General features: G+C 64.6%; 49 protein-coding genes and 1 pseudogene (2 of these 50 cut by a window edge). 23 read left to right on the plus strand and 27 right to left on the minus strand.

All coding sequences use genetic code 11. The features are described 5' to 3' along the window. From otnK to U5A58_RS32810, 6 genes are all read right to left on the minus strand, one after another. On the minus strand, positions 1–1,179 hold the 5' portion of the coding sequence (otnK, locus tag U5A58_RS32785) for a 3-oxo-tetronate kinase (RefSeq protein ID WP_321964587.1). Its footprint begins 138 nt before the window's first position; only the first 1,179 of its 1,317 coding nucleotides appear in the window; the start codon lies at positions 1,177–1,179; its stop codon lies beyond the left edge, outside the window. Positions 1,180–1,207: 28 nt separating this feature from the next. Continuing rightward, positions 1,208–2,098, minus strand: a complete 891-nt coding sequence (gene ltnD, locus U5A58_RS32790) for an L-threonate dehydrogenase (RefSeq protein ID WP_321964538.1) — start codon at positions 2,096–2,098, stop codon at positions 1,208–1,210. Positions 2,099–2,166: 68 nt separating this feature from the next. Then, complete coding sequence (locus U5A58_RS32795; RefSeq protein WP_321964539.1) at positions 2,167–2,871, minus strand: FadR/GntR family transcriptional regulator; 705 nt, start codon at positions 2,869–2,871, stop codon at positions 2,167–2,169. A 140-nt stretch (positions 2,872–3,011) separates the two neighbouring features. After that, positions 3,012–3,326 carry a hypothetical protein gene (locus U5A58_RS32800; RefSeq protein WP_321916297.1) on the minus strand — a complete coding sequence of 105 codons (315 nt, stop codon included), beginning with the start codon at positions 3,324–3,326 and terminating at the stop codon, positions 3,012–3,014. Then, positions 3,313–4,686, minus strand: coding sequence for an acyclic terpene utilization AtuA family protein (locus U5A58_RS32805; RefSeq protein ID WP_321964540.1), 1,374 nt, complete (start codon positions 4,684–4,686; stop codon positions 3,313–3,315). Before U5A58_RS32805 ends, U5A58_RS32800 begins: the two co-directional genes overlap by 14 nt. An 18-nt stretch (positions 4,687–4,704) precedes the next feature. Beyond that, positions 4,705–6,009 (minus strand): citrate:proton symporter, encoded by a 1,305-nt coding sequence (locus U5A58_RS32810; RefSeq protein WP_321916299.1) that lies wholly within the window; start codon positions 6,007–6,009, stop codon positions 4,705–4,707. 98 nt (positions 6,010–6,107) lie between these two features. Between U5A58_RS32810 and U5A58_RS32815 the strand changes: the two genes are divergently transcribed. Beyond that, on the plus strand, positions 6,108–7,004 hold the full coding sequence (locus U5A58_RS32815) for a LysR family transcriptional regulator (protein WP_321964541.1): 897 nt from the start codon (positions 6,108–6,110) through the stop codon (positions 7,002–7,004). Between the two features lie 42 nt (positions 7,005–7,046). Here U5A58_RS32815 and U5A58_RS32820 read toward each other — a convergent pair whose 3' ends face one another. Next, complete coding sequence (locus U5A58_RS32820; protein WP_321964542.1) at positions 7,047–8,351, minus strand: MFS transporter; 1,305 nt, start codon at positions 8,349–8,351, stop codon at positions 7,047–7,049. Between the two features lie 375 nt (positions 8,352–8,726). Between U5A58_RS32820 and U5A58_RS32825 the strand changes: the two genes are divergently transcribed. The 4 genes from U5A58_RS32825 to pruA all read left to right on the plus strand — a co-directional run bounded on the left by U5A58_RS32825 (position 8,727) and on the right by pruA (position 13,803). Next, positions 8,727–9,881: a porin gene (locus tag U5A58_RS32825; RefSeq protein ID WP_321964543.1), complete on the plus strand. Its 1,155-nt coding sequence runs from the start codon at positions 8,727–8,729 to the stop codon at positions 9,879–9,881. Between the two features lie 175 nt (positions 9,882–10,056). Next, positions 10,057–10,902 carry an N-formylglutamate amidohydrolase gene (locus U5A58_RS32830; protein ID WP_321964544.1) on the plus strand — a complete coding sequence of 282 codons (846 nt, stop codon included), beginning with the start codon at positions 10,057–10,059 and terminating at the stop codon, positions 10,900–10,902. 75 nt (positions 10,903–10,977) lie between these two features. Further along, positions 10,978–11,979 (plus strand): LysR family transcriptional regulator, encoded by a 1,002-nt coding sequence (locus U5A58_RS32835; RefSeq protein WP_321916307.1) that lies wholly within the window; start codon positions 10,978–10,980, stop codon positions 11,977–11,979. Between the two features lie 213 nt (positions 11,980–12,192). Then, positions 12,193–13,803, plus strand: coding sequence for an L-glutamate gamma-semialdehyde dehydrogenase (gene pruA, locus U5A58_RS32840; RefSeq protein ID WP_321949444.1), 1,611 nt, complete (start codon positions 12,193–12,195; stop codon positions 13,801–13,803). 80 nt (positions 13,804–13,883) lie between these two features. Here the strand turns inward: pruA and U5A58_RS32845 are convergent, their stop codons facing one another. Beyond that, entirely contained in the window at positions 13,884–15,560 is a 1,677-nt protein-coding gene (locus U5A58_RS32845; protein WP_321964545.1) for an electron transfer flavoprotein-ubiquinone oxidoreductase, read from the minus strand. Positions 15,561–16,023: 463 nt separating this feature from the next. Here U5A58_RS32845 and U5A58_RS32850 point away from each other — a divergent pair, with 463 nt between their 5' ends. The 8 genes from U5A58_RS32850 (at position 16,024) to U5A58_RS32885 (ending at position 24,822) form a co-directional block, all read left to right on the plus strand. Then, positions 16,024–17,211: an FAD-binding oxidoreductase gene (locus U5A58_RS32850; RefSeq protein WP_321916312.1), complete on the plus strand. Its 1,188-nt coding sequence runs from the start codon at positions 16,024–16,026 to the stop codon at positions 17,209–17,211. Continuing rightward, positions 17,208–17,810 carry a HutD family protein gene (locus U5A58_RS32855; protein ID WP_321964546.1) on the plus strand — a complete coding sequence of 201 codons (603 nt, stop codon included), beginning with the start codon at positions 17,208–17,210 and terminating at the stop codon, positions 17,808–17,810. The genes U5A58_RS32850 and U5A58_RS32855 overlap by 4 nt, the downstream gene beginning before the upstream one ends. 33 nt (positions 17,811–17,843) lie before the next feature. After that, complete coding sequence (locus tag U5A58_RS32860; RefSeq protein ID WP_321916316.1) at positions 17,844–18,593, plus strand: electron transfer flavoprotein subunit beta/FixA family protein; 750 nt, start codon at positions 17,844–17,846, stop codon at positions 18,591–18,593. Continuing rightward, positions 18,594–19,523, plus strand: a complete 930-nt coding sequence (locus U5A58_RS32865) for an electron transfer flavoprotein subunit alpha/FixB family protein (protein ID WP_321964547.1) — start codon at positions 18,594–18,596, stop codon at positions 19,521–19,523. A gap of 272 nt (positions 19,524–19,795) precedes the next feature. Further along, positions 19,796–20,758 (plus strand): LysR substrate-binding domain-containing protein, encoded by a 963-nt coding sequence (locus tag U5A58_RS32870; protein WP_321964548.1) that lies wholly within the window; start codon positions 19,796–19,798, stop codon positions 20,756–20,758. A 112-nt stretch (positions 20,759–20,870) separates the two neighbouring features. Then, complete coding sequence (locus U5A58_RS32875; protein ID WP_321964549.1) at positions 20,871–22,631, plus strand: L-lactate permease; 1,761 nt, start codon at positions 20,871–20,873, stop codon at positions 22,629–22,631. An 86-nt stretch (positions 22,632–22,717) separates the two neighbouring features. Then, positions 22,718–23,896, plus strand: coding sequence for a CaiB/BaiF CoA-transferase family protein (locus tag U5A58_RS32880; RefSeq protein ID WP_321964550.1), 1,179 nt, complete (start codon positions 22,718–22,720; stop codon positions 23,894–23,896). Further along, the gene (locus U5A58_RS32885) at positions 23,893–24,822 is read left to right on the plus strand and encodes a CoA ester lyase (RefSeq protein WP_321964551.1); all 930 of its coding nucleotides are present in this window, start codon (positions 23,893–23,895) and stop codon (positions 24,820–24,822) included. The genes U5A58_RS32880 and U5A58_RS32885 overlap by 4 nt, the downstream gene beginning before the upstream one ends. A gap of 490 nt (positions 24,823–25,312) precedes the next feature. Here U5A58_RS32885 and hutG read toward each other — a convergent pair whose 3' ends face one another. The 7 genes from hutG to dapA form a co-directional block, all read right to left on the minus strand. Continuing rightward, the gene (gene hutG / locus U5A58_RS32890; protein WP_321964552.1) at positions 25,313–26,116 is read right to left on the minus strand and encodes an N-formylglutamate deformylase; all 804 of its coding nucleotides are present in this window, start codon (positions 26,114–26,116) and stop codon (positions 25,313–25,315) included. A gap of 43 nt (positions 26,117–26,159) precedes the next feature. Continuing rightward, a complete protein-coding gene (locus U5A58_RS32895) occupies positions 26,160–27,608 on the minus strand; it encodes an FAD-binding oxidoreductase (RefSeq protein WP_321964553.1) in 1,449 nt (482 codons plus the stop codon). A 7-nt stretch (positions 27,609–27,615) separates the two neighbouring features. Continuing rightward, a complete protein-coding gene (locus tag U5A58_RS32900) occupies positions 27,616–28,782 on the minus strand; it encodes an ABC transporter ATP-binding protein (protein WP_321939093.1) in 1,167 nt (388 codons plus the stop codon). 14 nt (positions 28,783–28,796) lie between these two features. Next, positions 28,797–29,648 (minus strand): ABC transporter permease, encoded by an 852-nt coding sequence (locus tag U5A58_RS32905; RefSeq protein WP_321916323.1) that lies wholly within the window; start codon positions 29,646–29,648, stop codon positions 28,797–28,799. After that, positions 29,645–30,478 (minus strand): ABC transporter permease, encoded by an 834-nt coding sequence (locus U5A58_RS32910; RefSeq protein WP_321964554.1) that lies wholly within the window; start codon positions 30,476–30,478, stop codon positions 29,645–29,647. The genes U5A58_RS32905 and U5A58_RS32910 overlap by 4 nt, the downstream gene beginning before the upstream one ends. Before the next feature lie 77 nt (positions 30,479–30,555). Continuing rightward, positions 30,556–31,626, minus strand: a complete 1,071-nt coding sequence (locus U5A58_RS32915; protein WP_321964555.1) for an ABC transporter substrate-binding protein — start codon at positions 31,624–31,626, stop codon at positions 30,556–30,558. 38 nt (positions 31,627–31,664) lie between these two features. Continuing rightward, positions 31,665–32,588 carry a 4-hydroxy-tetrahydrodipicolinate synthase gene (gene dapA / locus U5A58_RS32920; protein WP_321916327.1) on the minus strand — a complete coding sequence of 308 codons (924 nt, stop codon included), beginning with the start codon at positions 32,586–32,588 and terminating at the stop codon, positions 31,665–31,667. Between the two features lie 1,019 nt (positions 32,589–33,607). On the opposite strand from dapA, the gene U5A58_RS32925 reads away from it, so the two are divergent. Next, complete coding sequence (locus U5A58_RS32925) at positions 33,608–34,219, plus strand: 3'-5' exonuclease (RefSeq protein ID WP_321964556.1); 612 nt, start codon at positions 33,608–33,610, stop codon at positions 34,217–34,219. A gap of 254 nt (positions 34,220–34,473) precedes the next feature. On the opposite strand, the gene U5A58_RS32930 is transcribed toward U5A58_RS32925, so the two are convergent. The 3 genes from U5A58_RS32930 to U5A58_RS32940 form a co-directional block, all read right to left on the minus strand. Then, entirely contained in the window at positions 34,474–34,788 is a 315-nt protein-coding gene (locus tag U5A58_RS32930) for a hypothetical protein (protein WP_321964557.1), read from the minus strand. Between the two features lie 58 nt (positions 34,789–34,846). Beyond that, positions 34,847–35,110 carry a hypothetical protein gene (locus U5A58_RS32935; protein ID WP_321964558.1) on the minus strand — a complete coding sequence of 88 codons (264 nt, stop codon included), beginning with the start codon at positions 35,108–35,110 and terminating at the stop codon, positions 34,847–34,849. Between the two features lie 167 nt (positions 35,111–35,277). After that, entirely contained in the window at positions 35,278–35,865 is a 588-nt protein-coding gene (locus U5A58_RS32940; protein ID WP_321964559.1) for a hypothetical protein, read from the minus strand. 643 nt (positions 35,866–36,508) lie between these two features. On the opposite strand from U5A58_RS32940, the pseudogene U5A58_RS32945 reads away from it, so the two are divergent. Then, positions 36,509–36,809 (plus strand): annotated as a pseudogene (locus U5A58_RS32945) (IS3 family transposase); the annotation flags it as partial. Between the two features lie 71 nt (positions 36,810–36,880). Here U5A58_RS32945 and U5A58_RS32950 read toward each other — a convergent pair. After that, the gene (locus U5A58_RS32950; protein WP_321917353.1) at positions 36,881–37,786 is read right to left on the minus strand and encodes a LysR substrate-binding domain-containing protein; all 906 of its coding nucleotides are present in this window, start codon (positions 37,784–37,786) and stop codon (positions 36,881–36,883) included. Between the two features lie 185 nt (positions 37,787–37,971). Between U5A58_RS32950 and U5A58_RS32955 the strand changes: the two genes are divergently transcribed. From U5A58_RS32955 to U5A58_RS32965, 3 genes are read left to right on the plus strand one after another with little or no spacing between them, the layout of a single operon-like run. Next, entirely contained in the window at positions 37,972–39,372 is a 1,401-nt protein-coding gene (locus U5A58_RS32955; RefSeq protein ID WP_321964560.1) for an MFS transporter, read from the plus strand. 16 nt (positions 39,373–39,388) lie between these two features. Beyond that, on the plus strand, positions 39,389–40,864 hold the full coding sequence (locus tag U5A58_RS32960) for a CapA family protein (protein ID WP_321964561.1): 1,476 nt from the start codon (positions 39,389–39,391) through the stop codon (positions 40,862–40,864). Beyond that, positions 40,864–41,982: a M14 family metallopeptidase gene (locus U5A58_RS32965; RefSeq protein WP_321964562.1), complete on the plus strand. Its 1,119-nt coding sequence runs from the start codon at positions 40,864–40,866 to the stop codon at positions 41,980–41,982. Before U5A58_RS32960 ends, U5A58_RS32965 begins: the two co-directional genes overlap by 1 nt. A gap of 193 nt (positions 41,983–42,175) precedes the next feature. Here the strand turns inward: U5A58_RS32965 and U5A58_RS32970 are convergent, their stop codons facing one another. Beyond that, positions 42,176–43,117, minus strand: a complete 942-nt coding sequence (locus tag U5A58_RS32970; protein WP_321964563.1) for a LysR family transcriptional regulator — start codon at positions 43,115–43,117, stop codon at positions 42,176–42,178. Positions 43,118–43,240: 123 nt separating this feature from the next. Here U5A58_RS32970 and U5A58_RS32975 point away from each other — a divergent pair, with 123 nt between their 5' ends. The 5 genes from U5A58_RS32975 to U5A58_RS32995 all read left to right on the plus strand — a co-directional run bounded on the left by U5A58_RS32975 (position 43,241) and on the right by U5A58_RS32995 (position 48,282). Further along, on the plus strand, positions 43,241–44,428 hold the full coding sequence (locus U5A58_RS32975; RefSeq protein WP_321964564.1) for a M20 aminoacylase family protein: 1,188 nt from the start codon (positions 43,241–43,243) through the stop codon (positions 44,426–44,428). A gap of 100 nt (positions 44,429–44,528) precedes the next feature. Continuing rightward, positions 44,529–45,776 (plus strand): porin, encoded by a 1,248-nt coding sequence (locus tag U5A58_RS32980; protein ID WP_321964565.1) that lies wholly within the window; start codon positions 44,529–44,531, stop codon positions 45,774–45,776. Between the two features lie 63 nt (positions 45,777–45,839). Beyond that, positions 45,840–46,220 (plus strand): BON domain-containing protein, encoded by a 381-nt coding sequence (locus U5A58_RS32985; protein ID WP_321964566.1) that lies wholly within the window; start codon positions 45,840–45,842, stop codon positions 46,218–46,220. A 217-nt stretch (positions 46,221–46,437) separates the two neighbouring features. Then, the gene (locus U5A58_RS32990) at positions 46,438–47,205 is read left to right on the plus strand and encodes a class II aldolase/adducin family protein (protein ID WP_321917342.1); all 768 of its coding nucleotides are present in this window, start codon (positions 46,438–46,440) and stop codon (positions 47,203–47,205) included. Between the two features lie 183 nt (positions 47,206–47,388). Continuing rightward, entirely contained in the window at positions 47,389–48,282 is an 894-nt protein-coding gene (locus U5A58_RS32995; protein WP_415774331.1) for a class I SAM-dependent methyltransferase, read from the plus strand. Positions 48,283–48,344: 62 nt separating this feature from the next. Here U5A58_RS32995 and U5A58_RS33000 read toward each other — a convergent pair whose 3' ends face one another. The 7 genes from U5A58_RS33000 to U5A58_RS33030 form a co-directional block, all read right to left on the minus strand. Further along, the gene (locus U5A58_RS33000; RefSeq protein WP_321964568.1) at positions 48,345–49,259 is read right to left on the minus strand and encodes an ABC transporter ATP-binding protein; all 915 of its coding nucleotides are present in this window, start codon (positions 49,257–49,259) and stop codon (positions 48,345–48,347) included. 77 nt (positions 49,260–49,336) lie between these two features. After that, the gene (locus U5A58_RS33005) at positions 49,337–50,308 is read right to left on the minus strand and encodes an ABC transporter permease (protein ID WP_321964569.1); all 972 of its coding nucleotides are present in this window, start codon (positions 50,306–50,308) and stop codon (positions 49,337–49,339) included. A gap of 81 nt (positions 50,309–50,389) precedes the next feature. Then, positions 50,390–51,448, minus strand: a complete 1,059-nt coding sequence (locus tag U5A58_RS33010; RefSeq protein ID WP_321964570.1) for an ABC transporter substrate-binding protein — start codon at positions 51,446–51,448, stop codon at positions 50,390–50,392. A 56-nt stretch (positions 51,449–51,504) separates the two neighbouring features. After that, complete coding sequence (gene atzF, locus U5A58_RS33015) at positions 51,505–52,932, minus strand: allophanate hydrolase (protein WP_321964571.1); 1,428 nt, start codon at positions 52,930–52,932, stop codon at positions 51,505–51,507. Next, positions 52,923–56,558: a 5-oxoprolinase/urea amidolyase family protein gene (locus U5A58_RS33020; RefSeq protein ID WP_321964588.1), complete on the minus strand. Its 3,636-nt coding sequence runs from the start codon at positions 56,556–56,558 to the stop codon at positions 52,923–52,925. Before U5A58_RS33020 ends, atzF begins: the two co-directional genes overlap by 10 nt. Positions 56,559–56,560: 2 nt before the next feature. Beyond that, positions 56,561–57,214 carry an urea amidolyase associated protein UAAP2 gene (locus tag U5A58_RS33025; RefSeq protein WP_233888895.1) on the minus strand — a complete coding sequence of 218 codons (654 nt, stop codon included), beginning with the start codon at positions 57,212–57,214 and terminating at the stop codon, positions 56,561–56,563. A gap of 16 nt (positions 57,215–57,230) precedes the next feature. Beyond that, positions 57,231–57,671, minus strand: the 3' portion of a protein-coding gene (locus U5A58_RS33030) for an urea amidolyase associated protein UAAP1 (protein ID WP_321964572.1). Its footprint extends 339 nt past the window's final position; 441 of the gene's 780 nt are visible here — the last part of the coding sequence; its start codon lies beyond the right edge, outside the window; it ends in the stop codon at positions 57,231–57,233.

Below are 57,671 nucleotides of genomic sequence, written 5' to 3' on the forward strand. Positions count from 1 at the left end.
GCCGATGCGCAGCATGTCGACGCCCAGCGCCTGCACCACTGCGCCCGAGGTCTCGCCACCGGCGACGACAAACTTGCGCACGCCGAGATCGCGCAGACCGCGCGCAATCGATGCGAGCGTGCGCTCGACCAGCTCGCCCGCTTGCGCGACGCCGAGTTCGCGCTGAGTCGCCTTCACTTCGTCGGGCGACGCCGTTGCGTAGATCAGCACGGGTTGCGGCTGCGCGGCGTTCATGTGCTCGCGTGCAAAGGCCAGCGCGTGTTCGACGACAGGCTCGCCGCGCGCCGCCGCGAGCGGATCGACGCGGAACGCGGGGCGCGTTTCGCGCCAGGCGGCCACCTGGGCATTCGTCGCCTTCGACGCACTGCCCGCCAGCACTACCGACGCGCCGTCGATACGCGGCAGCTCGCCTGCGTTGGCGGCATCGGCGAGCAAACCGGCGCGGCGGAAATTCGCGGGCAGACCGAGCGCGACGCCCGAGCCGCCCGTAATCAGCGGCAGGTCCGCGCAGGCTTCGCCGAGCGTGTAGAGATCGGCGTCGGAGACCGCGTCGGCAATCGCCATGCGCACGCCATCGGCGCGCAACGTGTCGATCGAAGCGCGCACGGCTTGTGCGCCCTGCGCCACCGCGTCATAGCGTACGAGGCCGACTTTCGAGCGCGTCTGCCGTTGCAGCACGCGCACGAGGTTCGCGTCCGTCATCGGCGTAAGCGGGTGATGCTCCATGCCCGACTCGTTCAGCAGCACGTCGCCGACGAACAGATGCCCGCGATAAATCGTGCGGCCGTTTTCCGGAAACGCGGGGCAAGCGATCGTGAATGGCGCGGTTCCGTCGATGCGCGACAGCGCGTCGAGCAGCGCGTCGGCCACGGGCCCAATGTTGCCTTTATCCGTCGAATCGAAGGTCGAGCAGTACTTGAAGAAGAACTGGCGGCAGCCTTGCGCGCGCAGCCATTCGAGCGCGGCCAGCGACTGCGCCACGGCGTCGGCGGCATCGATCGTGCGCGACTTCAGCGCGACCACGAGCGCATCGGCTTCGATGCGCGTGTCGGCGGCGGGCACGCCGATCGTCTGCACGGTGCGCATGCCGCCGCGCACCAGCATGTTCGCGAGATCGGTCGCGCCCGTGAAGTCGTCGGCGATACAGCCGAGCAGCGGCTTGCTGGTGGAGGCGTTCAGGTTCGTCATGTCGTTGCGCCCTTCTCGCTTACCGCTTCGCCGGGACATCGATGCCCGGGAAAATCTTGATGACGGCGGAATCGTCATCGCCGCCGTGGCCCGCCGTCGAGGCCATCATGAACATCTGATGCGCCGCCGCCGAGAGCGGCAGCGGAAACTTCGAGCGTCGCGCGGTATCGAGCACGAGGCCAAGATCCTTCACGAAGATGTCGACAGCCGAAAGCGGCGTGTAGTCGCCGTTGAGAATGTGCGGCACGCGATTCTCGAACATCCACGAGTTGCCGGCGCTATGCGTGATCACGTCGTAGAGCGCGTCGGGATCCACGCCTTCGCGAAGACCCAGCGCCATCGCCTCGGCGGCGGCGGCGATGTGCACGCCCGCGAGCAACTGGTTGATGATTTTCACCTTCGAGCCCGCGCCGTGCTGCTCGCCCAGCCGATACACCTTGCCCGCCATCGCGGCGAGCACGTCTTCGCATGCGGCGTATGCGGCAGCGGGCCCGGACGTCATCATGGTCATTTCGCCCGACGCGGCGCGCGCCGCGCCACCCGACACGGGGGCATCGAGCATGTGCAGGCCGGCCGCTTCCACGCGACGGCCGAGGTCAATGGCGAAGTCCGGCGCAACCGTTGCGCACGCAATCACCACGCCGCCTGGCTTCATCGACTTGACCGCGCCGTGCTCGCCGAACAGCACCGTTTCCGTTTGCGCGGCATTCACGACGAGCGTGACGACCACGTCGCACTGCGCGCCAAGCTCGGCGGGATTCGCGCAAGCCGTGCCGCCGTCGGCGACGAACTGGTCGAGCACTTCGCGGCGCACATCGCACGCATGGACATTGAAGCCGCCGCGCAGCAGCGAACGTGCGACACCCATGCCCATCGCACCCAGACCGATCACTCCGACATTTCTCGACATACCCTTTCCTCTACGAACAATGCAGCAGACAGCGCGCCGCGCATGGCGCTGGCGAACGCGTCTGCAAATCAGCAGATACCGGCTTCGGCCAAACGGCGCGCCGCGTTGTACATGTGGGTTTGCGCGGCATTGCGCGCCGCCATGGGGTCGCCAGCGCGGATTGCCGCGGCGATCGCTGCGTGTTCGTCGCGCACCTGACGCGAGAAGTCTTCGCGCAGCGCCTCGTTGCGGCGCGTGACGACCGTGCCCGCTTCGAGGTATTGATTGAGAAACGTCAGCGTCTTCAGGAAGTACGGATTGCCCGTCACGATGGCAATCGCGCGGTGAAACGCGACGTCTTCGGCAACGCCGTCGCGGCCTTCGGCGACGGCTTCATCGATCCTCTTGAGCGCGGCGTCGATGGCCATCATGTCGGCATCGGTGCGGCGCATCGCGGCTTCCGCGGCGACTTCGGCTTCGATCGCGCGGCGCACCGCGAGAATCTGCAGCACCGAGCCGCCTTCCATCGCTTCCGCATAGTCGATGCGCAGCGGCCGGATCGCGCCATGCGCCGATACGTAGACGCCACTGCCCTGGCGCGGCTCGACCACGCCTTCGTTCTTCAAGCGCGAAATGGCCTCGCGGATCACCGTGCGGCTCACGCCGAATTCCTGAGCGAGCACGGCTTCGGTCGGCAGCTTGCCGCCGCGCGCGAAGGTGCCCTTGTCGATCTGGGCGAGCAGCTGTTGCGCGACGGTGTCGCTCAGCGCCCGCGAGGGAATTTTCTCGAACATATCATCAGATTCGCCATGTCATCGGGTCATCATACAAATTTTGCCGCGCGGATCGACATTGGGGTGAACCCTTAAGAGGCTCGTTTGAGCCTGTTTCAAAGGGAGGCGGCCCGTCTCTCGACGGGCGCGCCTCCTTTCGCTCACTCGGGAAGGTCGTCCACTTCGATATCGAGGAGCGCCATGCTCATCGACTTGCCATGCGCGTCGAGCGCCAGCGAGCGCGTGACGCCTCCGCCGAGCGCGTTGCCGAGCACGAAATTGAATGCACCGAGAAGCGGCAGTTCATAGCGCACGACGTCGCCCTTGACCACGTCGGCGAGGTGAGCCTTGACGCGCTCCGGCGTGAGGACGTTGCGCAGATGAGCGTAGTGCTTCGCGTCAAAACAGATCACCGAAATATTCAGCGTATTGCCTTTGTCGCCGGTGCGGCCGTGGGCCAGTTCACGCAGTTTCATCGCTTGCCTCGACAAATTGGAAAGCCGCACTCACCTGTTCGCGCGGCAGCAGCACGGACTGCACGGCGAGCACCTCGCGCGTCGATTTGGTGACGCCGCCGCCGCCCGCAGGCCCGTTGGTGTAGAGCGTTTCGACCTCGTTGCCGATGCGCGCCGCTTCCTTTGCGTTCGCCGCGCGTCCGGCCACGCGAACGCGCACTTCGTACGGTTCTTCGTGACGGGCAGCAAGGGCATCGCCATAAAGCGCATTCACGCCGATCAGGTCGAAGCGCAGTTCACTCGTCTCGACGCCCGTGATCGCCAGACGCTCCCGCACGATGTCGAGCGCAAGCCGCGCACGCGCGAGCGCACCCGGCCCGCCATAGGAAATCTGCCCCTCTCCGATGTAGCCGTCGACATACGCGACCGACACCTTCAGCGTGCCGGTTCGAGCGCTGCCGCGTCCGCCCGTCACGCGCACGCGGTCATGTGCCTCCTCTGCGACGCGAACCTCGGAGAAGTCTGCGACGACATCGGGTTGAAAGTAGCGTTGTGGATCGTGAATCTCATAGAGCAATTGCTCCTTGCATGTCGCCTCGGTCACGCGCCCGCCCGCATGCGGCACCTTCGTCACGACGACGCTTCCATCGGCACTCACTTCGCCAATCGGAAAACCTAGCCGCGCGAGATTCGCTACGTCCTTGACGCCGGGATCGGCGAAATAGCCGCCCGTCACCTGCCCCGCACATTCGAGCAAATGGCCGACGACTGTCGCCTGCCCGAGCGTGTTCCAGTCGTCCATGCGCCAGCCGAACTCGTGAATGAGCGGCGCCGCGAACAGCGACGGGTCCGCGACGCGCCCCGTCAGCACGATATCCGCGCCCGCCGCGAGCGCTTCGACAATCGGCGCCGCGCCGAGATACGCATTCGCCGAGACGATGCGGTCCGTGTAGCGGCTCACATCGTCGCCGGACTCCTCGAAGCGCAGTTGGGATTGCAGGACGACATCGAGCACATCGTCGCCGGTGACGGCCGCAATCTTCAGTCCGCTCAGGCCAAGTTCCTGCGCAATGTGCGCGGTCTTGATCGCCGCCGCGCGCGGATTGGCGGCACCCATGTTCGAAATGATGCGCACGCGCTGGCTCACGGCGACCGGCAGTACGGCGCGCATGCGCGCTTCGAGCAGCGGATCGTAGCCAAGCTCGGGATGGTGACGGCGCGTCTGCTGCGCGATCGCGACCGTGCGTTCCGCGAGGCATTCGAATACGAGGTAGTCCAGCGCGCCGTGCTCCGCGAGTTCGACAGCGGGCTCGATGCGGTCGCCCGAGTAGCCAGCGCCCGCGCCTATGCGTACGCGTTTGGGTGATTCGGTCCGGTTCATGACGTCAACGACTCCTGTTTACAACGCAAACACGCCCAGCACGACGCACGCGATCGTCATGACGATCGATGCGCCAAACAGCAGCGGGAACGTGAACTTCTGATGGTCGGCGAGATCGATGCCGCACAGGCCGACGACCAGAAACGTCGCGGGCGTGAGCGGACTCACGGGAAAACCGGTAGTCATCTGGCCGAGCAGCGCGGCCTGGCCGATGTGCACGGCCGGCACGCCGAGCTGCGACGCGACTTCGGCGATAACCGGTAGCACGCCGAAATAAAACGAGTCGGGGTCGAACAGCATCGAGAGCGGCATCGACAGCACGCCGAGCGCAACCGGAATCTGCCCTGCAAACGAAGGCGGCACGAAGCCGACCGCCGCTTGTGCCATCGCCTTGAGCATGCCGCTGCCCTGCATGATGCCGGTAAACACGCCCGCTGCGAGCAGAATGCCTGCCATCATCAGCGCGGCGCGCGCATGGGCGTCGATGCGCTTTCGCTGCATGTCGACGTTCGGGTAATTCACCATCAGCGCGATGCACAGGCCCACCATGAACATGATCGCGGGCGGAATCTTCTCGCCCATCACGACCATCGTGCCGAGCACGATGATCGTCAGCACGATGTTGAACCAGAAGTTCTGCGGGCGGCGCAGCGCTTGCTCTTCGGGCGTGAGTTCGCGTTTGGGCACCGGCACAGCGCCGTTCGCAGACGAATAACCGAGGCGCTTTTCCTCGCGCCAGCCGAGCCACCAGGCCATGCTGAACACGAATACGAGGCCAATTGCCTGCACCGGAATCAGCGGGTTGAACAGCGCGGAAATCGGCAGATGCAGCGACGCCGATGCGCGAATCATCGGCCCCGTCCATGGCAGGAAGTTGATGCCCGCCGCCATCGAAACGGCTGCCGCGAGCACGCGCTTGTCCATGTTCAGGCGCTCGTACAGCGGCAGCATCGCGGGGATCGTGACAAGAAAGCACACGGCGCCCGAGCCGTCGAGGTGTATGAGCAGCGCGAGCAGCGTCGTGCCCACCACGATACGCGTCGGCTTGGTACCGACCGTGCGCAGGATGCGGTCGATGATCGGATCGAGCGTGCCCGCGTCCGTAATCGTGCCGAAATAGAGAATCGCGAACACGAACATGCCGACGACGGGCGCGAGGCTCTTCAATCCGTCGACAACGAACTTGCTCGTCTGCAAGCCGAATCCGCCAATCAGCGACGCGGCGATCGGCACGATGATGAGCGCGACGAGCGGCGACATGCGTTTTGAAAGAATCGCGGCCAGCAACACCACGATCGTCACGAGCCCCAGCAAAGGCAGCATGTTGTGTCTCCAGTCTTGTCTTTTAGTGCGGACCAGCGTAAGTTCGGCGGTGCAATAACGCAATTGAAATGAATTGATCGCAGCAATCGCAGTTCGTTATGGATCTTAATCTCCGCGACATTCGAGCTTTCGTGACCGTGGCGCACGCGGGCAACTTCACGCGCGCGGCGGCCCGGCTGCATTTGTCGCAGCCCGCGCTGACCGTGCAGATTCGGCGTCTGGAAGAAACCGTGGGCGCGCGACTGTTCGATCGCAACAGCCGCAGCGTCGCACTGACGCAAACGGGCCGCGAATTGCTGCCTATCCTGACGCGGTCGCTCAGTGACATGGAGCAGGCCCTGCGGGACGCGCGCGCCCTCGGCGACGGTTCGAGCGGCACGGTGCGGCTCGCGTGTCTGCCGACCTTCGCGGCCAGCGCGTTGCCCGAACTCATTCAGGCGTTTCGCCAACGCGTGCCGCAGGCGCGCTTCCAGGTTCGCGATGTCGTCGCGAGCGCCGTCAACGCACTCGTGCGCAATGAAGAGGTCGATATTGGCCTGACGGGCGGCCACAGCGTCGATGCGACGCTCGATGTTCTGCAGACGGGCGAGGACCGTCTCGTGATCGTGTGCCCGAAGACCCACCCGCTTGCCCGCAAGCGCACGGTGACGGTGGACGACTTCGCTTCGATGCCGCTCGTGCTGACCGCGCCGGGAACCAGCGTGCGCGCGGTGGTGGATGCGGCGCTGTCGAACTCGCGTTGCACGCCCGATATCGCGTGCGAGCCGATGTACATGATGACCGCCGTTGCGATGGTGCGCGGCGGCCTCGGGATTTCGGTTCTACCGGAATCGGCGCGTGAAGTGCATGCCGAGCGCGGTCTCGTCACGCGGCCGATTGACGATCCGGCGTTCGTGCGCCCGATCGCGCTCGTCAAGAAGCGCGGACGCACGCTGCCTCGCGTGACGGAGGACTTTGTCAGCACAGTCGATCTTGGCGGCGAGAGGCTGGGCTGAGCGCAAATTGTCGCTTTGCGGTGGGCACTGCCTTGAGTTCACTTAGCGCATTGCTTTGCGACTGCCTTTCGCCGCCCACGCCAGTACCAGGCACGAAAATGCATTGAAAGCGAAAAGGCCCTTCGCGCCCAGCACGGTCATGAACATGGATGCGATGGCAGGCCCTGTCATGCCTCCCAATGAGAACAGCACCAGCAACAGCGAAGAGATCGCCACACGCAATTGCGGATCGATACGGTCATTGGTGTCGCCCGCGACAAGTCCATACTGCGTGAACGTCACCGCGACATACGCAATGGCGCCAATCCAGAGAAACGCACCTTCGTGAAATACGACGAGCGCCACGCTCAGCGCCGCCGATAGCAACGCTATCCGGAACACGAGCAAACGCCGCGCATAACGGTCGGAAAGCCGCCCTATCGGCCGCTGCGTGAACAACGCGCCGAGTAAACAGACGCCCATGAATAGCGAAAGATTGGTCGTGGCGAAGCCGGAACGCACAAGAAAGACGGGCATCAACGAAAAAAAGCTGCTGTAGAGAAACCCCGCGAGAATGCAGCCCGGCACCGCAAGCGATGTTGCACGAGTCAACGCTCGCAGGACCTCGATCCAGCTATGCCCGCGCAACGGTTCAATCGCGCCGCTATTCGCCGTCTTGGGCCAGCCCGACAGCAACGCCACAGGAATGATCGCCGCTGAGAAAAGTCCGGAGGCAAGCGCAAATCCGGTTGTAGCGCCCGGGCTGCCGATATTCAGCAATAATTGCCCCGCGCACAGCGAGAAATAGTTGACGGTGGAGTAGGTGCCGAATATGCGCCCTCTATTGGCATTCGACGCCGTGCCCTGAATCCAGCTTTCGATAGACGAAAACAGGCCCATGAAAGCGAAGCCGGTCGCGAGACGAATCAACGCGAGCGTCGGTGCCGAGTCGAACGCTCCGAACGCTTGCGTGAGAATCGCGGCCAACGCGGCGAAGGCGATAAAGACCCGATGCTGGCCAAACCGGTCGATTAAACGTCGCGCGGTAAATGCGCCGAGCAAAAAGCCAAGGTAGTAGCACGACTGGATGAGTCCCACCATGAGCGTGGATTCGCCGTGGCGCACGAGACGCAGTGGAATCAGCGTCTGGAACAGCCCATTGCCGAGAATCAGAAAGCCCGCGCCGAGCAGCAGTCCCGCAAGGGTTCGGTATTCGCTGGGGGTTTGCGAGGCAGCGGCCGGAGCGGCCGGTAGTGGCGCGGCGTGACCGGGCGTGTCGAGAGGAAGGTTCGATTCCGCGCTGCCCATGCGATCGTATGGCGGTTCTTGCAGCAATAGTGTGCTGGCGTCACCTTGTGCTTCTCTCATTCTTACCGTCCGTAAAGCAGATGCGCAGGGCGCACGTCCCTCGATCAATGACGCCACGATTCGTTCAAGCGAAGCACGGCAGCGGCGTGTATCGCCAGAGTCGGTCAGCGTCATCCAGAATTCGGCCGCATGCGAAATCAATCACGAAACGTGATAAAGAAAGTAACGGCCCGTGATGCTCACGCGCGCGGGCACGAGAGCCGAAGATCGCCCGTCATTGCATGCTGTCACGCGAATATCACCCCCTCTTATTATCTGAATAAGATCCGCCGATCGTTTCGCGGCCGATTTTTTTGACCTACCTACTCTGCGAGCGCATGGCGTCGCCAACGGCTTCGCCGGCTTCGTTCTTCTTTCAACCGCAGAGACCTTCACATGCAAAAACACTTTCTTGCAGCGGCTATTGCGCTCGCATTCGCTACTGCTGCGCACGCCCAAAGCTCCGTCACGCTATATGGATTGATCGATGTCGGCGTCCTCTATGCCAACAATGCCGGCGGCCATAGCCAGTATCAGATGAGCAGCGGCAATATCCAGGGCAGCCGCTGGGGCTTGCGCGGCAACGAAGATCTCGGTGGCGGGCTCAAGGCGCTGTTCGTGCTCGAAAACGGTTTCAACGTGGCGACCGGCAAGCTTGGCCAGGGCGGCGACGAATTCGGACGCCAGGCCTACGTGGGACTGTCGTCGGCGAATCTCGGCACGATCACATTCGGCCGCCAGTACGATTCGATCACTGACTTCACGTACATGTTCGAAGCGGCGAACGTGTGGTCGCCGTACTTTGGCGCGCATCCCGGCGACCTCGACAACCTGAACGGCACCAACCGCGTGAACAACGCGATCAAGTACAAGAGCCTCTCCTACGGCGGCTTCACGTTCGGCGGGCTTTACAGCCTCGGCGGCGTGGCGGGCGACTTCACCCGCAACCAGATCTGGTCGCTCGGCGCGAACTACACGCGCGGGCCTCTGGTGCTCGGCGTGTCGTACCTCAACGCCAGGGACCCGAACTACTCGTACTTCGGCAACAACTCGACTTCGAGCACCACGGCGTCGAACATGACGTCGAGCCGCGTCTACTCCGGTTATGCATCGGCGAAAACGCAGCAGGTTATCGTCGCGGGCGCGCAATATACCTACGAAGCCGCGACCTTCGGCGTCACGTACAGCAACACGCAGTTCAAGGACATCGGCGCGCTCGCCGGGCTGCCTGCCACCGGAGCCGGCGGCGACGCGAAATTCCACAATGTCGAGGCGAACTTCCGCTATCAGCTCACGCCTGCGCTGCTGCTGGGCGCGGCTTACGACTACACCAAGGGCTATGGCGTGAACGGCGCGACATATCACCAGGGTGTGATGGGCGCCGATTACTTCCTCTCGAAGCGCACCGATTTGTACGTCGACGCGGTCTACCAGCACGCATCCGGCACCGATTCCACGGGGGAAAAGGCGGTCGCGAACATCAACTTCCTCACCGCTTCGACCACGCAAAACCAGGTCATGGCGATTGTCGGGATGCGGCACCGGTTCTAAAACGCGCGAACGCCGGCGTATTTGCGTAAGCGGTGCTTATGGTTAGGAAAAGAGCCGCTTAGGCACCGGCGTTTCGCAACGGGTTCGGCTACCTTAGGACAACGCGCGCCGCGCTCAAGGCCGGCGCGCCGCTGCCAGCGAAACACGCGCGCAAGCGAACCCGAGGGTATTGAACATGCAGAGCCTGGCTTTCGGGCACGTTTTTCGTGCCGATTCACCGCTTGTCATCGTCACGCCGCATAGCGGCAGCCGGATTCCGGGCGAGTTGCTGAGCAGCGCGTCATGGACCGCCATCGAGGGACGTATGGCCGATCCGGCGGGCCTCGCCCTCGAAGCCCTCGCCGCGAAGCGCGGCATCACGACGATCAGTGCGCGCTACCATCCTTGCGTCATCGACTTCAACGTGGCAACGGAAAGCCGTCCGCTATCGTTGCGCCTGAGCCGAAGCGGCCTGTGCCGCACGCACACGTCGCGCGGCGAGCCGCTCTACGACGATTCGCACCCGCCTTCCGAGCGCGAAGTCGAAGCCCGCGTCGAACAGTACTGGCGTCCCTTTCATGCGGCCGTGGCGGCGGAAATCGAACGCTTGCGCAGCCTTCACGCCAACGTGCTGCTGCTCGTTTCGCACGCGAGCTACTGGCTCTCGCCTTACCGCAACCAGAGCGGCGCGCTCGACTGCAACATCGGCAGCAATCGCGGCCGTTCATGCGAGCGTCAACTCGTCTCCGCGCTCACCGATACGGTTGGCGAGCACGGCCGCTCATGGGTCGTGAACGGCAAGGTCGCGGACGTGTTCGCGGCGCAGCACTACGGCGCGCCCGACGAGGGCATCCACGCTGTCGAAATGGAGATCGCGGGCCGCTGGCGGGCAGCGCTCGAATACGAGCGCGAGCAGGCAGAAGGTGCCGAAGCGGTTGCCACGCTCAGTGCGCTGCTCGATGCGCTGGAGGGCGCGCTCGCACGCTTTCCGCGCGCGCCGTCGCACGCAACGTCAACCCACGCCGACCGGCTGCCAAAGTAACGGCAACGCGCGATTCCCTAATATTTACGCTCAGGCAACCGTGTTAGCATTCATGCTGTCACGTTGCAGGCGACCATGAAAGAAAGCGCACCTGAACAGTATCCAGACTGGGATTTACTCGCAAGCTGGGTGGCCGTCGTCGAATCGGGTTCGATTTCAGACGCGGCAAGCCGCCTCGCGATCTCGCAAGCAGGCGTCTCACAACGCATCAAGGCGCTCGAAACCATCCTCGACACCACGTTGCTCGATCGCGCCACGCGCCCCGCGCGTCCCACCGCCGCCGGTCAACGCCTGTTCGAACACGCCACGGTGCTGCTGCAAGGCGCGGACCAGATGGTCGAAGCCGTGCGCAACGTCACGCGCGCCAAGCGCGTTGTCGTGCGTCTCGGATGCGTCGATTCGTTTGCGGCCACCATCGGCCCGATCATCATCAAGGCGCTCGCGGGCACGTCGCATCAAATCCGTTTGTGGTCGGGCATCACGCCTACGCTCGACGCGCAGCTCGAGGCGCGCCAGCTCGACATGGCCGTGACGACCACCGAGCTTTCGCAGGTGCCCGGCATTCGCCGCCAGAAGCTGTTTTCGGAGCCCTACGTGGTCGTGCTGCCGCGCAGCTTCGAAGTGGACCGCTTCACGACGCTCACGGAACTGAGCCGCCAGCTTCAACTCATCCGCTACAGCGCGCGTTCGGTCATCGGCCAACACGTCGATGCCTATCTCGCCGCCAACGCCGAAAACATCGAGCGCACCTGCGAATTCGACGCCACCGACCCGATGCTCAGTCTCGTGGCCGCCGGCCTCGGCTTCGCGGTGACCACGCCGCTGTGTCTGTGGCAGTCGCGCCATTACGTGCCCGATCTACGCGTGGTCGCGCTTTCGTCGTTCTCGCGGCACGGCCGGGCCTACCAGGGCCTGAGCCGCTCGTTCTTTCTCGCCTCGCGCGAGAACGAACTCGGCCATCTGCCCGCCGATCTCTACGATCTGCTCAAGCGCGCGTTCGAGCGCCAGGTGTCGCGCGACATCGCCAAAGCGCTCGCGCTCGCGCCCGAGGATGTCTGTATCGCCGACGAGCAATGATGTGCGCCGCGCGTTGGCCGCATGTTCCGCCGCTTCCATAACCCTCGCCGATCCAAAGCATAAGTCGAGGTTTAGCAACGCGCGGTTTGCCGCCTTGCCACTAGTCTGGACACTGAGCTTCGCCTTCGGCGCAAAGCGGCGCGCGCGGCGTGCCGCTGCATGCGAACCGCTACGCCGGCGGCGTTTTCGAATCCCCTTCCCTTAGGAGCCAGTGTGATTTCAGGTCCTCAATTCCCGCAGCCCGCGAACGAACCCGAAGTGCATTTCGGCGCGGGCACGCAAGCGCAAGCGGAGTTGCGCCAGGCGCTCGAACAGCGCGACGTGGTCGAGATTCCCACCGTGATCGACGGCAAGCGCTACTTCTCGAACGACGTCGTCGAAGTGCGCGCACCGCACGACACGCAGCGCCTGCTCGCCCGCATCCACCGGCCCACTGAAGCCCAGGTCCAGGAAGCGATTGCGAGCAACAAACGCGTGGCGAAAGATTGGGCCCGACTCACGCACGCGAGCCGCGCAACGATCCTGCATCGCGCCGCCGAGATCATCGCCACGCGTTCGCGCATGAAGATCAACGCGGCGACCATGCTCGGCCAGAGCAAGACCGTGGAAGAGGCCGAGCCGGACAGCGCCTGCGAGTTGATCGATTTCCTGCGCTTCAACGCCTACAACGCACAACGCGTGTATGCGGAGCAGCCGATGTCGGTCGCAACCGCCGCGAACCGCGCCGACTGGCGTCCGCTCGAAGGTTTCGTCTACGCCGTCTCGCCGTTCAACTTCACGGCCATCGGCGGCAACCTGACCACGGCGCCCGCCATCATGGGCAATACCGTGCTGTGGAAACCCTCGGAAAAGTCGGCGCTCGCCAATTACATCTTCTTCGAAGCGCTCGAAGAGGCGGGCCTGCCGCCGGGCGTGATCAACTTCGTGCCGGGCGAAGCCGAACTCACCACGCGCGTGGCAATGGCCTCGCCCGATCTCGCGGGTATTCATTTCACGGGCTCGTCGGCGGTGTTCCAGTCGCTCTGGAAGGGCGTGGCGTCCAAGGTCGACTCGTTCCGTACGATTCCGCGCCTCGTGGGCGAAACGGGCGGCAAGGACTTCGTGCTCGCGCATGCGTCGGCGCATCCGTCCGAAGTCGCGATCGCGCTGATTCGCGGCGCGTTCGGCTATCAAGGGCAAAAGTGCAGCGCCGCCTCGCGCGCCTATATTCCGCGCAGCCTGTGGTCCACAGTGCGCGAGGAATTGCGCGCGCGCCTTGCCGAGCTGAAAGTGGGCGACGTAGCCGACTTCAGCACGTTCATGGGCGCCGTGATTTCCGAAGCCTCGCATAACAAGCTGAGCCGCGTGCTGGCCGCGGCAAAGGACGACTCGGCTGTCACCTTCGTGAGCGGCGGCAAGACGTGGTCGGAACCCGGCTACTTTGTCGAGCCGACCGTGCTCGAAGTGAGCAATCCGAAGCACGCGCTGATGACCGAGGAACTGTTCGGGCCGATCCTCTCGGTGTATGTGTACGACGACAACGCATGGGACGACACGCTCACGCTGATCGACGCGACGAGCCCGTACGCCCTCACCGGCTCGATCTTCTGCACCGACCGCTTCGCGCTGCATCAGGCCGAGGACGTGCTCGTGAACGCCGCGGGCAACCTCTACCTCAACGACAAGCCGACCGGCGCGATGATCGGCCAGCAGCCGTTCGGCGGCGGCCGTGCGAGCGGCACGAACGACAAGGCCGGTTCGTATCTGAACCTGCTGCGCTGGGCCTCGCCGCGCGTCGTGAAGGAAACCTACCTGCCCACGCGCGAGTGGCGTTTCGGCGTGTAAGGGTCACGCGCGGTTCCTGCTCCCGGTGACAGCCGGGACGCATGAAAAAAGGGCTCATCGCGACGATGAGCCCTTTTGCTTTACATGTTCGGATAATTCGGTCCGCCGCCGCCTTCGGGCGTGACCCACACGATGTTTTGCGTCGGGTCCTTGATATCGCAGGTCTTGCAGTGAACGCAGTTCTGCGCATTGATGACTAGCGTGCGATCGCTCGCGCCTTCATCGCCCGTGAACTCGTAGACGCCCGCCGGGCAAAACCGCGCTTCAGGCCCCGCGTAGCGGTCGAGATTCACACGCACGGGCACGCTCGCATCCTTGAGCGTGAGATGAGCGGGCTGGTTCTCTTCGTGATTCGTATTCGAGAGAAACACCGAAGAAAGCCGGTCGAACGTGAGCTTGCCGTCGGGCTTCGGATAGGCGATCGGCTTGCACTGCGCTGCCGGCCGAAATGTTTCGTGATCCGAATGATGATGGTGAAGCGTCCATGGCACGCGTCCGCCCAGCACCTTTTGCTCGAGGCCGACCATCATGCTGCCGAGATAGAGGCCCTTGCTCATCCATTGCTTGAAATTGCGCGCGCGATGCAGTTCTTCCTTGAGCCACGATTGCTCGAAGGCCTCGGGGTACGCCTCGAGCGTGTCGTTGCCACGCCCCGCTTGCAACGCGTCGAACGCCGCTTGCGCCGCCATCATGCCCGAGGCGATCGCCGCGTGGCTGCCCTTGATGCGTGAGGCGTTGAGCATGCCCGCCTCGCAACCCATGAGCGCGCCGCCCGCGAACACGAGTTTGGGCATCGACACGAGGCCACCCGCCGCAATGGCGCGCGCGCCATACGAAAGGCGCCGGCCGCCTTCGAGAAAGCGCCGGATCGCCGGATGCGTCTTGTAGCGCTGAAACTCCTCGAACGGTGACAAATACGGATTCGTGTACCCGAGCCCCACGACGAACCCCACCACCACCTGGTTGTCGTTCAGGTGATAGAGAAACGAGCCGCCGTAGGTGTCGCTTTCGAGCGGCCAGCCCGCGGTGTGTATCACGAGGCCCGGCTGATGCAAGGCCGGATCGATCTCCCAGAGTTCCTTGATGCCGAGTCCGTATACCTGCGGATCGGCGCCCTCGTCGAGTTTGAAACGGCCGATCAGCTCGCGGCCAAGATGGCCGCGCGCGCCTTCCGCGAATAGCGTATAGCGCGCGTGCAGTTCCATGCCCAGCTGGAAGTTCGCAGTCGGCTCCCCGTCCTTGCCGACGCCCATATTGCCCGTCGCCACGCCCCGCACTTCGCCGTGCTCGCCGTAGAGCACTTCCGCCGCTGCGAAGCCCGCGAAGATCTCCACGCCCAGCGCTTCAGCCTGTTCCGCGAGCCAGCGTGTCACATTGCCGAGGCTCACGACATAGTTGCCGTGGTTCTTGAAGTTATCGGGCAGCAGCCAGTTGGGCACCGGCCTCGCGCCGCCTTCGGAAAGGAAGAGAAAACGGTCTTCGGTCACCGGTACGTCGAGCGGTGCACCGCGCTCCTTCCAGTCGGGAATCAGCTCGGAAAGCGCGCGCGGGTCCATGACCGCGCCCGAGAGCGTATGCGCGCCGATGGCCGAACCTTTCTCGAGCACGCACACGCTCACATCAGCGTTGCGTTCTTGCGCCATCTGCTTGAGGCGGATGGCGGCGGAAAGACCGGCCGGCCCTCCACCGACAATGACGACGTCATACTCCATCGATTCGCGCGGGCCAAACCGCGCTGCGAAGTTCTTCGTGTCCATTTCAACCGATATCTGACTGTGCGGGACGGCTGCGGCTCGCACACACATGCAAGGGCCGCAGCCTTGTGGAGTTCCCGGCACGCGCCGCGCGAAGCGGCACGACCGGCCTGAAACCCATCCTACGTTGCCGGATAGCGGATGCCTGCGACATCACCGGCGCTTATGCAGCAATCAAGCCCGCGTTGGTCTTGCGATGGCGTGAATTCAATGCGGCGACGCGAGCGCGTCCAGTCGTGGTGATTCTGTGCGCGTGGCTGCGAATGCGACCGGGCCAGTCCCGCGTAAGGCAAGCGCCACCCAGAACCGCGCGGATAGCGCCCGAATACCGCGCGCACGGCCTGTGCGCGGCGGCAGCGCGACGCCCGCTTCTACTAAGCATCGATCCTGCTTATATTGGCGCGCCGCGGTTTATGGCGTCTCACACTTCGCCCCATACCCTTTGCTCAGGAAAGGACGCGAAACCGTGGACAAATATGATGTGGTCGTGATTGGCGCTGGCGTGATCGGCAGCTCCGTCGCATTTCAACTGGCGAAGCTCGGCGCGAAGAACGTGCTCGTGCTCGATCGCGGCACGATTGGCGCCGGGACGACCTCGCAGTCGTCCGGCATCTTGCGGACCCATTATTCCGTCAAGGAAAACGTGGAACTCGCGCTCAAGAGCTGGGAAGTCTTCAACAACTTCCCGGCCTATCTCGGCGACGAAGAAGCGTCCTGCGGACTCGTGAAGTGCGGCTACATGATCGTGGCGAGCGAGGGCGACAAGCTCGAGCCGCTGCGCGCGTCGCTCGATCAGCAAAAGGCCCAGGGCGTGCCGCTCGAATTGCTCGACGCGAAAACCGCGCATGAACTGCTGCCGATCGCCCGCTTCGACGACGCCGCGTTGATCGGCTACGAGCCCGAAGCCGGTTTCGCCGATGCGTATCTCGTCGCCACCAGCTTCGCGCGCGCCGCACGCCGCGGCGGCGTGACGATCCGCGAGAACGTCGCGGTCAACAAGATCCTGTTCGAAGGCAACCGCGTGGTCGGTGTATCGACGAGCGCGGGCGACTTCGCAGCGGGCGTCGTCATCAGCACACAGAACATCTGGACGCCTGAACTTGCGGGCTGGACCGGCCGCAACCTGCCCGTGATGCCCGAACGCCACGCGGTGCTCGCGCTCGAATGCGACGCGGCGAAGTACACCTTCTCGATGCCGGTATTCAAGGACCTGGCCTCGCCCGGCATGCTCTATTACCGCAGCTACGGCGGCAGTCAGATGCTGGTGAGCGAAGGCATCGTGGGCGAAAAGCTCGCCGCCGCCGAAACCGAGCAAGGCGACATTCCGATGGACTATGTCGTCGAAGTCGGCGCGCAGGTGGCCGAGCGCTTCCCGGCCTACGAAACGGCGGGCATCGCGTCGTCGTGGACCGGCGTCTACGACGTCACGCCCGACTGGAATCCGGTGCTCGGCCGCCTGCCCGGCATCGAAGGCCTCGTGGTCGGCTACGGCTTCTCGGGCCACGGCTTCAAGCTTTCGCCGACGGTGGGCCGCGTGCTCGCCCAGGAAGCGCTTGGTCTGCCGACCGATGTCTCGCTCGACCCGTATTCGATCGAGCGCTTCGAAACGGGCGCGCTGCTGACGGGCAAATACGGCCTTGGCGCCGTGTCGTGAGCGCGCGTGACCCTGTGCCGATGAACACCGCCAACGTACGCGCGCTCGCCGCGCTGCCGCGCGAAGCGTGGCGCAATGGCGGCGGCGTGACACGCACGCTTGCCGCGAACGCGAATGCAGACGCAGACGCATGGCGCGTGAGCATCGCCGAAGTCGAGCGCGATGGCCCGTACTCGCGTTTTGCCGGCATGACGCGCGTGTCGTTCGTACTGCGCGGCGCAGGCGTCGTGCTGCGCGAAGGCGCGCTGGAAGTGTCGCTCACGCCGAACGAAGCCGTGGAATACACGGGCAACGCAGCGTGGGACGCGCGCCTCGTGGGCGGCGCGGTCACGGTGCTGAACGTGATGAGCGCGGCGCAAAAGTATCGCGTCGCGGTGCGCCCACTCGGCGCGAGCGTGACTGTCGACGCCGGCGGCGTGGCGCTCGTGCTGGCGCTCGATGGTGCGTGCGATATCGGCGGCGGCTTAGCCGGACACACACGCCTCGCATCGGGCGAATACGCCACGTTCGCCGACGTGCGCGCGCCGCTGGCCATCGCGCCCGCCACGCCAGGCGCGCGCATCGTGCTCGTCACGTTGTCGCCTGTCGCATCACCATGAACGAATATCGTTGAGTATTCCGAGGAAACCAGCATGAAAGTGATTACCGCAGTCAAGCGCGTCGTCGATTACAACGTGAAGGTCCGCGCGAAAGCGGACGGCAGCGGCGTCGATATCGGCAACGTCAAGATGTCGATGAATCCCTTCGACGAGATCGCCACCGAAGCGGCCACGCGCCTGAAGGAAGCGGGCCATGCCACGGAAGTCGTGGCCGTCTCGTGCGGCGTCGCGCAAAGCCAGGAAACGCTGCGCACCGCGCTCGCCATCGGCGCGGACCGCGGCATCCTCGTGGAAACCGCCGTGGAATTGCAGCCGCTTGCCGTCGCGAAGCTGCTGAAGGCCGTGATCGACAAAGAGCAGCCGCAACTGGTCATTCTCGGCAAGCAGGCCATCGACGACGACGCCGGTCAAACCGGCCAGCTGCTCGCCGCCCTGCTCGACTGGCCGCAGGCGACGTTCGCAAGCGCGATCGAAATCGGCGATGGCACGGCCACCGTCACGCGTGAAGTGGACGGCGGTCTAGAAGTCGTCTCGCTGCGCCTGCCCGCCATCGTGACGACCGACCTGCGCCTAAACGAGCCGCGCTACGTCACGCTGCCCAACATCATGAAGGCGAAGAAAAAGCCGATTGACACGCTCACGCCCGAGCAACTCAACGTCGATCCCGCACCGCGCCTGAAAACGCTCAAGGTCGTCGAGCCGCCCGTGCGCAAAGCCGGCGTGATCGTGCCAGATGTCGCCACGCTCGTCGAAAAACTGAAATCCGAAGCGAAGGTGATCTGAATGACAACTCTCGTAATTGCCGAACATGGCGAAGGTCAACTGAAGCCCGCGACGCTGCACACGATCGCCGCCGCGCAACAGATCGGCAACGGCGTGCACGTGCTCGTGACGGGTCATGCCGCGAGCGCCGTGGCGCAAGCCGCGAGCCATGTGGCCGGCGTCGACAAGGTCGTGCTGATCGATGCGCCGCATCTCGCGGACGCCCTTGCGGAGAATGTGGCGGCGCAGGTCCTGGCGCTCGCTTCCGACTACACGCATCTGCTCTTCCCCGCCACCGCGTTCGGCAAGAACGTCGCCCCGCGCGTGGCCGCGAAGCTCGACGCCTCGCAAATCTCCGACGTGATCGCCATTGACGCGCCGGACACATTCCAGCGCCCGATCTACGCCGGTAACGCCATTGCCACCGTGCAATCCAGCGACGCCGTGAAGGTCGCGACGATCCGCACGACCGCATTCGAAGCGGCGCAGCCGGAAGGCGGCAGCGCGTCGATCGCCGAAGCGCCGGCCGTGCCCGATCGCGGCCTCTCGTCGTTCATTCGCCGCGAGATCGCGGCAAGCGACCGGCCTGATCTCACCTCGGCGCGTGTGGTGGTGTCCGGCGGCCGCGGACTTGGCAGCGCCGAAGATTTCGCGCGCCTCGATCCGCTCGCCGAAAAGCTGGGCGCCGCGGTCGGCGCGTCGCGCGCCGCCGTCGATTCGGGCTATGCGCCGAATGATCTGCAAGTCGGGCAAACCGGCAAGATCGTCGCGCCGGAACTCTATGTCGCAGTCGGCATTTCGGGTGCGATCCAGCATCTCGCGGGCATGAAAGACTCGAAGGTGATCGTGGCAATCAATAAGGACGCCGATGCACCGATCTTCGGTGTGGCCGATTACGGTCTCGTTGCCGACCTGTTCGAGGCGGTGCCCGCCCTCGCTCAAGCGCTGTAATGCTGCGCGGCGTTCGCGCCGCGCTTTACGCCGATTCCTCACGCAGTAACCGGTTCGCCGTCTTCTCGATGCCTTCGCGAAGACGGCTTTTTTTGCGCCTGCGATCCGATGGACCTCAAACCTAAGTGGCACAGGGACACCTGGATACCCGTATAGCCATCACGCGGTGGCGCTCGCACATATTCGGTCGCACCTGAGTGACGTTCCGAATACATCGGGTCCGAATGTCCTCGCGAACGATAGCATGGCCCGGCGTGCGATAAGCTACGCCTATGGATATCCGCCAACTCAGGTACTTCGTTGCCATCGTCGATAGCGGCAGCCTCTCGAAAGCCGCCGAGCGGCTGTGCGTCGCGCAGCCCTCGTTGAGCCAGCAAGTTGCCAGCCTCGAAAGCGAACTCAAGAGCCAGTTGCTGCTGCGCAGCCACCAGGGCGTCCAGCCCACCGAAGCTGGCCGGGCGCTCTATCTACGAGCGCGCGACGTCTTGCGCCAGATCGAGCAGATTCCGCTTGCCGTGCAAGTGAAAGGCACCGAATCGGGCCAGGTCGCGATTGGCCTGCCAACCAGCGTTGCCGTCGTGTTCGCACTGCCGCTATACGAGTACGTGCGCCGCCACTATCCGGGCATTCGCCTGCATATCGTCGAGGGCATGAGCGGCTATCTGGCCGAACTGCTGGCCAACGGCCGCCTCGACATGGCGATACTCTTTCGCGAGGCCGAAACCCGCGGCATTGCCGTGCATCCGCTTTTCGAGGAAAGCCTGTACGTTTTCGGCGAAATCGAGGGCATCAGTGCGGGCGAGGACGTGCCGCTGCGCCGCCTCGCGGGCGTGCCGCTCGTGCTGCCCGGCGCGGCCAACGGCTTGAGGCTGCTGATCGAGCGGGCGTTCGCGCGCGCGGGTATCGAGCCCGAAGTCGTCGCCGACATCGATTCGCTGCCCACCATGCTGGCCATCGCGCGCCAGGGCGGCGGCGTCACCATCGTCTCTTCCGACGCATTCGGGCGCAGCGCCGACCAGCATCTGATCCACCGCCTCGTCGAACCTGAAATCGTGCGGGCGGTCGCGCTATGCGTACCCAACGCGCTGCCTACGAGCTCCGCCTCGCTCGCGATCCAGAAGGTCGTTGAGCAGCTCGTCGCCGAACTGGTGGAAAGCGGCGTATGGGCCGGCGTGCTGCGGCCGCCGGGTGAGCCCACCCAGCCGCGCCGCAAGCACCGGGGACCGTCGATATAGGCGTGGCCTATACCCGCTAGCCGCAATCGGTATTTCACAACGCGCGCCCGCACGGCTAGTCTGTCTCCTTCGAATCGATAGAAAACGTCCGCGAGACGTTCGAAGGAGACGCATGTACACGCAAATATTCGACCCAGTCGCTCATTCCATCGCGGCTTCCGCCGCGTTCGCGGCCCTCCCCCTGCTCACCCTGTTCGTGCTGCTCGGCGTGCTGCGCTTGCCCGCGCGCTGGGCCGCACTCGCCTCGCTCGTGGTCTCGATGATCGTCGCTGTGTTCGCCTACGGCATGCCGGCCGGCCAGGTGGTGAGCGGCGCGCTCGAAGGCGCGGCCATCGGCTTCTTCCCCATCATCTGGATCGGCATCAACGCGATCTGGCTGTTCAAGCTCACGCAGGAGAGCGGGCACGCCGACGTCCTGCGCCGCACGCTCGCCCATGTGAGTCCCGATCAACGCGTGCAGGCGGTGCTCATCGCCTTCTGCTTCGGCGCGCTGCTCGAAGCGCTCGCGGGTGGCGGCGCGCCTGTCGCGATTTGCGCCGTGCTGCTGATCTCGCTCGGCGTCGAGCCGATCAAGGCCGCCACCGTCTGCCTGATCGCCGACACGAGCCCGGTCGCGTTCGGCGCGCTCGGCCTGCCCATCACCGTGCTCGCCAAGATCACGCGCCTGCCGGTGCACGACATCAGCGTGATGGTCGGGCGTCAGGCGCCGCTGCTCTCGCTGTTCATTCCGCTCATGCTCGTGTTCATCCTCGACGGGCGCCGCGGCCTCAAGGAAGTCTGGCCGCTCGCCGCCGTCGCAGGGTTCGCATTTGCGTTCGCGCAGTTCGCCGGATCGATGCTGCTGCCCGTCGAGCTCGTCGACATCGTCGCCGCGCTGATCTGCGCGGGCGCATCGATCGTATTCCTGCGCGCATGGTCGCCCGCCGTGCTGCGCTCCGACCTGAACGCGCCGCAAGGCACGCTCGCCCAAGGTGGCGCGCGCAGCGCACTGGCTACCGGCAACGGTGGCCACGGCACGGGTCTCCAGGCTGCTGCCCTTGCCATGCCGATGACGGGCGGCGGCGCAGCGTTCGAGCGCAATGCGCAGCAAGGCGGCCCGGCGCGTGCGGCGTTCGCCGATACACCGCGCGATTCCCGTGCCGAAATCCTGCGTGCGCTCGCCCCCTATGCAGCCGTGATTCTCGTCGTCGCCGCAACGCAGATCGGCTTCATCGCGCACGCGATGGGCGCCTTGACGTCGACGTTCGCGTGGCCCGGCCTGCATGTCGTCGATCCGAAGGGGGCGCCGATCTCGGCCGTCACCGCCAAGTTCGAATGGTTGCTTTCGGCGGGCTCGATCGTGCTGATCGCAGGTGTGCTCTCCGTGCCGCTCCTCAAACTCGACGCCCGCACGGCCGCGCGCACGTATGTGAAAAACCTGCACGAGCTGCGCTGGGCCGTGTTCACCGTCTGCTGCGTGGTGGGCGTCGCGTACATCATGAATCTCTCCGGTCAGATCGTGACGCTCGGCATCTGGGCCGCGCGCGCGGGCACCGCGTTCGCACCCGTCTCGCCGGTGCTTGGCTGGTTCGCCACCGCGCTCACCGGCTCCGATACCTCGGCCAACGCGCTTTTCGGCATGTTGCAGCTCACCACCGCGCACCATACCGGCCTCTCGGACATCCTGCTTACTGCCGCCAACACCTCGGGCGGCGTGGTGGGCAAGGCAATCTCCCCGCAGAACCTCGCCGTCGGTGCGGTCGCCGTGGGCATGATCGGCCGCGAAGGCCTGCTGTTCCGGCGCGTCGCGGGCTGGACCGTGCTCATGATCGCCGCGCTCAGCCTGCTCGTGTGGGCGCAGTCCACGCCGCTGCTCGGCTGGATGGTGCCGTAACCCTGCGGTAACTCGAATCGCGCGGCACTCGCGCGCGCCTTCGCGCAGCGGTGCCGCAAACAAGCCAGTAAGGAACTCCCGACGTCATGCAAAACTCAGCACTTCCGCTTGCCGACATCACCGTCGTCTCGATCGAACAGGCCATCGCCGCGCCGCTCGCCAGCCGCCATCTGGCCGACTGGGGCGCACGCGTCATCAAGATCGAGCGCCCCGGCACGGGCGATTTCGCGCGCGGCTACGACACGGCCATGGACGGCCTCTCGAGCCAGTTCGTCTGGACCAACCGCTCGAAGGAGAGCCTCGCGCTCGACATCAAGGACGAGCAAGGCCAGGACACGCTGGAATCACTGCTTGCGCGCGCCGACGTGTTCATCCAGAACCTCGCGCCAGGCGCCGCGAAGCGCCAGGGACTCGACGCGAAGTCGCTGGTCGCCCGCTTTCCGCGCCTCGTGGCATGCGACATCTCGGGCTACGGCAGCGGCGGACCGTACAGCGACAAAAAAGCCTACGACCTGCTCGTGCAATGCGAAACCGGCTTTCTGTCGATCAACGGCACGCCCGAAACGCCGTCCAAATGCGGCCTCGCGATCGCCGACATCGCCACCGGGATGTACACGCTCAACGGCATCCTGATGGGCCTGCATCAGCGCGCGCGCACGGGACGCGGCATGGCCTTCGAGGTGTCGCTCTTCGACGCCATGACCGAGTGGATGAGCTACCCCGCCTACTACACGCGCGGCCGCGGCGAGCCGGTGCCGCGCAGCGGCGCGCGCCACGCGACGATCGCGCCGTACGGACCGTTCGCGACGGGAGACGGCAAGACGGTTTTCTTCGGTATCCAGAATGAACGCGAGTGGCAGAGCTTCTGCGCGGTGGTGCTTGGCGATGCGGCAATCGCCACCGATGCGCGCTACGTGACAAATTCGCTGCGCCTTGCCAACCGCGACGCACTGGAGCGCGCCATCACCGAACGCTTCGCTGCGTGGACGAGCGACGAAGTCCTCGCACGCCTTGACCGCGCGGCGATCGCCAACGGCAAGATGAACGATGTCGAAGCGCTGCTCGATCATCCGCAACTCGTGGAGCGCCAGCGCTACCGCAGCGTAGAGACGGAGCGCGGCGCGATGGACATGTTCGTGCCGCCCGTGACAATCGCGGGCGTGGAGCCCGTCATGGGACCGGTGCCCGCCGTGGGCCAGCATACCGAGGCGATTCTCGCGGAACTCGCCGCCCGGCGTGAAACCGCGCAGCGGAGCGAAGCATGAGCGCCCCCCGTATTACCCGCACCGTGCTCGCGGTGCCCGGCCATCGGCTCAAGATGCTGCAATCGGCCGCTGCAAGCGCGGCAGACGCGGTTTTCATCGATCTCGAAGACGCGGTTCCGCTCGACAAGAAGCACGAAGCCCTGTCCTGCGCCGTGCAGGCGCTCAACGAATTCGACTGGGGTTCGAAATGGGTGTCCGTACGCATCAACACGCGCGCGGACAGCGTGGCCGAACACGAGGTGGCGACGCTCGCGCGCGAGGCGGCCCGACTCGATGCGCTGCTCGTGCCGAAGGTCGAAAGCATCGCAACGGTGCACGAAATCGAGCGCCTGCTGCGGGCGCGGCCGTCGGCGTTTAGACCCGTCGCGATTGAAGCGCTGATCGAGACGGCGCGCGGGATCGTCCATGTCGATGACATCGCCGCGTCGAGCACCCAACTCGTTGCGCTGCACTTCGGCGTCGGCGACTTCTCCGCTTCGATTGGTGCGCGCAACGTCGATATCGGCGGGACGCATCCGGGCTATGCCCTCACGCTCAGGAACGACGCGGGCAACTATGCGACTACCGCGCTCGATCTCTGGACTTATCCGATGATGCGTCTGCTCGTGGCTGCACGCGCGTTCGGGCTGCGCGCCATCGACGGACCATGCGGCGCGTTTCGCGATCCCGTGCTCACACGTGCCTGGGCACTCAAGGCGGCGGCAATGGGCTACGACGGCAAGCAGGTCATTCACCCCGACCAGATCGCGCCGACGTGCGAGGCTTTCAGCCCTACGGCCGCCGAAGTGCACGACGCGCGCCGCACGATCGAGGCGCTCGAAACCGCTCAGGCCGCGGGACTCGCCGCGGTTTCACTCGATGGCAAGCTCGTGGACTTCGCCAACGTGCGCATGGCCCAACGTGTCCTCGCGATGGCGTCGGCGTAGCTGTATCTAATCGAGTGATGCTCGGTGGGTTGCAGGCAGATCTGCTCGGTGGGCGTGAACTGAAAGACCCGTCCGGGTTCCGACTTCTGACCGATGCAGTCGGAGCGACGATAAGCTAGCCCGCGCCGTTCACAGGCGTCTACTTCACGTGCTGGAACAGTCGTCTGCTTAGGGGTGTCGCGACCGACCGTTCAGTGTCGGGGAATGTGAGTTCACTGATGCAGGAAGCTGACGTTCGGCTGTTCGATGCCGCCACCGTCAGCAATCGGTGAGATTGCTGACGTAGAACCCGGCCTGCCCCGATGGCGGCTAAGGCCGAACTGTTGTCCCCGACAAGGCGACCTGGATGACCGGAACACTCCGCTACCTGTCCTTGAACCGCTAACAGGCGACCCGCTGGAGTGGGTCGAACAAAGCCCTTCCCCGAGACTCCGCAAAGAACCCAGAAAAGCGGGCCATGCCCGCTTTTCCATTACCCCATCTCGCGCATTCAGCGTCCCATCGCTCGCACCGCCTCAAACGCCGCCGTCACCATGCGCTCGACCACCGGCTCGACCTCGCCCGCGACTTCAGGCAGGTACTCAAACGGCGACGTCTCGCTCATATACGTCGACTGACACATTTCGAGCTGCACCGCGTGCACGCCCTTCTGCGGCTCGCCATACGCGCGTGTGTTGTAACCGCCCTTGAAGCGTCCGTTGGCGATCCACGTGAACGGCTGAGCGCCGAGCGTGCGCGTGATCGCGTCGAGCACGCCGGCGTCGCAACTCAGTCCGTTGTTCGTGCCGATGTTCAGGTCGGGCAGCTTGCCCTCGAAAAGGCGCGGCAGCACGCTCGCGATCGAATGCGCTTCCCACAGCAGCACGGCGCCGAATTCAGCCGTCAAGCGGTCGAGTTCGGCGCGCAGTTGCGCGTGATACGGGCGCCAGTACCGGTCGAGACGCCGCGCGACTTCGGCGGCGTTGGGGCCGGCGCCATTGCGATACAGCGGTTCGCCGCGAAACGTTTCGGTCGGGCACAGGCCGGTGGTCGTCTGGCCCGGATAGAGGCTTTCGCCCGAGGCCGGCCGGTTCAGGTCGATCACATAGCGCGACACGCGCGCGCCCAGCACCGAGGCGCCCATCTTTTTCGCGAACGCGTAGAGGCGATCGAGATGCCAGTCGGTGTCGGCGACTTCGCCGGCAACGTCGGTCAACTGCTCACGGATATCGGCGGGAATGGCCGTGCCCAGATGCGGAATGGAAACGAGCAGCGGCACGGTGCCGCGATGAAAATCGAAGATCGGGGAAATCATGCGGGAGGCATTGCGGTGACGTTGAGGGGAACGGCCTGCGTAACTACGCGGAAAGCGAGGGTGACGCTGCCGGCACGACACGGCCCGGATTCATCGTATCGTTCGGATCGAGCAGGTGCTTCATTTGCCGCATCAAGGCGATTTCGTTCGCGTCCTTGTAGAGCGACATCTCGGGCACGTGCAGCGAGCCGATGCCGTGCTCCGCGCTGAACGTGCCGCCCATCGCCGCCGCGATGTCGTAAAGGCGATGACTCAGCGCGAGCTGCAGAGCGGCCTTGTCCGCAACGCTCGCCCAGTATTCGTGCGAAAACATGGCGATGTAGTGGAGATTGCCGTCGCCCATATGGCCGACCACGACTTGCGTGGCCTGCGGATAGTGCTCCTCGAGCGTCTTCTCGGCGGCCTCCATGAAGTCGGGAATGCGGTACGTAGGCACGGCGATATCGTGCGTGAGCCCCATGCCTTCGCGGCCATTTGCCTCGGTCACGTGATGGCGGATGTGCCAAAGGTCCGCGCGCTGCTGCGCGCTCGCGGCCACCACCGCGTCGACGATCACGCCGGCTTCGAACGACGGCGCGAGCGCATCCGTCAAGCGAGCGGCGATTGCTTCATCGTCGCCCGACGAAGCCGCCAGTTCGACGAGCACCATCCACGCCGGCGTTTTGTCGAACGGATTGCGCGCCTTCGCGGCATGACGCAGCGAGATTTCGAATTCGCTGCGCGAGATGAGTTCGAGCCCGACCAGTTCCCCCGGGAATGCGGCTTGAAGCTTGAGCCCTTCCTGCACGGCGGCGTGCACCGTATCGACGCCCAACATGGCCGTGGCCGTCGCGCGCGGACGCGGATACAGCTTCAACGCAGCCTGCGTGACCACGCCGAGCGTGCCCTCCGCGCCCACGAACAGGTTCTTCAGGTCGTAGCCGCTGTTGTTCTTGCGCAGCGTGCGAATGCCGTTCCAGATGCGCCCGTCGGCGAGCACGACTTCGAGCCCGAGCACGAGATCGCGCGTGTTGCCGAAGCGCAGCACGTTGGTGCCGCCCGCATTCGTCGCGATGTTGCCGCCGATCTGGCACGAGCCTTCCGCGCCGAGCGTGAGCGGAAAAATGCGGTCGGCGTCGAGGGCGGCTTGCTGGAGATCGGCCAGAATGCAGCCGGCCTCGACGGTCATCGAATTGTTGTCGGCGTTGACCTCGATGATGTGGTTCATCTTCGCGAGATTCAGCAGGATGCTGTTACCCGAAGCGTCCGGTACCGAGCCACCGCACACGCTCGTGTTGCCGCCTTGCGGAAACACCTTCACGCCACGCGCGTTGCACCATGCGAGGACACGCGACACCTGCGCTGTATCGCGCGGAAACACGACGCACGCGGCGCGTCCCGAATGGCGCTTGCGCCAGTCGATCAAATGCGGCGCCATGTCGGCGTCGCTCTCCAGCACATTGGCGACGCCCGCGAGTTCGCGCATCGCCTCGATAATCATGGCTTGATTCATGGTTCGTTCACTTCCTCAACACGACGGCGTCGCGCGCGGCCCAGCGCACGGCCAGTTGCTGCCCCACGTTCGCGCGCTCCGCGGCGCGCGCCGAAATGCCCTTCACGAGCAGCGTCGCGCCGTCTGCGAGCGTCAGCTCGAAGCGCGTCATGCCGCCCACGAACGATACCTGCGCAATCGTGCCCGTGCACGTGTTGTCGTCCTCGGGTTGCATTTGCTCCACCACGTCGATCTTTTCCGGGCGCACGAGCACCTTGACTTTCGAGCCGATCGCATGTCCTTGCGTGCTGCGCACCTTGAGCACGCGATTCGCGGAAACACGCACCACCCCTTCGGCCTGCACGACGCCTTCGATCAGGTTCGACTCGCCAACGAAGTCCGCGACGAACTCGTTGACGGGCTCGAAATACAATTCGTCGGGCGTGCCGAGTTGCGCGATGCGGCCGCCGTTCATGAGGCACACGCGGTCAGAGAGGTTGAGCGCCTCTTCCTGATCGTGCGTGACGTAGACGAGCGTGGTGCCGAGGTCGCGGTGCAGGCGCTTGATCTCGCCTTGCAACTGGTCGCGCAGCTTTTTGTCGAGCGCGCCGAGCGGCTCGTCCATCAGGATCACCGAAGGCGAATAGACGATGCAGCGCGCAATGCCCACGCGTTGCTGCTGGCCGCCCGACATCTCGCGAGGCTTGCGATTCTCGTAGCCCGTGAGCCCGACCCGCTCGAGCGCGTTGCGCACGCGCTGCTGGATCTCCGACTTCGCGACGCCGCGAATGCGCAGCGGAAACGCCACGTTGTCGAACACATTCAAATGCGGCAGCAGCGCGTAGTTCTGGAACACCATGCCAAGGCCGCGCTCGCGCGGCGGCACGGTCGACACGTCCTTGCCGTCGAGCACGATGGTGCCTTCGGTCGGTGCGACCGCGCCCGCGATAATGTTGAGAATCGTGCTCTTGCCCGATCCGCTCGGCCCGAGCAGGCTCAGGAATTCGCCCTTGCGGATCGAAAAATCCGTGCTGTGCAGAGCAATCGCGCTGCCGTAATGCTTGCTCACGCCGCGAAAAACGATCATCTCTTCAGTGTTGCGCTGCGTCGCCGCGACGCTGCCCGAGGCTTCCTTGGCCGCTTGCGCGATGCCTGGCAGCGGACGGCCATCGTTATCCAGTAGAACGTGTGACATGTTTTTCTCCAACCTCAATGCGACGATTCGGGCGCAGCCGGCTGAAGCCAAACCGACACGCAACAGAAAACCAGCGAAAGCAATGTGAGCAGTGCGGAAACGGCGGCGATCACGGGTGAAATGTCCCATTGAATGCTGCTGTACATCCGCACCGGCAACGTAGTCGTTTCGGGGCTCGTGAGAAACCACGCAATAACGACCTCGTCGAACGACACGAGAAACGCGAACAGCGCGCCCGCGAGAATCGACGGGCGAAGCTGCGGCAGGACCACCTTGAAGAACACGGTGCGGCGCTCCGCGCCCATGATCGTGGTGGCGAATTCGAGCGCCGGGTCGAGCTTCTTCACGCCGGCCATCACGGTCATCATCATGAACGGCGTGACATACGCGACATGGCTCACGACGAGGCCAAGCGTCGAGCCGACCAGATGCAGCCGCGACAGGTACAAATAGAGGCCAAGCGACATCACGATCACGGGAACCAGAATCGGACTCATGAGCAGCAACATCACGAAGCGCTTGCCGGGAAATTCGTGGCGCACGAGCCCGTATGCGGCAGGCACGCCCAAGAGCACGGAAACGACCGTGGTGAGACTCGCGACCTTCAGGCTCTGCAGGATTGGTCCAACCCAGCTATCCGACGTGAAGAGATGCACGTACAGCGACATCGACCACACACGCGGCGGGAACGTCAGCTCGCCGTCGCCGCCGAACGAAATCGGAATGACGATGAGCGTGGGCACCAGAATGAAGACGTACACCAGAATGGCGATGACGTTGCGCAGCCGCGCGTAACGACGCGCGAGCCCATCGACCACGACACCGCGCCGGACTGCCGGCAAACCTGCTTGCATCGATGTGCTCATGCCATCACCTTTTTTGAATCGCGCTTCTGGAACCGCTCCGCGCCGAGCGCCGCGAGCGTGACGATACCGAGCAGGATCACGCCGATCGCCGACGCCATATTCCAGTCCATTGTTTCGCGCGTGTAGAAGTCGACGAGATTGGACATCATCGCGTCCTTGCGGCCGCCCAGCAGCGCGGGAATCACGAAAAAGCCCATCGACATGACCGTGGTGCTCAACGCCGCAGCCGCGATACCGGGCATGGACAGCGGCAGCGTGATGCGAAAGAAGATGCGCGGCGGCTTCGCGCCCATGATTTCCGAAGCGCGGTATAGCGACTGGTCGATGGCGAGCAGACTCGCGAGCACCGGAAAGACGATGAACGGAATCAGATAGTTGGTCATGCCGACCATCACGCCGAAGCGGTTGAACAGCATCGGCAGCTGGACATGCGTGGCGAACACGACCGATAACAGCTTGTTGACCAGCCCGTCACGGCCGAGCAGGACCGTGAATGCATAGCTCTTCACGAGAATGCTGGTCCAGAACGGCACCAGCACGAGCACCATGTAGAGGGCCCGTTTCTTCGGCGTTTGCTTCGCGAGATGCATGGCAATGGGATAGCCGAGCAGCAGGCTGCACAACGACGCGCAGATGCTGATCTGAAACGTCGACCACAAGGTGCGCAGGAAGAGTTCACTGCCGAAGAGGCGTCGATAGGCCGAAAGCGACACGCCGTCATTCACCCAGACACTCGTGTAGACCACATACATCAGCGGCACGAACACCACGAGAAACAAAAATACCGTTGCCGGGCCGACGTACAGCAACCCATCCTTTCTGCCTTTCATTACTCCTCCTACCGCTGAAATGCTTGACTGCGGACCATACGACCGCCGCTATTGCGACGGCCTTTTTTACCTCGACGTTACGACAGCACCCACTCCTTGAAACGCAGTGTGAGTTCGTCGTAATGGTCGGTCCACCAGACATCGTTGCTGATGAGGTTCATCTTGTTGTTCGGGTCCGACAGCCATTTGCGCACGTCGGGTTTGACGAGCGGGAGCGCCTTCTTGCTCGCCGGCGTGTTGCCGAGATAATCCATGAGCGCCGCCTGACGATCGGGGCGCATGGCGAACTGCACGAACTTCATCGCGTTCGCCTTGTTGGGCGCGTTCTTCAGAACGACGAGATACTCGAGACCGGTGAGCGTTTGTTTAAACGAGAAGTCGATCGGCTTGCCCGCTTCCTGCGCGGCCTTCACGCGCGTCGAATACGTGTAGCTGTAATCGACCTGGCCCGTTTCCACGAGCGAAACTGTTTGGGGCGTCTGGTCCACCCACTTGCCGATAGACGGCTTGATGCGGTCCAGTACGCGAAACGCGCGGTCGACGTCGAGCGGATAAATCTTTTCCGGCGGCACGCCGTCGGCGAGCAAGGCGATTTCGAGCGTTTCGCTCGCGCGGTTGCGCAGCGTGCGCTGGCCGGGAAACTTCTTCACGTCGAAGTAATCGGCGAAGGTTTCCGGGTGCTTGCCGGCCGGGTGCTTGCTGTTGTCCCAGCAAATGCCGCCCGTGAAGCCGTAGAACGGCACGGCGAATTTCGTCATCGGCGCAATCAGGTCGCTGCGGTCGAATGATGCCGGATCGAGCGGTTCCCAATAGCCGTTTTTCGCACCCGTCATCGCCATTGGACCGACCGCATCGAACACGTCCCATTGCACGTTGTTCGTCATCACCTGCGCCTTCACGCGGGCAAGATCGGGCGTGTCGACGAGCGTCACGTGCACGCCGAATTCCTTTTCGAACGGCTTGGCGAGCGCTTCGTCAACACCCTGATGATAGTTGCCGCCCCAGCTCACGACCGTGAGATTGCTCGCAGCGGCCGCCTTGCGTGAAGTGATGATCATCGGCGCGGCAACGGCCGTCGAGAGTAGCGTGACGCCCGCCGCCTGAAGAAAGCGACGACGCGGAAGAATGATGTTGTTATCGGATGACATGGTCTTCTCTCTTAACGTATCGATGGTCTCTGTGCGACTCAAACGCCCGCCGCGGATGGGGAACAGGCGTCCTCGCGCGCGACGAGCGGCGCCATGACGTCGGCGAGGCGCTGGCGCAGCGCCGCGGAAGCAGGCTTGAGCGGCGGCAGCACGTCGCCGAACGCGAGGCCTTGAAGCGTCAGCGCGGCTTTGATGGGCGCGGGATTCGGCTCGGCGAAGATGGCGTCGATGAGCGGGCGCAACGTGGCGTGCAGCGCGACGGCCTGTTCGAGTTGGCCGTTCGACGCCAGCGCGAGCACACGCGCCCACTGCTTCGGCACGAGGTTCGAGCTGGAGATGATGCCGCCGACGGCACCCATGGCGACGTGCAGCGGCAGTACGTCTTCCTCGCCGCTCAGAATGGCGATCTTCGACGCGCAGAGTTCGGCCGCGCGCATTTGCGTGGCGAGATCCGGATTGCAGGCCTTGATGCCGACGACGCGCGTGAGCGCGGCGAGCTTCGCGACGGTTTCGTAATGGAGCGAGACGCCCGTGCGATACGGGATTTCGTAGAGGATGATGTCGGCGTCGACTGCATCGGAGAAACGCTGGTAGTACTCGACGATGCCTTCCTGTGTGGGCCGGAAATAATACGGCGTGACGACCATGAGCGCCTTCGCGCCAGCCTTCACAAAGGCCTTGGCGTTGTCGATGGCGTCGCCAAGTCCTGGCGCGAGAATGCCCGGCACGACGGGCAGCGCGCCGGCCGCCGCTTCGAGCGACGTTTCGACGACACGCAGACGCTCCGCGAACGACAGCGCCGTGTACTCGCCCGTGCCGCCGAGCGGCACGACACCGTCCGCGCCGGCTTCGATGAGCCGGCCGATCTGCGCGGCAAGCGGCGCGGCGACGAAATGGCCGTCTGCGTCGAGAGGAGTGGGAACTGCCGTCAAAATACCTGCATAGGGATGCAACGTGCTCATCGATGCGCTCTTCAATAGTGGTACGGCCTGGGTCGCCGAGGATCTGAATGACACTCCATGGTTTGAACGATAAGGAGGCAAAAAAACCGGACACGCACCATCAGTGCCAGTTACCCTCTTTATAAGACCTGGTTATTCAATGGGGCCTGGAGCAGGCGGGATGGGGCTGCGCAGCCTCGCGAGACGGCCTGGCGGGCGCAAACAAACGTGATAAACGCGGCGGTTTGAGGGTTTCCCCTGATGTGACCCTCTGATGGTTCTCAGGGGCATGTGCATCGAGAGCATTGTCGCCTTATGCGAACGGGCGTGGTCCCCATCCATCCGTGACCTCTTGTCCGACGATTTCGCAATGTCCGGGCGATTCGAACGCGTTTTTTCAATTCTGGCAATGCTTGTCGACGGCGGAAGGTCGTCCGGACATAGGCGAAATGCCAGTATTATGATGCTGTTGCGATAAGTATTCTTATCAAAAGGTGCCTATTTTTATATCAAACTACGCAAACTCAATAATCGCCGGATGCGGTCCCGCGTCCCACCCTCGGCTGACCCTGTCGGCCTGCCCGATGCTGGTGAACCCGCAATCCTCAACTCCAGCGAGATGAAAGCGCAGCTCCTCAGCTTCGCGTCAGTCCAGGCGTTTTCATCTGTCAACCCTCCGCGTTCGCCCCGGTAACTCGCGACCGCGCTAGAGCCGATAAAAAATGGCGGTTCACGAGGCGTAGAATACGCCCGCCAATCATTCAACGCATTCGGATCCCGGCGCATCGTCACGAATACCCTGAAAATCCTGGCTCTAAGTGTGTCGTTGGTTGGCGAACTGGCCTGAGCGGCAGCCGCGCGAACAAACAAAGGCGTTATCAGCTTGACGGCCAGAAAGAGCGAAGAGCTCCGTTTGGCTTTGTACGAGGGTGTTCTCCATGCAGCCAGGCAACAGGATATGGGCGTCCTGCCTGAGCCGCTCGTCAGGCGTGGGGAAGCGTGCGTAGTACGGCATCAACTGATTAGAGAACGAAAGAAACATGCAAACCGTTGCGGTACTCGACTTCGAAACAACCGGGCTTTCGCCGAATCTGGGCGACCGCGCTACCGAGATTGCCGTCATCCTCCTGCGTGACGGTCAGATTGTTGATCGTTACCAGAGCTTGATGAACGCAGGACGGCGCATCCCGTCCGATGTCGTTGCTCTCACCGGCATCACGAACGACATGATCGCCTCGGCTCCTCCTGTATCGAAAGTCATGAGGGAAACTGCAGCGTTTGTTGGAAACCATCCCGTCGTGGCCCACAACGCCGGTTTCGATAAGCGGTTTTGGCAGGCAGAACTGGGGCTTCTTGGAGTGCCAGCGGAGCATTCATTTGCTTGCACGATGCTCGTCGCCAGGCGGGTCTATCCACACGCCCAGAGTCACCGCCTGTCTAGCTTGGCGGAGATGCTTCGGTTACCGAAATCGGGCCGTGCTCACCGAGCGATGGTTGACGCCGAGATCGCCAGTCATCTCTGGTGCCGATTGCAGCACGACATCGCTCAAACTTACGGGCTCAAGCGAATCGATCACGCCCTCATGGCTCGATTGCAGAAAACCAGCAAGGCGAAGGTTGCGACATTGCTGGGTTCGCTGTCTAACGACTGAGCCCGTAGCGCCGAACAACCTGGACCGCCCCCTCTATCTGTCGTGGGCGGCCAAGACCTGATACAGGCGGTGCGCCGCCTCAAACGGGCACCCTCCTGTTGGACCGCAGGAGAAGCAATTGAGCCATGCAGAACGAGCCACCTCAGATTGCGGAAGTGCGAAAATGCGTGAGTGCACCGCGAGTCGTAGAACATATTAAGTGTCTACACGTACGGCACTGAGCACGTCGCCGCAAGGTTGAGCCGGCGACAGAACTATCGAGTTGTACGCTTGAGGATGAAGCCGGAAGCGTCTCGGTCATCGTCTGGGAATCGGTGCTGGAGAAATTCCGGCGCGAGGCGCTGGGCTCCGCGACGCTGCCGGTCTATGGGGTGTGACAGCTTGAGGGCGGGGATCGTGCCGTTCATGGATCGCAGGCGATCAACAAGGAACTGGCATGATGGCGAGAGCTGCCGCCGGATGCTGCCGAAACGCCACGCGGTCAGTTCACGGTCCTTGAAGGCGAACGCGTCGGCGCTCGTTTTCGGATGGACGGTAACGAGGCCGGTTCCCAAAAGATCGAACAGCACACGCCGACAACTCACGACGGGCGCAAACGGGATCGCGCTCCCCTCGAACGGCGGCAGTTCATCGTCGCCAGCTTCCGCATTCGCGCACCGGAACCGTGCAAGGAGACCCACCGCTGAGCGCAGGGACGAGCGCGCCGTCGATCTCTGTCTTTAGCTTCGAATCGTTCGCCGCACACTTCGCAACGAAGCCGGCGATCTCCTCCAGGAACTGCGCGTCGGCGGGCGTCCTGCAAAGCAAAAGCGCATTGATCGCTGCGCCGTTATCGGGCTGGTTGGCAAGGGTTCGTAGGTAAGCCTTTCGCGCCGTTGCGTCTTTCTTCATCCACTGTGCGGACAGTCCGAGGTCGAACTGGACACCGGGACGATCGTCGCCCTGCGCGAGACAACCCCCATCAACTGATAGTACTCGTTTCGCACCTCTTTCGAACGGAGCTCGTCGACGACACCTTTGGCCATGTCGTAGCCGCTTGGCGCCGGCACCGGGTTGTCTTAAGCGCGGAAAAAAATGCCCGCACGCCCGCTCGATGCGATACCGAGCATGGCGAGATGTGGCCGCACGTCGCCGCATGGCCAGGTGGTCGCCGACATATCCCACCTGGTGCCCTCAACTGGCATGCTGAAGTTTGAGAGGTCGTATGTTGCGAAGCTGAGCCCGTAGCCTCTCGCCTCGCCCGCTTCAAGATAGCGACCGCCAAGCTCGCTCACGCACTCCGGAGCAACTCGGCACGCAGCCTCGAGTGCGGCAAGGATCGCAGCCACTCGGTTCTCACCCTCTAACGACGCGTCTCTCACCAGCGGATCGAATCCCGACATCGAGTCGCGCTCGTTCGCTTCGAGCGCGACGGCGCATCGCGCGAGCTCGATCTGAAAGAGAAGATCTCTCGACGGATCAAAACTTTTGCGCTCGTGCGCTTCCAGTTGGCTCAGATACTCGAGCGCCTCGGCCGGCTGCCCGTCGCCCGCGGCGACCTTGGCGGCTTGCCAGAGGTAACGAGGCGCCGGTGATCGATTCGGCCACGCTTTGAGCAATGCGTATTGCCCGGCCGCGGCGGGGCCCTCAATCTGCCGTTCGAGCAAGACCGCGAGCCGAATATATTGGTTGGCCGGGTGGAGTTCGAGCAGGCGCTCAACGTCACACCGACGTTGCTCCCTAACGGAATTTTCGACTTCTTGTTAACAACCACGTCAAGAGTGTCGAGGGGATAGAACCGCGCAAAAAAGACCCGCAGCGACTGCTCAACTGCGCTTCCATCGGCGTCATACAGTGCATGATCCTGGGTGTTCTTGACGAGTTCAAAAAGCAACGTCGTTAGGAGCGGGTATTGCTCTTCGATTTTTCCCTTCAAATCATCTGGTTGCATGACGCTGCCAACGAGTGTCTTGACCAGATCGGAGAACTGCGCAGCGTTCTTTAGGGAACCGTCACCACTGCCCAGAGGAGTCGGCAAGCCCTTGCTATAGCTGTCGTCACAAATTAGATACGACGCGTCAAGGCGAGCCAAGTCAGGCCACGAATGGAGTCTCTCGAAGTATTCGTTACGAATAAGGCGAAGCGAGGTTCAATCACCTTGCCGGAAGGCCGATCGTCCCAAGATGATCAGTGATAGCCCGATCATGCTGTTCGCGAGCGCGCCGGTCGCGTCTTGTGAAAGGAAGGGCAGTTGAAGTACTGCCTCCACCTCGCTAGTACTGGCTGAACGAAATCGGCAGTAGCAACAGCCGACCTGTAGTCCATTCAGATCGCGGTGCGCATTATCGCTGGCCAGGCTGGCTTACCCGGATACGGGAGGCCAATCTGATTCGCTCAATTTCGCAGCAAGGGCTGCTCGCCCGATAACGCTGCGTGCGAAGGCTTCTTTGGATGGCTGAAAACGGAACTGTTTTACGCTCGGAACTGGCAGACCGTCAGCACCGACCAATTCATTGAGGTCGTTGACTCGTACGTTCGCTGGTACAACGAAAAACGGATCAAGATCTCGCTTGGCGCACTCCTCTACCGTGGACCGAACTACCTATCGTAGAACGGTCGCTGGGATCGGGCTGGCCATTTCATTATGTCCGATCCCAACCCGCTTTGAGTCGCACGCTCGCCTCAAAGCGCCGTCCACTCGCTCTGCGCAACCTCACGAATACAACGGATAAAGTACGCCGCGGCACGCGTAAGCAAGCTGTTCTCACGCACGAGAAGGCTCATGCTCAGGCGCGGCAGATTGGCCGCCAGCGGCAACGCCGTAAAGCGCTGACGCAGTTCGGGCATGCCGATGGCAAAGAGCGACCAGAAGAACACCACGTCGTTGGCCATCGCGAGACTGTGAAAAAGAGCCTGCGAAGTGCAACGCGTCACGCGCGGCGGTGGCGTGAGCCCTTCCCGCGCAAACAGCTCCACGAGAAAGCTCGGGAAGCGCTCGGTGAGATCGGTGTGAATCCACTCGGCGTGATGCAGTTCCGCCAGCGACCGGGCGTGCGCAAGCGGACTTTCGCGGTGCACTGCGAGTGAGGTCGGCAGCGAAAAGAGTTCTTCATGCTCCACGGGCACGCCACCGGCGCTGCCCGTGGCGGCGCCCACGGCGAAGTCGAGGCTGCCGCTGCGAAGCTGGGTAACGAGCTGATCCGAGGTGTATTCGATGAAATCCACCTTCACTTCCGGCCACGCCTGGCGAAAGCGCGCAAAGGCGCGCGGCACGATGGTCAGCCCGGCCAGTGGCGTGACGCCGATCGCCAGTTCCCCGTCGCGACGGCCCTTGAGCTGGTTGATCTCCTCCTGCGCCCGGCGCACCTCGCGCACGATCAGGCGCGCCCGCGCCAGCAGCGCCTGCCCCTCGACGGTAAGCACGACGCCGCGAGCCTGGCGCGTCACGAGCAGGATGCCGAGTTCCGCTTCGAGGTCCTTGATGGCCTTGGTAATGGCCGGCTGCGTGAGGTGCAGGGCCCGGGCGGCCCCGTGAAAACTGCCCTGATCGGCCACGGCGACCAGCGCGATGAGTTGGTGATGCTTCAAGGACGGCCGCCTTCACTGATAAACACTGGTAATCATTATAAGAAATTTTTGATTGTTGTTTGATATTGGCTCCCGCAGAGTGCGGTCACCTGAGCGAGATGGCCCTGCACCGCATCGCTCAGGCACGCCGGTTTGGCGCCCAGCGCCGGGACCTTTGTCACACGTTTCACCGCAACCGCACGCCCATGAAGAAGCACCCTGCCGAAGCCAACTCCGCCGGCGCCGGCCCGCTGGCCGCCCCCTGCGCCGTGCACACAGAGACAGCCGATCCCATCGGGCTCGACCACGCCCCTTCGTTGCCACCGCAACCAGGCGCAAGCGAATCGAGCCCAGGCGGCCGCCGCCGTTACGTCGTCGTCGCGCTGCTCATGATCGTCATGGTCATCGCGGTGCTCGACAAATCGATCTTCGCCTTCGCCGGTCCGCAGATCATCGACGAGCTCAAGCTCACGCCCGCGCAGTTCGGCTCGATCGGCAGTGCGTTCTTCGTGCTGTACTCGATTTCCGGGCTGCTGGTGGGCTTTGCCGCGAACCGGCTGCCCACGCGGTACATCCTCGCTGCGATGTCACTGGTCTGGATGGCCGCGCAACTGCTCACGGCGCGCAGCAGCGGCTTCGCCATGCTGGTTGGCAGCCGCATGCTGCTCGGTGCGGGCTGCGGGCCGGGTACGGCCGTCACTCAGCATGCGTGTTTCAAGTGGTACGCACCGCGCGAGCGTGTCGTGCCGGCGGCGCTGATCCAGGTCGCGATCATGCTCGGCGCCATTGCCGGCGCGCTCATGTTGCCGCTCGTGATCCAGCGCGTCGGCTGGCGCGCCGGTTATTTGCTGCTGGCCGGCGTGAGCCTCGTCTGGCTGCTCGTGTGGATGGCCTATGGCCGCGAAGGCACGCACGACGATGCGGCGCAAACGAGCGCCGCCGCCACCGCTCCTTACCCGCGCCTGCTGCTCAATCGCAGCTTCGTGCTGGTGACGCTCGCGGGCTTCTGCAGCTATCTGCCCACGGCGCTGATTTATAGCTGGGTGCCCGTCTATCTCCAGCGCGGCCTTGGGCTCGCGCCCATCCAGTCGGGCTACGTGGTGATGGCGGCGACGCTCGGCGTCATCGTGCTCAATCTCGTGGTCTCCACCGCTTCGCAGCGCGCGCTCACGCGCGGCGCGAGCGTGCGGCGCGCACTGGTCGCGCCGCCCATGCTCGCCTGCCTGCTGGGCGGCATCGCCATGGCCGTGCTTGGCTTCGGCTCGCCGGGCCGGGCCGGCACGCTCGCCCTCTTCCTGCTCGGCAGCATTCTCGTCAACCTGCTGCCCGCCTTTGCCAACAGCATCGTCGCGTTTTTCGCGCCGAGCCGGCAGCGCGGCAGCCTGCTCGCCATCCATATCGGCCTCATGACGAGCGCGGGCATGGTCGCGCCGCTGCTGGTCGGCCGCGCCGTCGAGCATGCGGGCGGCCTGATCGCGCCGGGCTTCGAACTCGTGATCGGCGGCTTTGGCCTCGCCCTCGTCACGAGCGGCCTGCTGGGCCTGGCACTGATCGATCCCGAGCGTACGCGCTCGCAACTTCTGAACTGCGAAACCCAACCGCGCTGATGCGCACTCCAACAACATGATTCTGCACCAACGCATCAAGGCGCCCCAGCAGCGCCCCGCTTCACTCGAGCTACAGGCCAGCTGGCGCGAAGCCGACGTGGACGACGGCTTCACCGTCGTCGCCGTGGGCGACATCATCATCACCCACGCGATCCGCGCCAAGCTCGCGCGCAAATCGCCCGAGCTGCTCGCGATCCTCTCGCGCGGCGACGTTGTCGTCGGCAACTACGAAGGCTCGGCGATCGACCTCAAGACCTTCAACGGACACCCGGAAGCGCAGTCCGGCTTCGCCTGGCTCACGAGCGACCCCGAGTGCCCGGCCGACCTCGCCTCCATCGGCTTCAACCTGATGGCGCGCGCGAACAACCACGCGCTGGATTGGGGCGTGGCGGGCATGAACATGACCGACGGCCTGCTCGACGAAGCCGGCATCGTTCACGCCGGCACCGGCGCGAGCCTCGCGGCCGCGCGCGCGCCGGCGTTCCTGAACACGGACAAGGCGCGCGTGGCGCTGATTTCCTACGCCACCACCTTCGAAGGCAACGCGCCCGCCAACGACGGCCTCGGCGCCGTTGCGCCGCGCCCAGGCCTCAACCCGCTGCGCACGACCGCACACCGTCTCGTCAGCGCGGAGGATTTCGCGGTGCTCAAGCGCCTGAACGATCAGGAAGCCTTCCAGGACCACTTCCTCCTCAAGGCGCTGCACGGCCAGCACAGCGTGCACCTGGGCATGGCGCTGCACTATCGCGTCGATCCCGAAGCGGCCCCGGGGTCGCTGCGCATCGTCCACGAGTGCGACAAGCGCGACCAGGCCGGCATCGAACGCAACCTGCGGCAAGCCAAGCAGACCAGCGATTTCACGATCGTCGCCCAGCACACGCACGAGCCGGACAACTTCACCACCGAAGTCCCCAGCTATTTGCCGGCGCTCGCGCGCAAGCTGGTGGACGGCGGCGCCGACATGCTGTGCGGCCACGGTCCGCACCAGCTGCGCGGCATCGAAATCTACAACGGCAAGCCGCTGCTGTACTCGCTCGGCAACTTCTGCTTCATGGACAACAGCCAGCAGATCGTGCCGCGCGACGAATGGGAGGAGATCGAATGGATGGCCGCCGAGGCTATCGTCGGTCCCAAGGGCGTCACCAACCCCAAGGTCGGCACGCCTGCGGAATTCCTCGAGTGGAAGCGCGTGGTCGGCATCTTCTCCGAGCCGATCTGGTTCGAGAGTGTCGTGGCCGAATGCCGGTTCAACGCCGACGGCCGCCTCAAGGCGCTCCTGCTTCACCCGATCGAACTCGGCTTTGGCGGCCGCGACGCCGAGCGCGGCATTCCGCGCCTCGCGTTCGACACGGTGGAGAACAACGGCCAGGCGCGCCGCATCCTCGAGCGGCTGCAGACGCTTTCCAGCGAGTTCGGCACGCAGATCGAGATCGACACGGTGACGATTGGCGAGCGAGTGAGCAGCGTCGGCCGCGTGAGTCTGGGTGGCTGATGCGCGCGATCCTGGACCCCAGCAGTTTCTCGCTCAGCTACGCTCAGGCGCGCAAACGCTTTCTCGCCGCCTGCGCGCAAGCCGGCCTCGCGGTGCAGCACCACATTCACCCCATGGTCGGCCGTGACGGCGAGGAACTCGCCATCGACGTCGCGCGTATGGGCGCACCCGATGCGGCCAACCTGCTCGTAATCAGCAGCGGTTGCCACGGCATTGAGGGGTTCTGCGGATCGGGCGTACAGCTCGATCTGCTGCGCGACGCCGACTGGCTGCAGCGCTGCAAACGCGACGACCTGGCGGTGCTTTACATCCACGCGCTCAATCCCTATGGGTTTTCGTGGGAGCGCCGCGTGACGCACGAGAACGTCGACCTCAATCGCAATTTCCGCGACTTCGGTGCATCGTCCACTCAGAACAGCGCCTATCGCGAGATCGCCTCGCTGCTCGTGCCGCGCCGCTGTCCTCCCACGCTGACGAGCACGCTCGGCCTGCTCGGGTATGCGTTGCGGCATGGCCGGCGCAAACTTCAAACGGCCATTTCCGCTGGCCAGCAGGTCGACCCTCAAGGGCTCTTCTACGTGGGCAATGCGCCGACGTGGAGCCATCTGCGCATTCGCGAGATCCTGCGCGAGCATGCTCGACAGTGCCGCCGCATCGCCTGGATCGACGTGCATACCGGCCTCGGCCCTGCAGGCGTTGGCGAGCGCATTTACAAGGGACAGCAAGATGCGGCCTCGATCGCGCGCGCCCGGCAATGGTGGGGCGATGTGACGAGCAGCGAGGAAGGAAACTCCAGTTCGACCGTCGTTGGCGGAACGCTGGATCTCGCCGTGATGAGCGAGTGCCCGCAGGCGGAGTACAACGGGCTCACGCTCGAATACGGCACGCTGCCCGGACGCCAGGTGCTGGAGGCCCTGCGTGCGGAGCAGTGGCTTTACCAGCATCCGGGTACCAATATCGAGCGCTCGCAGGCCATCAAGCAGCGGCTTCGTGCGGCGTTCTATGTCGAGACCGACGACTGGAAACGCACCGTGCTCGCCCAGGCGCGCGAGGTGCTGGACCAGAGCCTCGCGGGACTCGGCACGCCGCTGCCGCAGGCACGAGCGCAAGCGGCTTGATAAATGCGCGAGGTTGGCAGCGCGCGGGGGTGAGACCTCGCCGCCGCCGGTTTTGCGCCCCCATCTTTTCCGAACGGCCGGCAGCCCCTGCGCATAGCAGCGGGCTGCTTTCACGTCTTCAAGCGCCGGATACATCCGGCCCGCTGAACGGCGCCCTCTTTCTCGAACCGCATCGCCATGCTCCGCTGCGCGCTCAATCGGCGGATGCGAAACCGCCCGTGCGCGGTTGACCCATGCGTTGCGCGGTAACGTCGAGGATGCAGTCGACGAAGTATTCGGCGGGACGCGTAAGCTGCGCCTCGGGCGCGGAGAACAAATAGAGCTGCAACGAGGGCGGCTGCTCTTCTACCTTCAATTCAACGAACGCGCGGCCCAGTTCGGCCTCTTCGAGCGAATGGCGCGTCCACGCAAACACGGCGTCGGAGCGCACCGTGAGGCCGTAAAAAAGGCCGTAGGACGTGCAACGCGTGACCCGCCGCGGCGGTTCGAGCCCGGCGCGCTCGAACATCGCGTGAATGTAGCCCGGATAGTTGTCGGTGACGTCGGTATGGATCCACTCGGCGTCCTGCAGCTGGGCCAGCGAAGAAGCCCGCGCGAACGGCCCGTTCGCGCGCGTGACGAAGACCGCATCGAACGCAAGGAGCGCCTTGACCTGCGCGCCATCCTCCCCCGGATTCACCGGATTCACGGGAAACGCCGCAAATGCCAGATCGACTGCACGGTTACGTAGTTGCTCGCGCAACTGGTTCAGGCCTAGCTCGACGAATTCGATCGTGACATGCGGCCAGCGCCGGCGAAATTCGACAAACGCCTCCGCGAGGCCAGCGGTGCCGGCAATGGGCGACACCCCGATCACGAGCCGGCCTTCGCGCCGCCCCTTCATGTGGGCGAGATCCTCTTCGGCGCGCTCCATTTCGCGCACGACCGTGCGTGCACGTTGCAGCAGTGCAACACCCTCCGGTGTTGGGACCACACCCCATGGATTGCGCTCGAACAGGCGCACGCCGAATTCGTCCTCCAGTTCGCGGATCGCTTTTGTGACAGCGGGTTGCGTGACATGAAGGCGGTATGCCGCGCCCTTGAGCGTGCCCGTTGCGGCGACTTCAACAAGCGCGCGAAGCTGATGAATTTTCATGATGCGGGGGATATTACCATTGGTAATAGACATTCCAATTATTGTTTTTTTATTTCGTCCGATCGTCCTTAGGCTCTGCGTCTGAATGCCGTCCCACTGAACGGCTACGGGGGAAACGATTTCATGACGCAGCATTACGCCACCCTGCTCGCGGCCCTTCGCGAGTCGGAACCGAAGTTCATCTCGATCCGCCGCGACATCCATGCGCATCCCGAACTGGGCTTCGCGGAAACGCGCACCGCCGCCATCGTCGCGGAGCAACTCGCGCAGTGGGGCTATGAGGTCACGACGGGAATCGGTGGCACGGGCGTGGTCGGGCGGCTCAAGCGCGGCAATGCCAGCCGTGCAATCGGACTGCGCGCCGACATGGACGCCCTGCCGATCGAGGAAGCGACCGGCCTGCCCTACGCCAGCACGGTCGCCCAGACGATGCACGCCTGCGGCCATGACGGCCACACGGCGATCCTGCTTGCCGCCGCCCATCATCTCGCGACGCATGGACAGTTCGACGGCACGCTGAACCTGATTTTCCAGCCCGCCGAAGAGGGGCTCGGCGGCGCCACGCGCATGATCGAGGACGGCCTCTTCACGCGCTTTCCCTGCGATCAGGTGTTCGCGCTGCACAACGCGCCCGGCCTGCCGGTGGGGCAGTTCGCGGTCCGCCATGGTTGCATGATGGCCTCGTCGGACAGCGTGACGATCACCGTCACGGGCCGCGGCGGCCACGGCGCGATGCCGCATCTCGCGAGCGATCCGGTCGTTGCGGCCGCAAGCATCGTGATGGCGCTGCAAACCATCGTCGCGCGCAACGTGGAGCCCACGCGCGCGGCCGTCGTTACCGTCGGTTCGATCGAGGGCGGCAAGGCAGGCAACGTGATACCGGAGACCGTCACGTTGCAGCTTTCCGTGCGCGCGCTCGACAGCGAGACGCGCAGCACGCTCGAAGCGCGCATTCGCAGCATTGCCGGGCTGCAGGCGCAGTCGTACGGCGTCACCGCAACGGTGGATTACCGCGCGATCTCGCGTCCGCTCGTCAACGACCGCGCGGCCACCGACCTCGCCATCGAGACCATCGAGGCGCTCGCGGGCAAGGCGGCGTTGACCATGCTGCCCGACGCCATCATGGGCAGCGAGGACTTCTCGTGGATGTCCGAACACCTGCCGGGCTGCTACGTGCTGCTCGGCAACGGCACCGGCCAGACAGGCGGCTGCCTCGTTCACAACCCGGCTTACGACTTCAACGACGCGGCGCTCAGTTGGGGCGCGGCGTGGTTCGTCGCGCTGACCGAGCGCTATTTGCGCGCTGAATGACCCCAACCAGTCCGGCGGCGGAACGCGAACCCGTCACTTCTCGCCGCGCGCGTGACCACCGCCACTTTTGCAGTTTCTGACCAACCCAAAGAGCCTATAAATGTCAGCAAGCAGCCTTCGGCCCCATTCCGCCGCACACAATACGGGACCCCACTCGAAACCGACGCGCTTCGCGCTCGCCGCGCGCCGCGCCGGCATGGCCGCCGCGCTTTGCGCCGCGAGCCAGGCCGCTTCGGCGCAGATGCCGTCGAACCTGTTCTTCACCGACTACTTCCAGGGCGTGCCGTACGCGAGCACGGGCGCCTATACGCCGGGCATCTCGCTCTATGGCGTCGTGGACAACGCGATCGGCTTCACGAAGGGCGCGCAGACCGCGTTCGTGCAGCAAAGCGGCGGCGAGTGGACCTCGAAGTTCGGCATGTATGGGGTCGAGGACCTCGGCGGCGGCTACCGCGTGCGCTTCGCCCTTGAAAACGGCTTCGATGCATCGAACGGGTCGCTCGGCACGTCGAACACCATGTTCAACCGTGAAGCGTGGATCGCGCTCGGCTCGGCGAAAACGGGCGAGGTGAAGTTCGGTTTGCAGGACGCCGTTGGCGTGCCGCTGTTCATCGACGTGTTCGGCGAGGTGCTGTCGGTTTCGACGGTCGCCTATCTGGCCGGCTGGACCTATGACCTCGGCCCAGGCGCCAGCTACCAGCCGCTGCACATCTCGAACGCGGTGAGCTACTCGTCGCCGTGGTATGGCCCGTTCAATGCCCAGGCGCTGATCCAGATGCACAGCGCGGACTCGACCGCGCCGACGCTGACCAATCGCTCCATCGCCGTGAACTACTTTGACGGCCACCTGTTCGGCACGATCAGCTATTTCGGCAACTATGCGGTGAACGGGCTCAATCCGTCGCAATACGTGCGCACCGACAACATTTCGGGCGGCCTGCTGTACGACGCAGGTCACTACGTGCTTTCCGCAGGCTACAGCTTCCTCGCGCCGCGTCTTGAAGGCGACCGTGTTTCGTCGACCTATACGCTCGGCGCCATCTATCGCTACCTGAAGCGCAACGACTTCCGCGCCGAAGTGGTGTATCGCACCGTTGGCGGCTGGGTCGACCACTCGTACGGCGTGACGCTCGGCTACGACTACAACCTCTCCAAGCGCACGGCGCTCTATGTGCGCGGCTCGGTGATCCACAATATCGGCACCGCGCCCACCTATAGCCACTACCCGTATCCGTACACGCAGCAGCCTACGCTCGACAACGTGAGCAACGCCTATTCGACCTCGAACGGAACGCAGTTCTACAAGACGCCGCACGTCGTGCTGATCGGCATGTATCACAAGTTCTAAGCGTGCTCGCGCACGACGATTCGAGCACCACGACACATGATCCATTGACTGGGGAGAAACGACATGACGATTCGCCATTCCGTGCGGCTTGCCGCCGCCCTGCTGTTCGCCGTTTGCGCGAGTGTGCATGCGCAAGGCGGCAGCGGCGCCTCGAGCGCTTCCGCCGCGACAGCGGCACCCGTTACGGCCGCCTCCGCGCCAACCGACAAGCAGCTTGCTGCAAACGTGCGCCAGGCGCTGCGCGCCGCGCGCAAGCAGGGACTGAAGTCGACCTATATCCGCGTGCGCGCGCATGACGGCGTTGTCACGCTGAGCGGCGTGGTCGCGAACGAGAATCAGATCTCGCTCGCCACTTCGGTAGCGCAGGGCGTGAGCGGCGTGCGCACCGTGAACAGCAAGATCGAAGTCCGCGGCAGCGCTGGCGCGCCCATGGGCAACCAGTAAGCGCCTCGATGCGCGGCGCATGGCGCCGCGCATCGTTTCAGGCATTGAGCATTTCAGCGCTTCAGCGCATGGGCGGCTTGTCGACTAGCCGACAGTTGCTGCGCCCGATTTGAGCGATCATTCGTCTACGCCTGCGCTGCGTGCCGTGCCCGGACAAGATGTACGGCCATGGGGCGTCACCGAAGCTGTTCAGACCGATTGATTGAGGAGACTCGATATGGCCGCATCTGATCTCAGCCTGAAGCATGCCGTAACCGCCGCCGAGTGGGACGCGCGCGTCAATCTCGCGGCGGCGTACCGTTTGACCGCGCTGTTCGGATGGGACGACCTCGTGTTTACCCATATCTCCGCGCGCGTACCCGGACCCGAGCACCATTTCCTGATCAACCCATACGGGATGATGTTCGACGAGATCACCGCGTCTTCGCTCGTCAAGATCGACCTGGCAGGCCGCAAGGTGTCCGACTCGCCGTACGACATCAATCCGGCCGGCTTCACGATTCACAGCGCGGTGCACGAGGCGCGCGACGACGCGCTCTGCGTGATGCACACGCATTCGGTCAACGGCGTGGCCGTATCGGCCCAGGAAGCGGGACTGCTGCCCCTCTCCCAACAGTCGCTCGGCGTGCTCGCCTCGCTCGGCTATCACGACTACGAAGGCATCGCCCTCAACGAAGAGGAGAAGCCCCGGCTGGTGCGCGACCTCGGCAACAACACCAATCTGATGCTGCGCAACCACGGACTCCTGACCGTCGGCGCTACGCCGGCGGATGCGTTCGTCGCGATGTACTTCTTCGAAGCGGCGTGCATGATTCAGGTCCGCGCACAGGCGGGGGGCTCGAAGCTTCGGCCGATCGCGCAGCCGATTCTCGACGGCATCCGGCAGCAGATCGCCACCGTGACGAGGGGTGTCAGCCCGGGCGCGCTCGCCTGGCCGGGGCTGCTTCGCCGGCTCGACCGGCACAATCCCGGATACGCGGCATAGTGCCCATGAGCCGGGGGCGCGCGCATCGTCACACGAATGCGTGAAGCCCTCACGACGATGGCGCGAGGCGTGCAAGACACCACGGCAACGATGCTAAACATTGGCCCGGCCAAACCGGCTGGCCAGCGCAAGCGCACGTATCCGGGTATCGTGTGGACTATCCACAACCTGCACCCCTCGCCCATGATTCCGGTCCAACGTCATCGAGTGTTCGCACGTCTTGCGCTAAAACGCACTGCGGCCATTGCCACAGCGTCTCTCGCGCTCTTCGCAGCCGGATGTGCGACGTCCAGCCAGCAGGCCGGACACGGCGCACAGACGCAAGCTGCGGCCGCCACTTCACTCGATGCCGCGATCGCCGGTCCCCAGCGCAGCGAGCGGGCCAAAGCGCGCGACGTCTATCGACATCCGAAGGAGACGCTGCAGTTCTTCGGCGTCGAGCCCACGCAAACGGTGCTCGAAATCGCACCGGGCGGCGGCTGGTACACGGACATCCTGGCGCCGTGGCTGCACGCTGGCGGCCATCTCTATGAGGCGCAATACGTCAGCACGTCGGCGGAGCTGGCCGCCGAAGACCGCGACACCGACGCCGCCTTCCTGCGCAAGCTCGCGGCAGCCCCGGCGCTCTATGGCAACGTCAAGGTCGGCACCTTGCGCGCAGGCGAATTCACGGGCTTCGAGGCGCAAGGCCAGTTCGACGAGGTGCTCACGTTCCGCAACATCCACAACTGGATCAAGGACGGCCAGATCGACGACAACCTGCGCGCGTTCTATGTCGCACTGAAACCCGGCGGCGTGCTTGGCGTCGAGGAGCATCGCGCGCGGCGAGGCACGACCGTGCAGCAGATGATCGATACCGGCTACGTGACCGAAGCGTACGTGATCGAGCATGCGCAGAGCGCGGGCTTCGTGCTGGCCGCACGCAGCGAGATCAACGCGAATCCGAAGGACACCAAGGATTATCCGCACGGCGTCTGGTCGCTGCCGCCCACCTACGAGGGCGGCGACGTGGATCGCGCGCGCTATGCCGAGATCGGCGAATCGGATCGCATGACGCTGAGGTTCATCAAGCCATAACGCCGTTGCCGTGCGCCGACGCTGCACATGGCTTCAGGCATGCATGCCTGCACCGGCACGGCTCACTCCACCGTGTCGTTCACATCGGTCAAGCGAATCATGTGCGGGCGCACGCGGGCCTCGTCCTCGGGTTCCTCCTGCGCCGGCGGATGAATCAGCGCGTCGAGGCGCGCGCGCGTGGCGAGGAACTCCGGCGTGTTGAACTGTGCGTAGCCACGCGGACGCGGCACCGGCACCTCGATCAACTCCTGCACCTGCCCCGGATGCGCCTTCAGCACGAGGATACGGTCTGCCAGGTAGATCGCTTCGTCGAGGTCGTGCGTGATGAAGAAAATCGTAATGTCGACGTTGCGCCAGATATCGAGCAAATGCGCCTGCATCTTCGCGCGCGTTTGTGCATCGAGCGCGCCGAATGGTTCGTCCATCAACAGGATGCCGGGCCGATTGGCGAGCGCGCGCGCAATCGCCACGCGCTGCTTCATGCCGCCGGAAAGCTGGTGCGGATACGCGTTGGCGAACGGCTCCAGCCCGACCAGGTCGAGCCATTGCAGCGCCTCGCGCTCGGCGTGGGCTTTGCCCTGCCCATTCATACGCAGTCCGAACATCACGTTCTTCTTCACCGTGAGCCACGGAAAAAGCGTATAGCCCTGAAACACCATGCCGCGGTCGGCGCCTGGGCCGCTCACCGTCTTGCCGTTCACGCGAACCTCGCCCGATGTTTGCGCTTCGAGGCCCGCGAGAATCCGGATCAGCGTGGACTTGCCACAGCCCGAAGGCCCGATCACGCACACGAACTCGCGCCGGTGCGTAGTGAAGCTGACATCGGCGAGCGCCGTGTGCTCGCCCTGCGGCGTGACGAACCGCTTCGTGAGATTGCGCACTTCCAGGATCGGCTCGCGCGCTTTCAGTTTTTCGAAGCGCGCGCGCACCGCCTCGGACTGAAGGAGATAGTCGGGAACGGTTTGCGGATTGAACATGATGCGGTCCTTGATGATCCAGAATGCGTTTCGAAATGCGTGTCGTTGCGCACGCATGCAGGCGATTGCGCCGCGCGTCAGGCCTTGAGCGTGCGATCCCACGGAAACAGCTTGCGGCCGAGGAACGCCAGCACGAGATCGGTGCCGAGGCCAATGATGCCGATCATCATGATCGCCGCGTAGACGTTGTCGAAGTGCTGATAACGCGCCTGCTGCGTGATGTACCACGTGATGCCCGAGCTCGTGCCCACGAGTTCCGCGACGATCAGGTAGGTCCACGCCCAGCCGAGCAAAATGCGCTGGTCGCGATAGAGATCGGGGAGAATGCCGGGCACCACGACGTGCGTGAGCAGTTTCAGCCGCGTGGTGCCGAGCGTCATCGCCGCTTCGAGCAGGCCATATTCGAGCTTGCGCGTGGTGTTGGCGATGATGAGCACCTGCTGGAACAGCGTACCGATCACGATAATGGCGATCTTCGGCGCGTCGTAAATGCCGAGCACGGCCACCATCAGCGCGCCGAACGCGGGCGCCGGCAAATAGCGGAAGAACTCGAAGAACGGCTCCTGCAGCCGTGCGAGCACGCTATAGGTGCCGCACACGATGCCGAGCGGCACGCCAATCAGCGACGAGAACACAAAGCCCCAGAAGATGATCTGCACACTGTGCCAGAGGCTCTGATGCAGCCACACGCCGTCCTGAGCGACGGGCGGTGTCGTGAACGCGGTATAGAACGCGCGCAGCACGTCGTGCGGCGCGGGCAGATACACCGGGTTCGCGGGCATGCCCGCCGGCAGCGCGGCGTGGGTTTGCCGCGCATGGTCGAGTTCGTCGGCGAACACGGCCTTGTCGACACGCATGCCGGGCTGGAAATAGTCCACGCTGCCCGGCTGCGTGATCAACACTTGCGGATGCCAGACGAACGGCACGTAGCTCACGAGACACCACACGAGCACCGGCAACAGAAACGAGCCGATGCCCAACATCCACTTGCCGCGCGGCGAAAGCTCGCGGCGTACGGCAAACCATCCGGTCTGGCTGATTTCGGCCATGATGTTCTCCTTGACGTTCCGCTGCCAGGGCCTGTTCACGCTGATTTCACGTCGAGCACAGGCCCTGTATGACTCGCTGCCTTACTTCAGTGCGCTCGTGAGGGAGGGGTCCACATACGTGTTCACGTCCTGCGAGGTCTTGTAGACCTGGTACTTCACGTTGAACGCGTCGGCGACATGGCTCGATCCGTAGAGCGAGCCAAATCCGTCGGCTTTCACGTAAGCGTGTTGCGCCTCGGGCAGCGTGAGCAGCTTCGTGCCCTTGAGCAGCGGCAGATACTGCGCCGGCGTGAGGCCCACGCGCGCGGCCATGATCTTGACGGCGTCGGGCTGCGTGGCCGGGTCGTCGATGTACTTCACCACGCGGTACCAGACCTTAGCGAGCTTTTCGTAGTCGGCCTTGTGCGCGGCGAGGCTCACGGGGTTCACGGCAAGCACGTCGTAGATGAGGCCCGGCTCGTCGGCGGAGGTGAACACGGGCCGCGCACCCGGCACCGCGCGCTGCGCTTCGCCCGCGTTCGGCTGCCATGCTGCGATGGCCGAGACGTCGGAAGAAGCCAGCACTTGCGGCGTTTCGTTGGTCTTCGCGTTCACGAGCGTGACTTCGCCCTCCTTCATCCCTGCGCGCTGGAGCGCGTCGAGCAACAAGAGGTGATCGACCACGCCGAACTCCACGCCGATTTTCTTGCCCTTGAGGTCCTGGATCTTGCGTGCGGGCGGCTTGGCGATGACCATGTCGTTGCCGTTCGAGTAGTCGGTGATGAGCGCCATCACGTTCTTCGCGCCGTTCGCGCCCATCGTGAGCGCATCGCCGTTGGTGACGAGCACGGCATCGAGTTTGTTGGCCGCGAAGGCGTCCATCGAGGCCGCGTAGTCGAACCAGTCGAACTTCACGTCGAGGCCCGCTTCCTTGAACCAGCCTTTGTCGATGGCCACCTGCCACGCCACCCAGCCCGGCCAGTCGCTGTAGCCGATGCGCAGCGGCGCGGCAGCCGCGGCCTGTACGCCGGCCGCGAACAGGCCCGTGGCCAGTGTGAGCGCGCTGGCGGCGCGCAGCGCCCAACGGCGTAGCGGTGCGGCAGATGTTGCGTGGCGTGCGTTGTTTGCGTGGGTTGCGAACGGAACGTGCGTCATCTTCATGGCGAATCTCCAGGAGTGAAAGTGCAACGGTTTTCTTGACGTAATGGCGTGGGGTTTCATGCTTCGGCGCTCCCGCTTGCGCTATGCGACCCTGCCTCGGCCAGCGCCGCGCGCTCGCCCAGCCACGCGCGGGCCAGGTCGAGCAGGTACGCGTCGTCGTGTGCGCGCGCAACGAACGTGATGCCGAATGGTTTGCCCGTGTGCGGACCGCTTGCGCACTTGCCCGCTGGCACGGCGAGCGCGCTCAAGTCGAGCAGGTTCACGAAGTTGGTGTAGTAGCCGAAACGCGCATTCACGCCGATGGGGTCCGCTTCGAGTTCGGCGATTGTGGATGTGGTGGGTGAAGTCGGCGTGACGAGCGCGTCGATCCGCGGCCACACGCGCTCGCTTTCCATGCGCAGCGCCGCGAGACGGTCGAACGCCGCGAAGGTGTCGGCCGCGCTCCAGCGCATTGCACCGCCCACGATCTCGCGGGTGACAGCATGCAGCGCTTCGGGCTGCGCCTCGAAGAACGGCCGGATGGCGGCAAGCCGCTCGGCCACGAACGGGCCATCGTAGAGCAGCCGCGCGGTGGCGAGGAACGGCTCGAAATCGATCTCCACGAGTTCGGCGCCGGCCGCGCGCAGCTTCGCGAGCGCCGCGTCGAACGCCGCCGCATAGGAAGCGTCGCCATAGAAGCTCAACTGCGCCGCACGCGGCACGCCGAAGCGCACGCCCGCAAGCGTTGCGCGCTCGCGACCACTCGGTTGCCAGACGCGCGCATAGGGGTCGCCCTCGGTTACGCCGCGCGCGCACTCGAACACACGCTGCGCGTCGTTCGCCGAGTGCGCGAAGATCGAAACGCAATCGAGCGAGCGGCACGCGGGCACCACGCCCTGCGTGCTCAGCACGCCCTTGGTCGGCTTGAGACCCACGAGACCATGAAACGCCGCCGGCACGCGGCCCGAGCCCGCCGTGTCGGTACCCAGCGAGAACGCGGCGAGGCCGAGCGCCACGGCCACGGCCGAGCCCGAACTGGAACCGCCCGAGGCGTACTCCGGGTCCAGCGCATTTCGGCACGCGCCGTAGGGCGAGCGCTGGCCCGAGAGGCCCGTGGCAAACTGGTCGAGGTTGGTCTTGCCCACGGGAATCGCGCCCGCGGCGATCAGACGCTCGACCACGGGCGCGCTGCGCTGCGGCGTATACGCGTAGGCGGGACATCCGGCGGTGGTCGGCACGCCCGCGAGGTCGATGTTGTCCTTGATCGCGAACGGCACGCCGTAGAGCGGCAGCGTGGCGGGATCACGTTGCGACAGCGCGTCGGAGTAACGCATCATCTCGTCGCGCGTAAGTGCACGTATCCATACGCGATGCGGATCGTCGCCAGAGGTGCGCGCGGCAATGCGCTCGGCGAGTTGCGCCGGCGTGAGGCTGCCGTCCAGGTAGCGCGCGCGCAGCGCCTCGAGGGTCATGGGCAGGTCGTCGTTATGCGGATTCATTGGCATGCGGCCTCCTCGCCGCTCACGGCGGTTGCTTGTGCGGTATCGCCCGATGTTTCGGACGCCACACGGATCACCATCAAACGCTGCCCCGCCACCACGGCGTCGCCGGCCGCGCAATCCAGCGCTTCGATCACGCCGGCTGCGCTTGCGGTCACGGTCACTTCCATCTTCATCGATTCGAGGATGGCCAGGTCCTGGCCGTCTTCGACGCGCTCGCCCTCGGCGACGAGCAGCTTCCACACGCTGCCCGATACGTCGGCGCCAATCGCGCGGCAGTCGTCGGCCAGGGCTTCGGCGGCGCGTGCGGCACCGGCGGCTTCGTCTGCCGCGCCTTCGGCGACGTACTCGGCCTGGCCCGCTTCGCGCCAGCGCTCGCGTTCGGCTTCGAACGAGGCTTGCTGCGTGGTCTTGAACGCGGCGATCGAGGCCGCCTCGTCGTGCAGGAAGCGCTCGTATTCGCCGAGGTCGAACGTCGACTCCTCGATGCGCAGGCTGCGGCGGCCGGCGAGAAATTCACTGCGCCACTCGGCGAGTTCGGCCTCGCTCACCTCGAAGAAGCGGATCTCGTCGAAGAAGCGCAGCAGCCAGGGCTTGCCGGGCGTGAACTCCGCCGTCGTGCGATAGCGGTTCCACATCTGCACGGTGCGGCCCACGAACTGATAGCCGCCGGGGCCCTCCATGCCGTACACGCACATGTACGCGCCGCCAATGCCCACGGCGTTCTCCGGCGTCCACGTGCGCGCCGGGTTGTACTTGGTCGTGACGAGCCGGTGACGCGGATCGACGGGCGTCGCCACAGGTGCGCCGAGATAGACGTCGCCGAGGCCGAGCACGAGGTAGCGCGCATCGAACACGATGCGCTTCACGTCGTCGATGCTCGCAAGACCGTTGATACGGCGAATGAATTCGATATTGCTCGGACACCACGGGGCGTCGGGACGCACGGACTGCATGTAGCGCTCGATGGCCACGCGGGTGGACGGGTCGTCCCACGAGAGCGGCAGGTGCACGATGCGATTCGGCACGCGCATGGCATCGACGGCTGGCAGCATTGCTTCGGCATCCTGCAGATGTGCGATCAGCGTGTCGAGCGTGAGCACGGCGGGATCGACATGCACCTGCAGCGAACGGATGCCCGGTGTGAGATCGACGATACCGGGCAGGCGGTGCGTTTCGAGCCAGTTCATCAGCGCATGCACCCGGAAGCGCAGCTTCAGGTCGAGCACGGAAGGGCCGTATTCGATCAGCAGATTGCGGTCGCCCGAGCGGCGATAGACCACGCCAACCCCCTCGCCCGCCTGTTCGTCACGATAGAGCACACATTCGTGCGCGTTCCCCTTCACGGCGGCGACGGCGGCAGGCGCAGCAGGCACGAACTGAACCGTATCGCCGGGGCGCAGTTGCCCGAGCTTCCACAGCTCCTCGCCGATCACCGTGACCGGGCACACGAAGCCGCCAAGGCTCGGGCCGTCCGGGCCGAGAATCACCGGCATGTCGCCCGTGAAGTCCACGGCGCCGATCGCATAGGCGTTGTCGTGGATGTTGGAGGGATGCAGGCCGGCCTCGCCGCCGTCCGCACGTGCCCACTGCGGCTTCGGGCCGATCAGGCGCACCCCTGTGCGGCTGGAGTTGTAGTGCACGGTCCAGCGCGCTTCGTAGAGCATTGCAATGTCGTCGCGCGTGAGGAAGTCGGGTGCGCCGTGCGGGCCGTCGAGCACCGCCAGCTCCCACTCGTGCGTGAGCGCCGGCACGCGCTGCGCCGCGAGCCGTGCGCCCACTTCGGTCGCGGCGCCCTTGCCGGCTCCTGGGGCGAGATGCAGCACGTCGCCCTTGCGCAGCGCGCGGCCCGCGTGGCCGCCGAACTGGCCGAGCGTGAAGGTCGCCTTGCTGCCGAGATAATCGGGCACCTGCAGGCCGCCCTTCACCGCGAGGCATGCGCGCACACCCGCGCCGGTCACGCCGCCGAGCTTGAGCACCATGCCCGCGCTCGCGCGCACCACCTGCCAGTACGGCACCGGCTCGCGGTCCAGCGTGGCGGCGAGCGGCGCGCCGCCCAGCACGAACAGCGTTTCCGTGTTGAAGCGTAGCGTCGCGCCCACCATCGTGAACTCGAGCCCCGCCGCATCGGGCGCGTTGCCGAGCAGTTCGTTGGCCAGGTTGAACGAGCGGTCGTCCATCGCGCCGGAAGGCGGCACGCCCACGTCCCAGTAGCCGAGGCGGCCCGGCGTCTGCTGCACGGTGGTTTGCACGCCGCCGTCGAGCACGTCGATCGTGTGCGGCGCGAACAGAAAGCGGCCGAGAAAGCCCGTGGTCTGCTCGCCCGCCACGAACGTTGCGCACCCAACGATCGCGCGCAGATAGTCGAGGTTTGTTTCGATGCCGTAAAGCTGCGTGTGCGCGAGCGCGTCGCCGAGTTTCTCGAGCGCCGCTTCGCGAGTTGCGCCGGTGGCGATGATCTTCGCGAGCAGCGGATCGTAGAACGCGCTGACTTCGGTGCCCGCGTCGATCCACGTGTCCACGCGCGCGTCGGCGGGAAACGCTACGTGCGTGAGCAGGCCCGAACTCGGCTGGAACTGGCGGTTCGGATCTTCGGCGTAGACACGTACCTGAATGCTCGCCGCGTGCGGCGCGAGCGTATTGGCGGGTGCGAGCGTGTCGAGCGGCGCAAGCGTGCCTTCGGCCTGGCGGATCATCCATTCGACGAGGTCGACGCCGTACACCTCTTCCGTCACGCCGTGCTCCACCTGGAGCCGCGTGTTCACTTCAAGGAAGTAGAACGCGCGCGTTTGCGTGTCGAACACGAATTCCACCGTGCCCGCGCTCGCATAGCTCACCGCTTTCGCGAGGCGCACGGCGGTGGCGTGCAATGCGCGGCGCTCGTCGTCGGTCAGGCCCGGTGCGGGCGTTTCCTCGATCACCTTCTGGTTGCGCCGTTGCACCGAGCAGTCGCGCTCGCCGAGCGAAATCACGTTGCCTCGGCCGTCGCCGAACACCTGCACTTCGATATGGCGCGCGTGCTCGACGAACTTTTCCAGGTACACGCCCGCGTTAGCGAAGTTGCTTTCGCCAAGCCGCACAACCGAGGCGAACGCGGCTTCGAGCTGCGCGGCGTCGCGGCACAGCGACATGCCGATACCGCCGCCGCCCGCCGTGCTCTTGAGCATGACGGGGTAGCCAAGCGTGAGCGCTGCTTCGAGCGCCGCCGCCACGTCGGGCAGCAGACCCGTGCCGGGCAGCAGCGCGACTTCGTTGGTGTGAGCGATTTCGCGTGCCGTGTGCTTGAGGCCGAAGGCCGTCATCTGCTCGGCGCGCGGCCCGATGAAGGCGATGCCGGCGCGCTCGCAAGCCCCCGCGAACGCGGCGTTCTCGGAGAGAAAGCCATAGCCCGGATGCACGGCCTGGGCGCCGGTGCGTTGCGCCGCCGCGAGAATGGCCTCGGCGTTCAGATAGCTCTGCGCAACGGGCGCAGGCCCGATGCAGACAGCCTCGTCCGCGAGCATGACGTGCATGGCGTGGCAATCCGCTTCCGAATACACGGCGACCGATGCGATGCCCAGACGCTTGAGCGTGCGGATCACGCGGCACGCAATCTCGCCGCGGTTGGCAATGAGAACCTTGTCGAGCGCCATCGTCATGCCCCCCATACGAGCAAACGCACGGGCGTCGGGTTATAGCCGTTGCACGGGTTGTTCAACTGCGGGCAGTTCGAGATCAGCACGGTCACGTCCTGCTCCGCGCGCACTTCCACGTATTTGCCGGGCGCGGAGATGCCGTCTTCGAACGTGAGCTTGCCAAGCGGCGTAACGGGCACGTTCATGAAGAAGTTGATGTTGCTGACGATGTCGCGCTTGCCGAGCAGCGCACCCACGCCGCACGTGCAGTGCGCAAGCGCATTGAGGTAGCTGTCGCGGCAGCTGTGCATGTGCCGTTTTTCGAGCGCGTAGCGCACGGTGTTGCTCTCGGCCGCGCAGGCGCCGCCAAGCGTGTCGTGGCGGCCGCACGTATCGGCGACGATGGTGAGCAGCGGCGCGCCGCGGTTCGACATGAGCACGCTGCCCGCGCTCAGATAAAGGTTGCGCTGCGCGCGAATGGTGTCCTGCGCGCTGTAGCGTTCGGTGGGATCGGCGCTGCTGTAGAACAGCGTGTCCACGGCCTGGTTGCCTTCGAGGTCGACGATGCGCAGCGTTTCGCCGCGCTTCATGTCGTGCATCCACGGCTCGCCCGCAGGCAGAGTGAAATCGGTATGGGCATTGCGCTCGTCGAGCGCGCTTTCGATGATCGGCATGACAGATCCTTTGCGCTCAGGCGAACAGACGGTCGGTGTTGATGAAGCCGCGCTCGTTCTCGGCGCAGGCCGTGCGGCACAGGTCGTCGGCGCTGGCGGCCGCGTCCGCCGCGTAGGCGCGCCAGGCAACGAGCTTCACCGGCTTTGGCGCGTACTCGCCGTGCGGATCGAGCGGGTGCGGGGCCGTTGAAAACGCCGCGAGCGTGTTCATCTCGAAGCGCAGGTCGAACGCCGCGCCCGCGTGCGAGTGGCGCGGCACGAATTCGAGCGAGCCGTCCTCGCCCACGGCCACCTTGCTGAAGAAGTTGACGTTGGCCACGAGATCGCGCGCACCCAGGCCGTATTTTGCGAGTTCGAGCACGAGGCTGTCGCGGCCGTTGCGGATCATGTCGTTTCGGTGTGCCTGGTAGCGCTGCTCGCCATACTTGCGCATGAAGAGCGTCGCGTCACCCACCCC

Source organism: Paraburkholderia sp. J7 (assembly GCF_905220155.1).
Lineage (GTDB): Bacteria > Pseudomonadota > Gammaproteobacteria > Burkholderiales > Burkholderiaceae > Paraburkholderia.

Coding starts and splice junctions, on each gene's coding strand:
- U5A58_RS32975 (WP_321964564.1), top strand. CDS start 43,241: ATGACGCAGCATTACGCCACCCTGCTCGCGGCCCTTCGCGAGTCGGAA.
- U5A58_RS33000 (WP_321964568.1), bottom strand. CDS start 49,259: ATGTTCAATCCGCAAACCGTTCCCGACTATCTCCTTCAGTCCGAGGCG.
- U5A58_RS32815 (WP_321964541.1), top strand. CDS start 6,108: ATGGATCTTAATCTCCGCGACATTCGAGCTTTCGTGACCGTGGCGCAC.
- U5A58_RS32870 (WP_321964548.1), top strand. CDS start 19,796: ATGGATATCCGCCAACTCAGGTACTTCGTTGCCATCGTCGATAGCGGC.
- U5A58_RS32885 (WP_321964551.1), top strand. CDS start 23,893: ATGAGCGCCCCCCGTATTACCCGCACCGTGCTCGCGGTGCCCGGCCAT.
- U5A58_RS32935 (WP_321964558.1), bottom strand. CDS start 35,110: ATGAAGAAAGACGCAACGGCGCGAAAGGCTTACCTACGAACCCTTGCC.
- ltnD (WP_321964538.1), bottom strand. CDS start 2,098: ATGTCGAGAAATGTCGGAGTGATCGGTCTGGGTGCGATGGGCATGGGT.
- U5A58_RS32895 (WP_321964553.1), bottom strand. CDS start 27,608: ATGAATCAAGCCATGATTATCGAGGCGATGCGCGAACTCGCGGGCGTC.
- U5A58_RS33025 (WP_233888895.1), bottom strand. CDS start 57,214: ATGCCGATCATCGAAAGCGCGCTCGACGAGCGCAATGCCCATACCGAT.
- U5A58_RS32905 (WP_321916323.1), bottom strand. CDS start 29,648: ATGAGCACATCGATGCAAGCAGGTTTGCCGGCAGTCCGGCGCGGTGTC.
- U5A58_RS32795 (WP_321964539.1), bottom strand. CDS start 2,871: ATGTTCGAGAAAATTCCCTCGCGGGCGCTGAGCGACACCGTCGCGCAA.
- U5A58_RS32985 (WP_321964566.1), top strand. CDS start 45,840: ATGACGATTCGCCATTCCGTGCGGCTTGCCGCCGCCCTGCTGTTCGCC.
- U5A58_RS32925 (WP_321964556.1), top strand. CDS start 33,608: ATGCAAACCGTTGCGGTACTCGACTTCGAAACAACCGGGCTTTCGCCG.
- U5A58_RS32995 (WP_415774331.1), top strand. CDS start 47,389: ATGATTCCGGTCCAACGTCATCGAGTGTTCGCACGTCTTGCGCTAAAA.
- U5A58_RS32860 (WP_321916316.1), top strand. CDS start 17,844: ATGAAAGTGATTACCGCAGTCAAGCGCGTCGTCGATTACAACGTGAAG.
- atzF (WP_321964571.1), bottom strand. CDS start 52,932: ATGCCAATGAATCCGCATAACGACGACCTGCCCATGACCCTCGAGGCG.
- U5A58_RS32875 (WP_321964549.1), top strand. CDS start 20,871: ATGTACACGCAAATATTCGACCCAGTCGCTCATTCCATCGCGGCTTCC.
- U5A58_RS32830 (WP_321964544.1), top strand. CDS start 10,057: ATGCAGAGCCTGGCTTTCGGGCACGTTTTTCGTGCCGATTCACCGCTT.
- U5A58_RS33005 (WP_321964569.1), bottom strand. CDS start 50,308: ATGGCCGAAATCAGCCAGACCGGATGGTTTGCCGTACGCCGCGAGCTT.
- U5A58_RS32825 (WP_321964543.1), top strand. CDS start 8,727: ATGCAAAAACACTTTCTTGCAGCGGCTATTGCGCTCGCATTCGCTACT.
- U5A58_RS33020 (WP_321964588.1), bottom strand. CDS start 56,558: ATGGCGCTCGACAAGGTTCTCATTGCCAACCGCGGCGAGATTGCGTGC.
- U5A58_RS32900 (WP_321939093.1), bottom strand. CDS start 28,782: ATGTCACACGTTCTACTGGATAACGATGGCCGTCCGCTGCCAGGCATC.
- U5A58_RS32915 (WP_321964555.1), bottom strand. CDS start 31,626: ATGTCATCCGATAACAACATCATTCTTCCGCGTCGTCGCTTTCTTCAG.
- U5A58_RS33010 (WP_321964570.1), bottom strand. CDS start 51,448: ATGAAGATGACGCACGTTCCGTTCGCAACCCACGCAAACAACGCACGC.
- hutG (WP_321964552.1), bottom strand. CDS start 26,116: ATGATTTCCCCGATCTTCGATTTTCATCGCGGCACCGTGCCGCTGCTC.
- U5A58_RS32990 (WP_321917342.1), top strand. CDS start 46,438: ATGGCCGCATCTGATCTCAGCCTGAAGCATGCCGTAACCGCCGCCGAG.
- U5A58_RS32955 (WP_321964560.1), top strand. CDS start 37,972: ATGAAGAAGCACCCTGCCGAAGCCAACTCCGCCGGCGCCGGCCCGCTG.
- U5A58_RS32820 (WP_321964542.1), bottom strand. CDS start 8,351: ATGAGAGAAGCACAAGGTGACGCCAGCACACTATTGCTGCAAGAACCG.
- U5A58_RS32960 (WP_321964561.1), top strand. CDS start 39,389: ATGATTCTGCACCAACGCATCAAGGCGCCCCAGCAGCGCCCCGCTTCA.
- U5A58_RS32880 (WP_321964550.1), top strand. CDS start 22,718: ATGCAAAACTCAGCACTTCCGCTTGCCGACATCACCGTCGTCTCGATC.
- U5A58_RS32970 (WP_321964563.1), bottom strand. CDS start 43,117: ATGAAAATTCATCAGCTTCGCGCGCTTGTTGAAGTCGCCGCAACGGGC.
- U5A58_RS32800 (WP_321916297.1), bottom strand. CDS start 3,326: ATGAAACTGCGTGAACTGGCCCACGGCCGCACCGGCGACAAAGGCAAT.
- U5A58_RS32865 (WP_321964547.1), top strand. CDS start 18,594: ATGACAACTCTCGTAATTGCCGAACATGGCGAAGGTCAACTGAAGCCC.
- U5A58_RS32845 (WP_321964545.1), bottom strand. CDS start 15,560: ATGGACACGAAGAACTTCGCAGCGCGGTTTGGCCCGCGCGAATCGATG.
- U5A58_RS32965 (WP_321964562.1), top strand. CDS start 40,864: ATGCGCGCGATCCTGGACCCCAGCAGTTTCTCGCTCAGCTACGCTCAG.
- dapA (WP_321916327.1), bottom strand. CDS start 32,588: ATGAGCACGTTGCATCCCTATGCAGGTATTTTGACGGCAGTTCCCACT.
- U5A58_RS32980 (WP_321964565.1), top strand. CDS start 44,529: ATGTCAGCAAGCAGCCTTCGGCCCCATTCCGCCGCACACAATACGGGA.
- U5A58_RS32805 (WP_321964540.1), bottom strand. CDS start 4,686: ATGAACCGGACCGAATCACCCAAACGCGTACGCATAGGCGCGGGCGCT.
- U5A58_RS32810 (WP_321916299.1), bottom strand. CDS start 6,009: ATGCTGCCTTTGCTGGGGCTCGTGACGATCGTGGTGTTGCTGGCCGCG.
- U5A58_RS32910 (WP_321964554.1), bottom strand. CDS start 30,478: ATGAAAGGCAGAAAGGATGGGTTGCTGTACGTCGGCCCGGCAACGGTA.
- U5A58_RS32835 (WP_321916307.1), top strand. CDS start 10,978: ATGAAAGAAAGCGCACCTGAACAGTATCCAGACTGGGATTTACTCGCA.